We start from the raw sequence: 57,671 nt of genomic DNA on the forward strand, positions 1-57,671 counted from the left end.
TTCAATTACTTTTTTGACATCATATGGACGAGTGGCATTAAATGGTACAATATCAGTCAAATCAGGACGCGTTTCATCATTTACGTTAAAATCTTTTAATGCTGGTTTTTCCTGATTATTGGCTGGTAAATAGCCAATTAATTCTTTCACGTGGTCCAATGCTTGTTCTTCACTTTCTGCTTTAATATGCGCGTTCCCGCTCTTGGAATTATGTACGTGTGCTCCACCTAATTCCTCGGATGAAATGGTTTCTCCTGTTACTGTTTCAATCACTTTCGGTCCGGTAATAAACATCTGGGAAGTTTTTTCAACCATAATGACAAAATCCGTTATCGCAGGTGAATAAACAGCTCCCCCGGCACTCGGACCCATGATGACGGAAATTTGCGGAATAACACCTGAATAAATAGAGTTACGGTAAAATACCTGTCCATATCCATCAAGGGACGATACACCTTCCTGAATTCTTGCACCGCCGGAATCATTAAGTCCAATAAACGGAACACCGTTTTTGGCGGCAAGGTCCATTACGGCTGCAATCTTTTTACCATGCATTTCACCAAGTGCTCCACCATATACGGTAAAGTCCTGAGCAAACAGATAAACGGGGCGTCCCTCTATTTTTCCATATCCGGTAACAACGCCTTCCCCATTTCCGTTTAAGTCACCCATACCAAAGTCTGTTTCCCGATGTTCCATAAACGGATTCAATTCAACGAATGAACCTTCATCCAGTAAATAATCAATTCGTTCTCTGGCGGTCAGTTTTCCTTTCGCATGCTGTTTATCAATTCGGTTATCCCCACCGCCAAGTTCTACCTTTCTGCGTTTGTCATAAAGCTCATTAATTTTATCAAAAATATCCATTACGAATCACTTCCCTCTTGTTGCTGACAGAGTTCAAAAAGAACACCATGTGCTGCCTTCGGATGAATGAATGCAATTTGGCTGTTATGTGCACCCGGTTTTGACTCTTGATTGATTAACGGAATACCACGAGTCTTGAGTGTCTCAATTCTTTTATCAACATCATTAACATCCAACGCAATATGGTGAATTCCTTCTCCTTTTTTATCAATAAATTTTTTAATTGACGATTGATCATTGGTTGGTTCCAGCAATTCAAACCGTGAATCACCGATTTTTAAAAAGGCAACCTTTACACCTTCCGACTCTACTGACTCCACACCTTCCAGTTCAAGCCCAAGTGTATCGGTATAAAACGGCAGTGCCTTTTCGATTGTATCAACAGCAATCCCAATATGTGAAACTTTATTTGGTGCTTCCGCCTGGTCGGAATCCGGATCAATCAGTTGTTTAATATAAACAGCCAGAGCTTCTGTTGAGGAACCGCTAGTAAAAATCTTGCTTACCCCTTTATCCAGCAAAAATGGAATATCCTCAGCGGGAATCACGCCTCCCCCAACAACCGGTATATCTTCGGCGTCACGTTCTTTGAGAACCTCAATAACTTTTGGAAATAAGGTTTTATGTGCACCTGACAGTGATGAAAGGCCGATAACATCAACATCCTCCTGAATAGCGGCTTGGACTATTTGAACTGGAGACTGTCTGAGTCCGGTGTAGATTACTTCCATTCCATGATCCCGCAATGCCTGGGCGATAACCAACGCTCCTCTGTCGTGACCATCCAGCCCGGGTTTTGCGATTAAAACACGTATTTTCTTCATCTCAATTCCCCCTGTTAAGCTCCCGTATATTCACCAAACTCTTGTCGTAACACATTACAAATTTCCCCTACTGTGGCATAAGCTTTAACAGCATCTAAAATAAATGGGATTAAATTTGCATTCGGATCCTTGGAATTTTCGCGGATTGCAGACAAAGTCCGGTCAACATCTTGCTGATTTCGCAGCTGCCTGGTATTTTCAAGCGAATCTATTTGAGCTTGCTCCAGTGCCTCATCTACTTTAAGAAGGTCCGGATTTACTTCTTCGTCAAGTTGATATTTGTTCAAACCGACAATGATTTCTTCCTCTTTTTCAATCTTTTTCTGTGTTTCATAGGCATTATGATGAATTTCACGCTGCATAAACCCTTCTTCTACTGCCTGCACAGCCCCGCCTATATCAGAAATTTGGTCAAGGTATTTTTTAACTTCATTTTCCATTCGGTCTGTCAGTTCTTCCACATAATAAGAACCACCTAATGGATCAACCGTATCTGCTGCACCACTTTCATTCGCAATGATTTGCTGTGTACGAAGTGCAATCCGTGCCGAATCCTCTGTTGGCAGTGATAATGCCTCATCCCGGGAATTAGTGTGAAGACTTTGGGTCCCGCCCAAAACCGCGGCAAGTGCCTGAAGCGTGACACGTACAATGTTATTGTCAGGCTGTTGTGCTGTAAGTGTCGAACCGCCTGTCTGAGTATGGAAACGCATTTTCCAGCTTTTCGGATTTTTGGCTTGATACTTTTCTTTCATGATTTTTGCCCATATTCGTCTTGCAGCGCGAAATTTAGCCACTTCTTCAAAGAAATTATTATGCGCATTGAAGAAGAATGCAAGCCTTGGGGCAAATGCATCAACATCAAGCCCCGCCTGAAGCGCGGCATCAACATATGCCATCCCGTTAGCGATGGTGAATGCAGCCTCCTGAACTGCTGTAGAACCAGCCTCGCGTATATGATAGCCAGATATGCTGATTGTATTAAATTTCGGTACATGCTGCTGACAGTATTCAAAAATATTCGTAATTAACCGCATCGAAGGTTTTGGCGGAAAAATATATGTTCCGCGTGCAATATACTCTTTCAAAATATCATTCTGAATAGTGCCAGTCAGTTTTTCATATGGAACACCTTGTTTTTCTCCAACAGCTATGTACATGCACAGTAAAACGGAAGCAGGTGCATTAATCGTCATCGATGTGCTCACCTGATCAAGCGGTATTTGATCAAGAAGCTGCTCCATATCATGGAGTGAATCAATTGCCACACCAACTTTACCAACTTCTCCTTCCGCCATCACATCATCTGAGTCGTAGCCGATTTGTGTCGGCAAATCGAATGCAACCGACAGTCCTGTCTGGCCCTGCTCAAGCAAATAACGAAAGCGTTTGTTTGTTTCCGCTGCCGAACCGAAGCCGGCGTATTGCCGCATTGTCCAAAAACGACTCCGGTACATTGTCGGCTGAATCCCCCGTGTATACGGATACAAACCAGGGAACCCCAGTTTTTTTTCATATTCCGTATCATTTTCCGGAAAGTGGAGTCGGTCCACTTCAATGCCGGAAGACGTTGTAAATGGATTTTTCCGCTCTGGAAAGCGTTCCACCGTTTTGGCAGCAGATTGCTCCCATTGGTCTTGATTACTGGAAAACTTATCATCACTCATTGATGTAACCTCCAATTATTATGTTATAACATGTTAAAAAATAGATAGCACTTGTCCAATCCCTGCTTACACGATAAAATACAAGTATGAACCGGGATTGAAGGAGGATTAAAAATTGACAAAACAACAGACAAAAGCTCAACCACCAAGGAAAAAATCAAAACGTGAGCGACGAATGAAAATTGTCATCTATCTGATGATATTGGCAATGTTTCTGTCATCACTTACGTACGGACTGGCAATGCTCATATAAGTTCCCACCGAATATGTTCCTTAAAGACTGGTCCTTAAACAGTACCGGTCTTTTTTGATTTCTTTCTTTTTACATCACTTTCTTTAAACTTTTTCTTCAACAATAAATAATCTTCAATTTCATGAAGCAGCCGGAATAAATTCGCTCTTGTTTCAAATTCTTTTCGTGTCACTGGCAAAGGTTCGCGATCAAAATCCTTCCTCAGTTCATCCAGTTGTTCCAAATAAATTACCGCAGTATTTCCGGGATGAACCGCATCCGATAATTCATCAAAGAAATCTGCAATTTTAATCGAGATGGAATCAATTTTCGGTAAACGGCTTACCAGCGGAAGCATTTTTTGCAGTAATTCAAATTGGCGGCTGCGCATCGTAAAATAATCTGCATACGGATGCTTGCTCCGCAGTAAATGATTCTCTCTATCCAATGATACCAAATTCGATGCTTCCTGCAACAACTCTTCACAAATCGTTATTTCAGTGCCATCCCATTCCTGTTTATCGGTACGTATGTATAAAGCAATTTCATGCAGGATTTTTTGAAAATTATGTTCCAGTTCTATTTGTTTTTCACGAAGCGGTTTATCCAAACTGGGCATATAAAGGTTAATTAAAAGAGCTGTACCAACACCAACTACAATAAGAAAAAACTGATTTATTAAAAAAGGAACCGGTATGTCGCCAGCACTGTATAAGTTTAGGATGATAACAGAACTTGTTGCAATTCCCGGTGTGATTTTCAAAAAAACGGTAGCAGGAATAAAACATGCAAGCATAAGTCCCACAACAACCGGGTGGTAACCGATTGTTTCAAAAAAAACAAATGAAAACAGACTTGCCAATATACATGCCAAAAAGCGATGCCAGGCACTAAGAACAGACTTTTTCCTGGATGGCTGGATGCATAAAATTGTTAAAACACCAGCTGACACGAAATTGGACAGGCCCATAAGTTGCGCAATAGAAATAGCAATTGTAGTTCCTATTGCCGTTTTAATTGTCCGAGGACCGATTTTCACCATGGATTCTCCCTTTGTCTTATAATTCCGTGATAGTCGAACAATAATGAATCTATGTCATTTCCTAATAAAACGGGGCTGACCCTTATCACTGAGACAGCCCCATCCACACCGGACTCACCGGTATTCTTATATTTCCTCACAATGTTCATCAAATACATGCTGAAGCTTGCCAATCACATCAACCGCACTATAACCCTCAATATCGGAACGTTCAAGCATCGTTACGATTTTACCGTCTTTCAGAAAAGCAAATGAAGGGGATGAAGGTGGGTATCCTTCAAAATATTCCCGTGCTTTTTCTGTCGCTTCACGATCCTGTCCGGCAAAAACAGTGACAAGATGATCAGGGCGCTTATCGTAATGTATTGCATTTGCAGCTGCCGGACGTGCAACACCACCGGCACAACCGCACACCGAGTTAACCATAACAAGTGTGGATCCTTTGCGTTTCATTGCTTCATCCACGGCCCCAGTGGTTGTCAGTTCTTCATATCCAGCTTCGGCTATATCCTTACGCGCTGCGTCTACAACGTCATTCATAAACAGGTTAAAATCCATTTGAATTTCCATCCCCTTATTAATAGTTATTATTGTTAAAACCTGTATTCAGCTTATCAACTTTACGGGCAGATTTCAATTCAAATAACTTCTGCTAATAGATGTTTGTAGTGTCCTTATTAATATTTTCCAAAATTTCTTTTACCCGTGCAAGGAACTGTCCGCAAATCAGCCCATCCAAGATTCTGTGGTCAAGTGAAAGTGACAGATTCACCATATCTCTTGCAGCAAACATATCATTAATAATGACTGGTCGCTTCACAATAGATTCGATTTGCAAAATAGCAGCCTGTGGATGGTTAATAACACCCATAGAATGAATGGAACCAAATGAACCAGTGTTATTAACTGTAAACGTGCCACCCTGCATATCTTCAGATGTCAGTTTTCCGGAACGGGCTTTCATTGCCAGCTCTTGAATATTTTTTGCGATACCTTTGATGCTCTTTTCATCTGCAGCTTTAATAACCGGAACAAATAATTCCTGATCTTTTGCTACGGCAATAGACAAGTTAATATCCTTACGTTGAATAATTTTGTCTTCTGCCCATGTGCTGTTTAATTGCGGATATTCCTTCAATGCTTGCGCAACTGCTTTAACAAAGAACGCGAAAAACGTCAGATTGAATCCTTCGTTTTGTTTGAAGTCACCTTTTACCTGATTCCGGTATTTTACTAGATCGGTTACGTCCGCTTCAACTGTCATCCACGCATGCGGAATTTCTGTAGTCGAGCGCACCATGTTCTGTGCAATCGCCTTTCGAACCCCTGTAACCGGGATTTCAATATCGCCCGACTGTGAGGTTACCTGTTGAGCCGGGGCCTTTGCTGCTTTTTCAGGTTGTTCCGGAGCGGGCTCGGATTTTGGAACTTCCGCTGTTGGCTTTTCGCCGGATGCAATGATTTTTTCAATATCTTTACGTGTAATTCTGCCGCCTCTGCCGGATCCATTTACTTGCTCCAGGTCAATATCATTTTCCTGGGCAAGTCTAAGTACGGCAGGCGAATATCTTTTTTTCATAGACTGGTCAGTTGAGGATCCTTGAGTTTCTGCTTTTTTTTGTACATCTGTTTTTTCCTGTTTATCAGTATCTTCCTCGGAAGGAGTGCCACCTTCAATTTCGATATAGCACATTAGTTCCCCAACTTCAATTGTATCTCCTTCTTGTGCCACCAGTTCTTTAATAACTCCTGTAAAGGATGATGGCACTTCAGCATTTACTTTATCGGTCATAACCTCAGCAATCGGATCATATTTATTCACCTGATCACCTTCACTTACCAGCCAGGAACTGATTGTACCTTCTGTAACACTCTCCCCAAGCTTCGGCATATTTACTTTTTCAGCAGCCAAGATGAGTCCCTCCTTTTCAGATTAAAATTCAGCCAAATCTCTTATTGCTTTTTCTACTTTATCCGGGTTAATCATAAAGTATTTTTCCATTGTTGGTGCATAAGGCATTGCTGGAATATCCGGGCCGGCAAGACGTTGCACAGGGGCATCCAGATCAAACAAGCAATTTTCTGCAATGATGGCTGAAACCTCACCAATAATGCTTCCTTCTTTATTATCTTCTGTTATCAATAATACTTTGCCAGTCTTTTTGGCAGCTTCAATTATTGCCTGTTTATCTAACGGATAAACGGTTCTCAGGTCAAGGATATGTGTATCGATTCCTTCCTCTTCTAATCTTTCTGCCGCCTGAAGTGCGAAATGAACGGCGAGCCCGTATGTGATGACGGTAACATCAGACCCTGCCCGCTTAACATCAGCCTTGCCGATTGGAAGAACATAATCATCTTCCGGAACTTCGCCTTTTAATAGCCGGTATCCCCGTTTATGTTCAAAAAACAACACCGGATCATTATCACGTATGGATGCTTTTAATAAGCCTTTTGCATCATATGGTGTTGATGGCATAACAATCTTTAGACCAGGCTGATTGGCAAAAACTGCTTCAACCGACTGGGAATGATAAAGAGCTCCATGAATTCCACCGCCATATGGCGCGCGGATCGTCATAGGCACACTCCAATCATTATTGGAACGGTACCTGACTTTGGCCGCCTCAGAAATAATCTGATTAACAGCCGGCATGATAAAATCGGCAAACTGCATCTCAGCAACTGGACGCATTCCATACATTGCCGCACCTATTCCAACGCCGGCAATTGCCGATTCAGCTAATGGTGTATCAATTACACGCTGTTCGCCAAATGTATCGTATAAGCCTTTTGTGGCACCAAACACACCACCTTTTTTCCCAACATCTTCCCCTAATACAAATACTTTATCATCACGCTGCATTTCTTCATGCATTGCTGCAGTTACAGCTTGAATATATGACATTACTGGCATTTAATTCCCCTCCTTACTCTTCATATACGTATTTTAGAGCAGATTCCGGTTCTGCATATGACGCATTTTCAGCATAATCAGTGGCTTCATTGACAAGCTTGCCAATCTCTCCTTCAATTTCTTTCATTGATTCTTCATTGAGCAGACCGGCTTCTTTCAGATAATCGGCAAAGGTTATTAATGAATCTTTCTTTTTTGCCTCTTCCACTTCCGCACTGTCCCTGTATTGACGGTCGTCATCGTCACTGGAATGTGCTGTTAAGCGATAGGATACAGCTTCAATCAATGTTGGTCCTTCACCTTTTACTGCTCTTTCTCTAGCATTTTTTACAGCTTCATACACCGCAAGCGGATCATTGCCATCCACTGTTACACCTGGCATACCATAGCTTTGTCCCCGAACGGATACATTTTCCGAAGCAATTTGCTTTTCAAGCGGAACTGAAATTGCATATTTATTATTTTCCACCATTGTGATAACAGGTAGTTTATGAACACCTGCAAAGTTCAATCCCTCATGGAAATCACCCTGATTGGATGAGCCTTCGCCAAGTGTAACCAATGAAACAATATCCCTTTGCTCCATTTTCGCAGCCAAGGCAACACCAACCGCATGCGGAACTTGTGTTGTAACCGGCGAAGCCCCAGTCAGGATTCTGTTTTTCTTCTGTCCGAAATGACCCGGCATCTGGCGCCCGCCTGAGTTAGGATCTTCCGCTTTGGCAAAACCGGACAACATCAATTCTTTAGTCGTCATGCCAAACGCCAATACAACACCCATATCACGATAATATGGAGCTACATAATCTTCATCTCTGTTAAGTGCAAATGATGCACCTACCTGGGCTGCTTCCTGACCCTGGCAGGAGATAACGAACGGGATTTTACCAGCACGGTTTAACAGCCACATCCGTTCGTCAATTTTTCTGGCCAAAAGCATCGTCTTATACATTTCCATTACCTGATCATCCGTCAAGCCTAATGATTCATGGCGATTTTTTGCCATCCGAATCCCTCCTCTGAATGTTATCCGTGTATTTGATTACCATCAACAGCCAATGCTGCCTCACCCATCACCTCGGAAAGTGTCGGATGCGGATGTATGCTGTGTGAAATTTCCCAGGCAGTGGCATCCAGTACCTTTGCCAGCCCTGCTTCACTTATCATATCAGTCACATGTGGACCAATCATATGAACCCCAAGCAAATCCTCATTTGCCTTGTTTGTGATCATTTTCACAAAACCTTCCGACTCACCAAATACTAGTGCTTTTCCAATTGCCTGAAATGGGAATTTACCTATTTTAATTTCAAATCCTTTTTCCTTGGCCTGTTCTTCCGTCAGTCCCACACTGGCTACCTCCGGATTCGAGTAGATGCATGTCGGGACATTGTCATATTCTATCGATAAAGGATCTTTATCCGCCATATGTTCAACAGCAACAATACCTTCGTGAGAGGCCACATGTGCAAGCTGCATGCCGCCGATAACATCACCAATAGCGTATATATGTGACTCTTTCGTCTGAAAAAATGTGTTTGTGTGGATGTGCCCCTTTTCAACAACGATATCTGTATTCTCCAGACCTATATTTTGGGTGTTGGCTTCGCGTCCCACTGATACAAGCATCTTTTCAGCCGTATATGTTTGTTTCTCCCCATTTACTTCTGCTTCAATCGAAATACCATTTTTTGTCTCGAGTGTATCAGAAAGCACCTTTGCCCCCTTGACAAACGTTATACCTTTTTTCTTGAGCAACTTCTCTGCCTCTTTGGCAATATCATGGTCTTCGGTGGGTAAAATTTGATTAAGATATTCGACTACTGTTACCTCCACACCAAAATCGGCAAGCATAGATGCCCATTCTATCCCGATAACACCGCCGCCGACAATCAAAATGGAGTCAGGGAGCACCTCCATCTCAAGTGCTTCATCAGAGGTTATTACATGAACACCGTCGATGTCGAGGCCGGGTAATGTGCGCGGCTTTGACCCGGTTGCAATCAGCACATTTTTCGGAACAATCATCGTGTTTTCATCCCCATTTTCATGTTCAATGGAGATCGTTCCTGGCATCGGAGAGAAAATGCTCGGTCCCAAGATTCTTCCAAAACCATTATAAACGTCAATTTTTCCCTTTTTCATTAATCCTTGTACACCTTGGTGCAATTTAGCAACAATTCCATTCTTACGTTCCTGTACTTTCGGAAAGTTCAACGTTGTATCTTTTGTCTCTACGCCATAATCGCCTGCATCCTGCGTCTGTTTATATACTTCCGCACTACGCAGCAATGCTTTTGATGGTATACAACCTTTGTGCAGACAGGTTCCGCCAAGGTTACCTTTTTCAACGATGGCTACCTGCATTCCAATTTGTGCAGCTCGAATAGCTGCTACATATCCGCCGGTCCCGCCACCGAGAACGACAAGATCATATTCTTTTGCCATAAACTTATACACTCCCTTGTTTACTGTTTTTATTCGGGGTAGGTTTTGACAGCTTCTTTTCCTGACAGTACTCTTAATACTCCTTCATTCAAGGCTTGTAACTCATTTTCACCGGGGTATGTCATGATATCCGCAATCCATTTGACCCGATCGGAAATCAGTTTAATAAGGGTATTTCCAAATGCAAGATTGCCTGTTAACACAATTGCATCTGCATCTCCATTGAAAACAGCGGCCATTGCTCCGATTTCCTTTGCAATTTGATAAGCCATCGCATCATATATGTACATGGCAAACGGATCACCATCATCAATGCGTTTTTCAATTTCTCCCGCACTGTTTGTATGCAAATAACCTTTAAGTCCGCCATTTTCAACCAGTTTCTTCATTATATCCTCCCGGTAATAATTCCCGGAAAAACAAAGTGATGCTAATTCTCCGCTTGGTACTGTACCTGCCCGTTCCGGTGAAAAAGGTCCTTCACCATCCAGACCATTATTAACATCGACTACCTTACCTTCACGATGCGCTCCAATCGTTACTCCGCCACCCATATGAGCAACAATCAGCCGTGCCTCCGGATAGGTTTTTCCGAGATCCTTTGCAGCACGTCTTGCAGCAGCCTTCTGATTCAAAGCATGAAAAATGCTTTTTCGCGGAATCTCTGGTACTCCGGATATTCTTGCAATATCGTCCATCTCATCTACAACAATCGGATCAACAATATAAGATGGGATATTAAGTCCTTCCGCAATTCCATTTGAAATAACAGCTCCAAGATTTGATACATGCTCGCCATTACAGCCTTCCTTCAGTTCGCGAAGCATTATTTCATTTATTTTATATGTTCCGCCTTGGATTGGACGCAGCAATCCGCCACGTCCACAAACTGCATTAAAACGGGAAATATTAATCCCTTCGTTATCCAATTGATTTAGAATATGTTCCTTACGATACGAACTTTGATCCATCAACCATTGGAATTGTCTCAACTCATCTTCATTATGTTGAATTGTATTTTCAAAAATGCATGTATGGTTATCAAAAACCCCGATAGTCGTTGACAATGTATGAGGATTGATAACCAAGACACGAAAATGTTCCTGCGCCATAACCCGTCACACTCCGTTTTCACCAGAACAGTTTACCTTCTGCTCAGCGTATGGTGTCCGTTCAGCAAAAATTGATTGCGGGACTTTCGTAGTGATTCAATTCGTTCTTCGGCCATACGGTCTGCAGCTACATATGTTGGAATATTATCCCTTTTTGAAATCTCAAATACCCGCATCAGACTATCGTAAATTGTCTCCACTTTTCTCATGGCTCTTGACTCATTATATCCGTTAAGTTCATCTGCGACATTTATTACACCGCCGGAATTGATCACATAATCCGGAGCGTAAACAATTCCCTTTTCATGGATGATGTCGCCATGTTCAGAAGTTTTTAATTGATTGTTGGCCGAGCCTGCAATAACCTTTGCTTTCAGTTGCGGAATTGTTTCATCATTAATGGTTGCCCCGAGCGCACATGGTGCATAAATATCGCAATCAACACTGTAAATGTCATCAGGAGCCACTGCTTTCGCATCAAATGCATCAACAGCGCGTTTCACAGCATCTTCATTGATATCCGTTACAATGATATTTGCGCCTTCCTTATGCAAATGTTCACAAACAGCATAAGCAACATTACCGACTCCCTGAATTGCAACGGTGCGTCCTTCCAGTGAATCAGACCCGAACGCCTCCTTCGCTGCTGCCTTCATACCTTTATATACACCATATCCGGTAACAGGTGAAGGATTACCCGATGAACCAAATTCGGGTGAAATTCCAGTTACATAATCGGTCTCCATATGAATAAGATCCATGTCGTGAACTGTTGTTCCCACGTCCTCTGCAGTAATATAACGGCCATTCAGACTTTGAATATAACGTCCGAACGCACGAAACATTTCAGGATTTTTGTCTTTTTTAGGGTCACCGATGATGACAGTCTTTCCTCCGCCCAGATTCAGCCCGGCCGCAGCATTTTTATATGTCATTCCTTTAGCAAGCCTCAGTGCATCTTCAATAGCCTCTTCTTCAGAATTGTAAGTCCACATTCTTGTTCCGCCAAGTGCAGGTCCAAGTGTTGTATCATGTATGGCAATAACAGCTTTCAACCCTGAATTCTCATCTTGACAAAACACCAATTGTTCATAATCATATTTCTCCATATACTTAAAGATTTCCATTATAACTTCCTCCTCATTTGATTGTGTTCATTTATTTATTCGTCTTTCAAATCCTGATGACATTCTGCAGATTTGGAAGCAAATAAGCAATCATTATTTTTTCTCCAAAGATAACAATGCAAAAACCATGCCAACTCCATTATTCTTGAAAGCGCTTTAATTAACTTGAATTTCACTATGCAATTTTTTGCAATCATGAAAGATTTTGCATGTTATATTTTTCAAGTTTATAATATAAATTTCGAATTGATACATTCAGATCTTTAGCCGTTTTTGTCTTATTGTAATTGTTTTTTTCAAAGACTTTCTGTATATAATCTTTTTCAAAATTATTAACTGCCTGCTGCAGGCTGGTGTGCCGATTGTCCATTACAGCAAGAGAATGATGCTGGATGCCTGCTAAAGTTCCGAATAAATCCGGAATGTGTTTTCTTTGTATAATTTCTTCATTCATATCCATATAAATCATGGCACGTCCGATAACATTTTCAAGTTCACGTATGTTACCGGGCCAATGATAATTTTTCAAATAATCATATGCTTCCCGATTAATTGACTTAACATTACGACCATAATCTTCGTTCGTCTTGTCAATAATGTGCTGAATTAAATCAGGCAAATCATTTATCCGTTCTTTAAGGGCGGGAATGTAAATTGGCAGTCGATTTAGTCTGTAATACAAATCCTCACGAAACGTTTTGTTCATGATGGCTTTTTCCAGATTAACATTGGTTGCAGTAATAATCCGTACATTTAATGTAATCGGATTAGTGCCGCCAACCCGGACAATTTCATTCTCCTGCAGCACTCGAAGTAATTTCGCCTGCATATGGAGTGATAATTCACCAATTTCATCCAGAAAAATACTTCCTAAATTTGCTTCTTCAAATAATCCCTTCTTTCCCCCTTGACGAGCTCCGGAAAAAGCACCTTCCTCATAACCGAATAGTTCACTTTCTAAAATTGATTCAGCTATGGCCGCACAATTTACCCGAATAAATTTATTGTGTTTACGGTTGCTTTCATTATGAATGGCATGAGCAAATAATTCCTTGCCTGTTCCGGATTCACCTCTTAAAAGGATGGATGCAGGTGTTTTGGCACCTACTTTTGCCTGTTCCAGAGAAATTTTCATTTCCTCGGAAGATCCTATAATATCGTCAAATGTGTATTTCGCCTCCAAATTGCGTATAATCTGGCGCGCGCGCTTCAGTTCGCTTGTCAACGTTCTAATCTCAGATACATCATGAAGCACACCAACACTTCCCTTGATTTTCCCATCTACAATCACTGGGGCAACATTAACCAGGACATCCCGCTTGGCAGGCCCAACCTTCATTCGGACTCCACGAACCGCCCGGCGTGTTTTTAATACCTTCATATGCATGCTTTCACCTTCTGATATATCCGTTGATGCGGGTGCACCTACAATATCGGACTCTTTCATCCCGGTGATCCTTGTATAAGCAGGATTGATCATAATGCCTGTCCCACTATCATCCACAACGCTGATTGCTTCATCCGAAGACTGAATAATTGCTTCAAGCATTGTTTTTATTTCTTTTAAATCTGTGTTTTCTTCGGCCAGATTGACAACTTCCGTAATATCCTTAAATACAGCGAAGGCACCTACTATTCGATCTTCCAAATTAATCATCGGGATTCGAGTTGTTATGACTTGTTTACCATTTTCCAGAACAAGTTTCTGGTTTACCTCTTTTCTTCTGCTTCGTAATACATGGGGAAGCCTGGTAGCGGCAATAACATCTTTTATATCCTGATCAAGAAATTTTTCTTTGGACAGCCCAGTAATCCGTTCAGTACTTTTGTTTACAAACTGAACCTTTTCATCCCCGTTTATTACAATCATGCCATCCCGTATGTTATCAAGAATAAGCTTCTGATTGTCACTTTGAAGTTGGAGGCGCTTGACCAATGTCTCTTTTTCTTCCAGTAACTCGGAAATTATGTACGCAACTGATCCTGGTATCACGACAGTTGGTCTGGTCGTTTTATCAAGCAATTCTTTGAGTACATCCTCATCACCAGTTGCTTCAATGACGATATCAATGTCCTTATGAACCCAGTCCTGCCACTTTTGTCCAGTCGGTATTCCCATTTTACGGGCTTTGATGATGCCGGCAGCATCAAAATTACGATCTATAACGGCAGCGATCTTCATGCGATCTGTATTATATAAAATTTTCAACAAAGCATTTCCGCCTTTACCCGCACCTACAATCAATACATTTTTCATGGACTCCCCACCTTGCAATACTTTGCATAATTTAATGATACGTTATTCTGCAATTTTTGGCAAATCCAATTCGATTTGTATTTCGATAGCCATCTGCTATACTTAGGGAAAAGAAATAAAAGGGGAAGTAACATGGTTCGCATCATTGCAGCGCTAGTGCTTTTCATTCCCGGGCTGATTTCCGCATATGGAATTAAGCTCATGCGTGACACATTATTTGATGATTTTAACCCGATATTTTTACATATTGGTATTCAATTTACAATCGGTCTTATACTGTTCCTAGCCGGAATTGCTTTTATAGGCGGATTCATCGTTCATCGCGACAGAAAGAGGCAACTTCATAAAAAAAGAAATCAAAGATGACCTGTATATGTCATCTTTTTATTATGTGAAAATATGTTAAACTATAAAAAAAGTGAAAATGGAGAGATTTGAATGAAAGTAACCAAATTTGGGGGAAGCTCCGTAGCAAATGCGGAACAGATCAGGAAAGTCGGATCCATCATAAAAGATGATCCGGAACGAAAAATCATTGTCGTATCAGCACCGGGCAAGCGGGACAAGGATGATGTCAAAGTAACGGATCTACTGATTCAATTGGCGGAAAGTGTCCTTAATAAGGAAGATTATACGGCAAACCTGCAGGCAGTACTTATTCGTTTTTCTGAAATCACAGAGGAACTTGAAATTTCGTCATCCTTTTTAAGTGATTTGGAACAGACTATTCAGCGAATTATTACGGATGACATTTCTGACAGGAGTAAAATGGACACACTGAAATCAATAGGTGAAGACAGCAGTGCAAAAATTATTAGTATGCATCTGAAGAAGCTGGGACTGGATGCTACATATCTGAATCCAAAAGATGCCGGTATTATTGTCAGCAATGAACCGGGACAAGCTCAAATCTTAGATGAAAGCTATTCGGAATTGTACAAACTGCGGGAAAAAGAAGACGTAATGGTTATCCCCGGTTTTTTCGGCTATACAAAAGATGGGGATCTGATGACTTTCCCACGCGGCGGATCTGATATTACCGGATCAATAGTGGCAGCGGGTGTAAAAGCTGATCTTTATGAAAATTTCACTGATGTTGATTCGGTTTATTCCGTAAATCCTACAATCGTGAAAAATCCAAAGGAAATCACGACGCTGACATACAAGGAAATGCGTGAATTATCCTATGCAGGATTTTCCGTTTTTCATGATGAAGCTTTAATTCCCGCTTTTCAGCATCAGATACCTGTGAGTATCAAAAACACAAACAACCCATATGCACCTGGCACATTAATTGTTGCGGAGAAAAGACATCATGAAAAATGTGTTATTGGAATTGCCGGTGATACCGGATTTTCCAGTCTTTTTGTCAGTAAATATTTAATGAACAGAGAAATTGGCTTTGGACGTAAATTGTTGCAGATTTTGGAGGACGAATCCATTTCATTCGAACACGCTCCATCAGGAATTGACGATATGTCTGTTATTATCCGGGACTTTAACTTTTCTTATGAAAAAGAAAAAGTTGTGCTGAAACGTGTCCAGGAAGAACTGAAACCGGACAATATTAAAATGCACCGCAATTTGGCGATGGTGATGATTGTCGGAGAAGGATTAATGAGTACAGTAGGAATTGCCAAAAAAGCTGCCACTGCACTAACGACAGCGAATGTAAATATAGAAATGATCAACCAAGGATCATCTGATGTTTCCATGATGTTCGGTATACAATCCGATGATCTGGAAAAGGCAATTCAGTCATTATATGAAGTCTTCTTCAATGAAGAATAAAGAATAAGGAGGCCGGGACATATCAAAAAATGTGATTCATAAGACGAACAATCTGGAGCGGTTTTACGCTCCATTTTCTAATTAGTTGTTCGGCTTTACACTATTGTCCCAGCCTCTTCATTTTTTTATAATTAGTATTCACATAACCCGTACCCTTGCTTTACATTTACCTTCAGCTTGCTTTGTGTTCCAGGCGGAGACGGTCAGCTACCATTGCAATAAACTCAGAATTTGTAGGCTTTGCTTTGGAAATGCTCACGGTGTACCCGAATAATGCAGAAATGGAGTCCATATTACCGCGACTCCAGGCAACTTCAATCGCATGTCGTATGGCGCGTTCAACCCTTGAAGCCGTCGTATTGAATTTTTTCGCAATATCAGGGTATAGTACTTTCGTAATTGAGCCCAAAAGTTCAATATCATTGTATACCATTGTAATTGCTTCCCTCAGGTACATGTATCCTTTTATGTGTGCAGGAACTCCAATCTCATGAATAATATTCGTAATACTTGCCTCAAGATCTTTCTTTTTCAGATCTTTGCTTCCGGATTTTTTGGTGCTTGATGGGATTAAAGTATTAGCACCTTGTACCTGGCGAATCTGGTCAGACAAATTATCCAAATCGAATGGTTTAAGAATAAAATAAGATGCCCCTAAATCAACAGCTTTTTTCATTACCTCTTCCTGACCGAACGCAGTAAGCATAATAACATTCGGATAACTGCTTCTTTCGGTTTCACGTAATTTATTTAATACAGCAAGACCATCAACATGCGGCATAATTATATCCAAAATAAGAACATCAGGTTCTTTTTCTTCCATCATTTGCAGGCACTCCCTGCCATTAAATGCCGTTCCGATTACTTCAATATCATCTGTCGAGTCAAAATACTCTTCCATTAACTGAATTAGCTCCCTGTTGTCATCAACTAAACATACTGTAATTTTATCCACTGAAACTTCCTCCTTTATGTAATTCGAGCTCTTCCACAGTACATATTCGACATAACAGTCAAATATCCTTCTTTTATTTAAAAAACTTTATATTTTTTTTATTTTTCTTTTGTTTTCATTATCTTAAACGCAATATCGATTACTTTCGATAAATAATGACATTTTTTGTCGAAAAATATTTTAACTAAAAAAGACTTGTCATAGGTAATTCCCATAACAAGCCTTTTTATCAGCCAGCCTTATCCTGAACTTCTCCTTCAATTACACCGGCCTCCTGAAGCATCCATTCAATATGAACGCCATATCCGGATGTTGGATCATTTACAAATACATGTGTCACAGCACCAATGATTTTTCCATCCTGAATAATGGGGCTTCCACTCATTCCTTGAACAATCCCACCGGTTTTTCGCAATAATTCAGGGTCGGTAATTTGAATAATCATTCCCTTTTTGGCGGGATGACTTTGTGGAACACTGCTTACAATTTCTACGTCAAACTCTTCCACTTTTTCCCCTTCAATGACCGTTAAAATTTTCGCTGGCCCCTCTTTAACTTCGTGTGACTGTGCGATTGGCATAGGCTTAGTATATTTGCCGTATTTCAGTGGTTTGTTTAACTCACCAAAAATTCCAAAAGGGCTGTTTTTAGTAATGGAACCAATTTTGTCATCCTTAACGGAAAAAGTTGCCTGCTTTTCACCTGGTTTACCATTATCTCCTTTTTGAATGGACGTTACTGTGGACCGGACAATGGTGCCATTGTAAATTTCAATTGGTTTCTGCGTGTCCATATCTGAAATAACGTGTCCCAACGCACCATATTTTTTAGTTTTTGGATCATAAAACGTCATAGTACCAATCCCGGCTGCTGAATCCCTGATGTAGAGGCCAATCAGGTATTCGTTATCTTTACTGCCTTTTACGGGATCAAGCTTGGTTTTTAATTTCTTTTCACCACGTTTAATAGTAACCTCAAGTGGCTCATCGCTTTTTCCGGCCTTCTCTACAATCGGTTTAACGTCTTCCATCTTTTTAATATCTTTGCCATTCATTTTTAAAATGACGTCTCCAACTCGTATATTCGCTTTTTCACCAGGTGATACCATACCATTCGTACTCTTCACTTGATGATGCCCGACAACCAAAACGCCCAATGTATGCAGCTGTACACCTATCGACTGACCACCGGGAACAATCCGGAGATCACTTAAATCGGACGCTTCAGCCGTATTGCCTGGTATTCCTGTCAACTTATTTAACAGCTTTAATGGTGCAGTATCGGTCGAAGCGTTACCGCCAGCAACAGGAATATCAATTGTGGATTGTTTTTGGGCTGGAAAATGATCAGGAATGGATATATGTTGCATGAAAGGTACTGCCAAAAGAGAAAGAAGGAGCAGTAAACCTATCCAAGTTGTTTTTTTCAAATCAATTCACTCTCCTCGTTCCCAACCCATACCTTTATTTTTTTCTGCATTTATAATTTGGCTTCACAGGCCATTTTTAAACTGGTGGATAATAAGAAAAGATGTGTAAGATTTCCTGTTTAAATTTTGGTTGTACTTGAATAAGACGGAAGCATGCAATCAAGTGTAATCTTTAAATTCACTAATCCCACCGGTACATGTCCATCCGCCATAGAAAAGGAGACGTTGTCTGCAGGAAAAAATTCATTTATCAGTCACTTTTGTGCTCTTATCAGTTACTTTGGGGCATTTATCAGCCACTTTCGGCTCTTTATCAGGCACTTTGATACTTTTATCAGGCACTTTCAGCTTTTTATCAGTATTTCACTATACAAAAAAAGCCAGTTTTTTTAGCATCTGGCTTTTCGTTAAATTTATCCGTTATTTTTCTTTATAATTGGATGCCAATTCCAGCAATTCTTTTGCATGGTCCTTGGCAGTATCAGTCAGTTTTGTTCCAGTAAGCATCCTGCTAAGTTCTTCAATTTTCTTCTTGTCCGGCAGCTCCTGGAGACTTGTGTATGTCCGATTACTTTTTTCCTGCTTTGTTATAAGAATATGTGTATCTGACATAGCTGCTACCTGTGGTAAATGTGTGATACATAAAACCTGCGATTGTTCGGAAATCTGATTAATCTTTTCGGCAATGCCTTGGGCCACTCTTCCGCTGACACCTGTATCCACTTCATCAAATATGACGCTCGTAATTCCCTGATGTTTTGTGAAAATTGTTTTCAATGCCAGCATTATCCGTGATAATTCACCACCCGATACGACCTTGTTCAATTCTTTAAGCGGTTCACCGGCGTTTGTTGAAATAAGAAAGTTCACATAATCAAACCCATTTTGGTGTAAATAAATATCTGTTGACTGCTGTTCGTTCTTGGTATCAAATGCAACGGAGAATGATGCATTTTCCAAATATAGTCCTTTTAATTCATCATGGATGTCTTTTGTCAGGGAAGCGGCTGCCCGTTTCCGCAAATCATGCAGTTGCTTTGCTTCAAGATAGGCATCCTTTTTTATTCCTTCAATATCCTCCTGCAATTTGTTCAAGTGGGAATCTTTGTTTGTGATTTGCTCAATTTCTTCTTCAATTTTGCCCATATATTCAAGCATTTCTTCTACGGTTGTTCCGTATTTTTTCTTTAACCGGTTAATTTCATTCAGGCGGGCTTCAATTTCATTTAAACGTTCCGGATCGTATTGCAATGTTTCGGTATAATTCCGGACATCGTACATAAGTTCTTCAATCATAAAATAATGATTGGACATTTCCTCAGCCTTTTCGGCAATAAAATGATCGTAATTCCGGTTTTCCTGAAGCGCTTGATTTGCAACGTTTAACCACTCCAAGCCTTTTTGCTCGCCATATAACGCATTGTAGGCATCTTGAAGGCTTTTGTAAATAAGTTCAAAATTAGCCAATTGCAATCGTTCTTCCTCAAGCACCGTATCTTCATCCGGGATTAGACCTGCCTGCTCAAGTTCATTAAATTGAAACTGCAGTAAATCCAGCCGTTGTGACATTTCTTGTTCATTTTCACTTAATTCCCTATATCTTTTTCGAAGTGCGGAAAGCTTACGAAAGAGCTGTAGGTAGTCTTCCTTTGCCTTGGAAATTTTTTGGTCATCATACATATCCAGCAAACTGATATGATTTTCCGCATTCATCAATGATTGTGTCTCATGTTGACTGTGAATATCAATAAGAAGGCTTCCGAATTCCCTTAAGATTGCCAATGTGACCAATTTGCCATTAACCCTGCAAATGCTTTTCCCGCCTGCTGTTATAACACGTTGCAACACAACCATACCATCCTGAATATCGATTCCGTAATATGAGCCTGTTTGATAAATTGGATGATTAACCGATTCAAGTGTGAATAACCCTTGTATTTCTGCTTTCTTTGTATCATATCTTACATATTCAACTGATCCTCGGCCACCTGCAAGCAATTTTATTGCATCTATAATGATGGACTTTCCTGCACCTGTCTCACCGGTCAGCACAGTTAAGCCTTCATTCAATGTAAATGATATTTCATCGATTATCGCAAAATTCCTGATGGATAACTCTGTTAACACGATTCATCACTCCCAACGTTACAACATACCTAAAAATCGGTTTTTCGTCAGGACCGAATCTTCCTCTGTTCTGCATATAATCAGACACGTATCATCCCCGCAAATTGTACCCATTATTTCATCCCAGCCAAGATTATCAATCAGAACACCAATGGCGTGTGCATTACCAGGTAACGTTTTTAGTACAATGAAATGATTTGCATGCTCAATTTTTACGAATGCATCCATAATTAAGCGCTTTAATTTGTCCAATGGGTTAAAACGCTGATCAGCCGGCAAACTATACTTGTATTTCCCGCTTGTCGAAGGAACTTTTACGAGGTGAAGTTCTTTAATATCCCGGGAAACAGTTGCCTGGGTTACGTTATAGTTTAGCGACTTTAAAAAGTCCACAAGCTCATCCTGCGTCTCAATTTCGTTTTCAGTTATCAGTTCGCGTATTTTAATATGTCGTTGTATTTTACTCATGGAATGCCCTCCATATAGGTTTAATCAGCTTTTAATTTTGAATGTGCTTCTTCGACTGCAGCACTGAGATTTATTTGTTTGTCAAAACTGCGGGCAGTTTGCATTTTCCATCCGAGATGTGCCAGAAATTCAATGTTGCCATCGCCGCCGGTAATTGGCGAATAGGTCACATCGAGTAACTCAAATCCGATTTGCTCTGCAAAAGAAGTCACCTCCTGCAAAACCTCCAGGTGAACCTTTTTATCACGCACAATTCCTTTTTTACCAACTTTTTCCCGTCCGGCTTCAAACTGTGGTTTTATTAATGCAACAACTTCACTGTTATCCTGAAGTATTTCCTTCAGAACCGGTAAAATAAGCTTCAAGGAAATAAAAGATACATCAATACTCGCGAAATCAGGCAGGCCGAATTGGAGCATACTACGTGTCACATACCGAAAATTTGTACGTTCCATAACAATTACCCTGTTATCGTTTCGCAATTTCCAATCCAGCTGGTTATAGCCGACATCAATCGCATAACAATACCGAACACCGTTTTGAAGTGCGCAATCGGTAAATCCTCCAGTGGATGAACCGATATCGACCATTACGCTGTCCTGTACAGATATAGAGAAGTGTTCCAATGCGCGCTCAAGCTTTAATCCCCCGCGTCCAACATATGGTATTAATTTTTGTTTGATTGTTATGGGGATATCTTCGTCAACCTTTACGCCAGGTTTGTCAAGCCGGTTTTGATTACTCAGCACAAGGCCTGCCATGATTAATCGTTTCGCTTTTTCTCTCGTTTCAACTAAGTTACGTTCTACTAACAGAACATCAAGTCGTTTTTTCGCCATAATACAATATCCTTTGCATCTCTCTGATTTACTATTATTTGCTCTTTGGCAGCAGCCGTATTTTTAAATTCTTTTCAATAAAATGTACAACCTTGCCGGTGAAAAAGATAACTTTCGTGGAGGAATTAATGGCAGCATATTTGCCTAATGCCTTTCCCCCAACGGTCAATGCTGCGATAACACTGGTAATGATTACAGACAAGGTAATTTGAAAAGATGAACCATCCGCATGTCCAAGCAAATTGGATACTTGGATGACAACCATTCCGGAGGCAGTACCACTGACGATTCCTGAAATGTCACCAATGACATCATTACAGAAGCTGGCAAATTTATCCGCATTCCGAATTATAATGACAGCTTCCTTGGCTCCTTGCACCTTTTCAGCGGCCATAGCGTGAAATGGCGCTTCTGCGGCGGCAGTTGAGGCAATTCCGAGCATATCAAACAGAACCCCAATTAACACTATAATCAATACTACAATGGAACCGATAATCCAAATCACGTCACTTAGAATAGAAGTGGAAACCACTGAAAAAATGGCCGCTAGCACAAACGTGATAACGGCAATGGATAAACTGAATTTAATCGATTTTTTAAATTGTGAATTCATTCTTAACCTCAATCTCGAAAATATGTATAAAGGAATGGTCATCTAAAAAGTAAAAACTGCGGCATAGGTCCAGTTGGTTTTCCCAGATGATTACCCTATGTTGCCATATGGGCGGTTCCCCTTTAAATCCATCTCGGCCTTGTTGCCAAAAGCCGGACTGGATTACCACTTAGTCCGCACTATAATCCCTTTTAGATGTCCAACGAACAGTCTAGGAGATTTCCTCAGCAGTCTTTAGCCGCTCCCTAGCCTCTTTTGCAGTGCTGATTTCATAGAGATACAAATATCAACCGGCGGCCTTCCGTATTGATATCAACAAAACTCTAATCCCCTCAGCACCACTCAAGGCAGGCTACGCTGTATACAAGGTGTCCCTTACCTCGTTGTACAGGTTCATACCCCATTCCATGGTAATCCCTAGGCTTAGTTATCACCACAGAGATGGGCCTCCGCGGTAATCGGGTCAACGCCCACATGCCTTTGTGGATCGCCCGAAAACCTTAACTCCCAGCACTGACCCAAGGCTGGGCGCCTCAAGCCAACACAAGGAACTTCATCGATGTGCCCTTTGGCGGATTTTTAGCCCCGCCTTGAGGAACGGAGGACTGACTAGAATACTGCACCATTCCTTTCTGGTACTATTATAACATATTTTAAGCCATGCATCTATAATATTAAAACTCCCGATTACTGAAATAATCTGTCAGAAGCGTTAAATAAGAGGTGTTTGCTCCAGCATTTTCCAAAGCGACTTTTGCCTTATTTACATAGTTTTGTTTCTTTTCGATTGCTCCATTTAATCCAAGTAATTTAGGATATGTGTTTTTGTCATTTTCGAGATCGCTTCCAACAGGTTTTCCAAGTTTCTCGGGATCGCCGGTAATATCCAAAATGTCATCCTGGACCTGAAATATTAAACCTAAATAATACGCGTAATTATCCAAATGTTTAAGCTGTTCTGAGGAGGCACCGCCTATATATGCTCCTGCTCTAATGGCAAATCGGAGCAGTTCGCCTGTCTTCAGTTTATGAATCGTTTCCAGTTCTTCAAGGGTTACTTTTTTTTGTTCGGCTTCCATATCCAGTATCTGCCCTGCAACCATACCCTTTGGACCACTTGCTTGGGCAAGCATTCCGGTCAGATAAACTTTTTGACGATCAGTAAACTGCGGATCATTTGCTATTAATTCAAAACTGTATGTTAACAGTGCATCTCCTGCCAAAATTGCCGTAGCTTCATCAAATGCTTTATGGTTGGTGGGTTGACCCCGTCTTAAATCATCGTCATCCATTGCTGGCAGATCATCATGAATTAAAGAATACGTATGAATCATTTCCAAGGCAATGGCTGCGGAAAGTACCTTGTTGATATCCCTATGGAATGCATCATAACTTGCCATCATCAGAATAGGTCTCAGGCGTTTGCCGCCTGCCTTAAGTGAATACAGCATGGATTGCTTCAATTGATCAGGAATTTCCAGATTGCGAAACTGATTTATCATTTCATCCTCAACAATAGCTTTCCCTTTTATAATAAAATCGTCTAAATCTGTTTGCACAATCATTCTTCCTCTCGTATTTCAAAAGTCTCAAGTTCACCTTGCTCATTCACGATTTGTGTCATTTTTCCCTGCACATTTTTCAATTTATCACTGCATATTTTAGAGAGCTTCATTCCCTCCTGGTAATAAGTGATTGCTTTTTCGAGCGGGACATCTCCCTCTTCAAGCTTCTCTACGATTTTTTCCAAGTCCTCCATTGCCTGTTCAAAAGATACATTATTTTCACTTTCCATAAATATCCTCCTTCACCCCAAGTACATGGCAATCAATTGTTCCGTCAGCCATTTTGAGTGCAATCCGATCATCTCTGTTAACATTTTCGGCTGATTTAATAATACTGCCGGTATCCGTATACGGGATTGCATATCCGCGTTTCATTGTTTCGAGTGGATTTAACAGTGTTAACTTTTCAATTGCACTGTTAAGTCTGGTCTTCTTCTGTTCCAACAATTGATGCATAGCCTGATTTGTCTGTTTAGCGAGCCGTTTCACTTCTTTATCGGAACGGTTATACGGTACAGACGGATGCTGGGTCTTGAGCCGCGCCTTCAGATTGATATATGCATCCTTTTTCTTCTCAAAGCTGCTCTTCAAAACTTTATCAAGCCGTTCGACATGCTTATCCAGTTCCTGTTCCTTCTGTGTTATTAACTGGTCTGGATACCTGAAAGCATACGATTGTTTCATTCTGTCCAAAGCCTGTTTCCCATTGGCCAAATGGTCTTGCATTATTCTGGTTAACGTACGCTCCATACTATTTATTTTTTCTAAAATTTCCAGCTGAGAAGGAACAGAAAGCTCGGCAGCACCTGTTGGAGTGGGTGCCCTCATGTCAGCCACATAATCACTGATAGTTATATCTGTTTCATGTCCAACCGCTGAAATGACCGGGATAACGGATCGAAAAATTGCGGCCGCCACAATTTCCTCGTTAAAACTCCACAACTCTTCAATCGATCCACCGCCACGTCCAATGATTAACAAATCATAATCACCATTTTTGTTGGCTGCATCAATTGCTTCCTGAATGGAACGTGGGGAAGCAGTTCCCTGCACAAGGACCGGGATAACAATTGTTGAAGCAATTGGATACCTTCTTCGCAAAGTCGTTATAATATCACGTACCGCTGCACCTGTCGGCGAAGTGATAATGCCAATTTTCTTCGGGTATCTTGGCAATGCTTTTTTATGTTCTTTATTAAAATAACCGAGCTTATTTAATTTTTCTTTTAATTGCTCAAAGGCGAGATAAAGGGAACCAATACCATCCGGCTCCATTTGCTGTATATATAATTGGTATTGGCCGTATGGCTCGAAAACACCAATTTCTCCCCTTATTAGCACATTCATACCGTTTTCCGGTGTAAATTTTAATCTGCGGTTATTCCCGGCAAACATAACTGCCTGTATTCGGCTGTAGTCATCTTTAATGGTCAAATACATATGACCCCTGCTGTGATGTTTAAAATTGGATACTTCACCTTTTAGCCAAATGGATTTCAGATGCGGATCCGTATCCATCTTTCGCTTAATATATTTAGTGAGAGCAGTAACCGTTAAATAATTATCTTTCACTGATGGATTCCCCGTGCAGCTTTAATTGTATTTTTTAAAAGCATGGTAATTGTCATAGGCCCAACACCCTGTGGCACCGGGGTAATATATGATGCTTTATCTTTTACAGAATCAAAGTCAACATCGCCTGTCAGGCTTCCGTCGTCCAGGCGGTTAATCCCGACGTCAATTACCGCTGCTCCATCTTTTACATATTTAGCATCAATCACATTCGGCTTGCCGACTGCAGCAATCAAGATATCAGCTGTAGTTGTATGTTCCATTAAATCCTTCGTTCTTGAGTGACAATATGTAACAGTTGCATTTTCATTCAGCAGCAATTGACCGACTGGTTTACCCACAATGTTGCTTCGTCCAATAATAACGGCATGTTTCCCTTCCAGCTGAATGTTCCGTGACTTAAGCATGGTAATAATTCCATTCGGGGTACATGGTAAGAATGTGTCTTTTCCAGTCATCATTCTGCCGATACTGATTGGATGAAAGCCGTCCACATCTTTTTCCGGACTTATTGCCTCAATCACATGCTGCTCCTGAATATGCGAAGGCAGCGGCAATTGTACCAGGATCCCGTCAACATTATCGTCATGATTTAAGTCATCAATGCGATTCAATAGTTCCTTTTCCGTTGTCGAACTTGGCAATTCTATCAACTCGGATGAAATACCAGTTTCATAGGACGCCTTTTCTTTGCCCCTGACATATGATTTGGACGCAGGATCGTCACCGATTAAAATTACCGTTAAATGTGGTGTAATCCCCTGTTCCTTTAATTGCAGCACTTCTTCTTTCATCTCTTTGCGAATTTCCTGTGCAAGTTCTTTTCCATTAATTACTTCTGCAGTCATTGTTCTCATCCCCTTTTTCAGGCTGTGATGTTAGATAATACACCATTAACAAATTTACCGGATTTCTCATCACCATATAAGTTAGCCAATTCAACTGCTTCATTGATGGATACTCCGGCTGGAATATCTTCTTCATGAAACATTTCGTATACTGCTATCCGAAGAATCGTTTTTTCTACGGATGCGATCCTTTCAAGTGTCCAATTTTCCAAATGCGCTTTAATTGTTTGATCGATTTTCTCTTTATTTTCCGCAACACCCTGTACAAGTGTCATCAAAAAATCATCAATTTCCAATGTATCCAAATGATTCTCGATTGCCTGCTTAGGTCCAATATCATTTGTATCCAATTGAAAAAGGATTTGAAATGCTTTTTCTCTTGCTGCATGACGTTTCATCATCAATTGCTCCTTTAAATGTCATATCTCTGTTCAAATAATAACATGAATATTTATGCAAAGCTACACGCTATTCACGATCTTTGTACATACGCTAAAAGGCATTGGAAAATAAATGAAATCAAGGCCAAAGGAATAAACCTCTGACCTTGAATCCATCATTCATTATCGGCTGAATCTTCATCCATCTGAATACCAACCACATGGATATTAATTTCGTTAATTTCCAGCGCTGTCATATTTTTCAATGTCTGTCTGATACTGTCCTGGACTTTTTGCGCAACCTGTGGAATGGATACACCGAAATTCAGAACAACAAACAAATCAATTAAAATTCCTTCATCTGTCAGTTCCACTTTGACACCTTTTCCGTGGGACTTTTTGCCAAAACGTTCGACGACACCGGTGGCGAAATTCCCCCGCATTGACGATAATCCTTCCACTTCAGAGGCGGCAATACCGGTTATTACTTCAATCACCTCAGGAGCAATTTCGACTTTGCCTAAACTTGTATCACCACTCACGTCCAATAAAGGCTGTTCGCTCATGCTCAAACTCCTCCTTTACTCATCCTGCTTTTCTTCAATCGGATTTTCCTCAAGGAACTTCGTATTGAAATCGCCATTTATAAATACATCATGCTCCATAATTTGACGGTGGAATGGAATGGTAGTCTTGACACCTTCGACAACGTATTCATCAAGTGATCGCCGCATTCGATTAATAGCTTCTTCACGGGTTGGGCCGTATGTTATTAATTTTGCCACCATGGAATCATAAAACGGCGGTATGCTGTATTCCTGATAAGCAGCAGAATCCACCCGTACTCCCAGTCCGCCGGGAGGAAGGTATGTCTCTATCTTACCTGGGGAAGGCATGAAGTTCTTATATGGGTTTTCTGCATTTATCCTGCACTCAATAGCCCATCCGTCAAACTCAATATCTTCCTGTTTGAAAGAAAGTTCTTCATTATTTGCGACATTAATTTGTTCTTTAATCAGGTCTACTCCTGTGACCATTTCAGTAACTGGATGTTCCACCTGAATACGTGTATTCATTTCCATAAAATAAAATTCATGTGTCTTACGGTCAAAAATGTACTCAATTGTGCCTGCACCTACATAGTCTACAGCCAATGCCGCCTTGACAGATGCCTCACCCATTTTCGCACGAATTTCCGGAGTTAATGCCGGTGAAGGCGACTCCTCAACCAATTTTTGCAGCCTGCGCTGTATCGAACAGTCTCGTTCACCGAGATGGATGGCATTTCCATGCTGATCAGCCAATATTTGAATTTCCACATGGCGAAAATCCTGAATGTATTTTTCAAGGTATACACCGGGGTTTCCAAATGCTGTTTCAGCCTCTTTCTGGGTTACACGAATTCCCTTCAACAGCTCTTCTTCCGATTCAGCAACGCGGATTCCTTTTCCTCCGCCACCTGCAGTAGCCTTAATAATAACCGGATAGCCTATTTTTTCGGCAATCTCGATTGCTTCACTTTCATTTTCAATAATACCTTCAGAACCTGGTACAACAGGTACATTTGCTTGTTTCATTGTTTCCCTGGCAACATCTTTTATACCCATTTTTTGGATTGCTTCGGCAGTCGGGCCAACAAATGTTATATTACATGCTTTGCAGATTTCCGCAAAATCAGCGTTTTCAGCCAAAAAGCCGTAACCCGGGTGAATGGCATCAACCTTTGTTGATGTTGCTACACTCATTATATTTGTAAAGTTAAGATAGCTGTCCTTACTGAGCGTTGGACCGATACAATATGCTTCATCTGCCAACTGGACATGCAAAGCATCTTTGTCCGCTTCAGAATAGACTGCAACGGTTTCTATGTTCATTTCTTTACAGGCCCGGATAATCCGAACCGCTATCTCACCTCTGTTAGCAATTAACAGTTTCTTTATCACGAGCTACATCCCCTTATTTCTTCTTAACTCTGAATAGTGGCTGGCCATATTCAACCAGTTCGCCATCTTCTACTAATATTTCCACAATTTCACCGGATACCTCGGCTTCAATTTCATTAAATAATTTCATTGCCTCTACAATACATACAACTGTGTCTTTTTCAACCTTAGACCCTTTGCTGACATACGCATCGCTTTCCGGGTTTGGCGATGAATACATCGTACCAACCATCGGAGAAACAATTTCATAATCGAAGTCAGCTGAAACTTCCTCTTTTGGAACAGTTTCAGTATGTACAGCCTCTTTCTTCTCCTCTGCCTGTACCTTGGGCTCTTGTACCACAGTTGGCTCTGCTTGGCGTTCAACTGGTTTTGGCTCCTGAACAACCGGTGCAGGCGCTGAATGACTGCCTGATTTTTTCATTGTAACTGTAGTTCCTTCTGACTCATAAGTGAATTCATCGATAGCGGATTGATCGACTAATTTTATTAATTCACGTATTTCCTGTACTTTTAACATGTTTGGCACTCCTTCATTTCATACAAATTAAAAAACTGATTCATAATTCCCATAATACATTTTACGACAAGCCCCATTGAAAGTTCAACCGCGTCTGTGACTTGACGCGTAAAACGTTTCCACGAAATTATTATATCAGTGTTACCCGGATTATGCGAATAATTTTCATAATACCTGGTACCCAGGACCGTTTCTATTCCTCTCCTAAGGAGTGCCATAAATGAAGAAACCGGACATATCAACAGTCCGGTTTAGGTATCTTGTAAAATTTAGCTTTCAACAGGTTGTCTGTCAACGCTGACATCGATATTTCCGAATTCGTCATAAACCATCTGCATGATATTTACTACTTCTGTTTTAGACAGTTTATCTGCTTTCACATGGACATGAACTTTATCTTCATCATATCGAACCAAAACGTCTTTATAATCTTCCGATGAAATAATTGATTTTTCAAGAATTGCTTCCTTGCTTGTGTACTCGTCCAGCTGATTCATCTTATTGCGTGCTTTATTTTTTTCCTGAATAGTGGCGCCGCTTGATGCTACCACATCATCTAATCTGTCTTTCACCTTGCTTCGTTCATTTTGAATTTCCATGCGCATCGTTGTAAACAATTGATCCTCTCCTAAATTGGAGATTTCATTTACCTTTGCATCATCTTTTTTGGCTTTTTCAGTTGAAGCTTTTTCGGTTTCACTGGCATTGTCAGTGCCATCATTTACATAAGCAAAGTCTCCGCCGCTTGGTGATGTTACATAGTAGACACTCAATACAATCATAAGACTCAACATGGTTAACAGCCATACCGTTTGTTTTTTTAACATTATTACATCCTCCTAATTTTTTGGCATTACAGAAACTCTATGTGTTGGAACATCAAGTACCCGGGAAACAGCATCTATGACCCATTTTTTTACTGTTGCATGATCTACCCCTTCCGCAACAATAAATACCCCCCTTACTTCCGGCTTTTTTGTTTGAACGAGCAGTGGCACCTCCTTATCCCCTTGCCTTACCAGGACAACTTGTGTCTCTTTTGAACTATCCTCAATCTCTCTCGTGCCGCCTTTCTTATCGGTTTCCTCTGTCGTTTGCTGTCCGCTGATTAAGTTCTTCTCATATACCTTTACTTTCGTTGAATTGAGATTGACCATCACTTCCGCATTTGAGACACCATTGATCTTATTAAGCATTTCTGTCAGTTCCTTTTCATAATTTGTCTCAATTTCATCAACATTTGTGGACTTGTCCGACTTGTCGGAAAACGCTTCCTTTGCGGGCTTCTCCATCGGTTGAGGAGAATTTCCAATAGTCTGTTCTCCTTCCGGCTCTGAGGAGAAAGCATTTCCGATTAAAATCAGCAGCAACCCGATTAATCCGATTATAATAATATATCCGCTTCTTCCGGGCAGCTTGTCCGACTGTCCCGTCTTCCTGGATTTGAAAAAGTTTATTAGTTTCTCTTTCAAAGTGAACCTCCCTCCCATTGAACCGTGAGATTAAGCTTATCCTCAGGAATCTCCCATATTTCATAGAGCAGCGATGTAATCTCTTCCAACTCATTTTCGTCCTCGCTGGTAGCTGGCTTGTCCGTGTTGATCGTGACATGTTCTACTGTGTTCACTGAAGTTGTTTCTTCGTCTGTTTTTTCTAAGTAGACAGTTACATCTTGAAGATTTTGATAACTCGGGTTGCTTCCCGTTGTAAATTCATAGGAGATGTCTGAAATGTCGGCCTGGTATTTTTGTTGTAACGGATCTTCAGCCAGCTTTTTGAGTTCTGAGGTCATCTGTTTTAATACATATGCATGTTGTGAGGCTTGTATTTCATTTTTTTGCTTTTTCATCTCAATTTTCACTTGATTTTCCGTTCTGTTTTCTTTATCAAGTTGTTCAAATGCTGCTGTGACAGCTTGTTGGATATTAACATCAAACAGATAAAAAACAGGTTTCAATAAAATCAGGATTAAAATCAGTCCGACAACGAGTTTAATGTATTTTTTCATGGACGTTGCCGGAATCAATAAGTCAATAATCGATGCCAACAGCAAAAAGATAATGATTTTACTGACCCAATCAATCAATACTTCCATCCAATTCCCCCTAGCGAAGGAGCAAAGTGATATTCCCGGCCGCAACTATAATGACAATTGCCAAAAAGAACATTAACGTTACGGTCAGTAAACAGGCAAGAATATACAACATATATTTACTGATTGTGTTCAGACTGGTAATTAACGGACCATCACCAACGGGCTGCAGAACTGCAGCAGCTAGTTTATACGTGATGGCAATTGCGAGAATTTTTAATGCAGGAAAAATCGCGATAAACACGATGATAATAACACCAACGATACCGACAGCATTTTTCAATAAGAGGGACGCACTTAAAATGGTATCAGCGGCATCTGTAAAGGTCCTTCCTACAACTGGAATAAAATTACCAGTAATAAACTTCGTCGTTTTCATTGCGACGCCATCCTGGATTGCACTTGATGCTCCCTGCACAGACATGACCCCAAGGAAAATCGTTAAAAAAACACCCAATGTGCCCATCCCGACGGTTTTAAATAAATTCGCCAGATGAGACACTTTATAATTTTTATTTAGACTGCTGACAATCAGTAATAATGCTGATAGAAACAATAATGGCAAAATGAATTTCGACACGAGCACACCACTCGAATGAATCAGAAATACGATAATCGGGTGAAAAAATGAAACGGTGACGACATTACCCAACGTCGCCATAAGTGCCAGCATGAGCGGCAACAGCGCAATCATGAATCCACTCATCGTATCAACTGCATCTTTTGCATAGGATACCGCCATAAAAAAGCTGTTTAATGCAAGAAATATTAACACAATATAGACAACATAATATGCAATTTTACTGACAGTACCTTGCTCAAACGCTGTATGCATGGTTTGAAGTACAGTGGAAAACAATGCAAGCATCAATAAGAGACCGAGCAGCTTCCCATTTACAATCAGTTCATGAAACAGATATTCTATCAGCCCTTTTAATGTATTTTTTACGGAAAATGAACCATTGTCTTTTATAAAATCGTAAAGACTTGTCTTCTTAAGTACAGGGAGATATCCATCGTAGCGGTTGCCAAGTTTTTGCCAATATGTCTGAATACCATCAAGTGAAATTTGGTCCATCATTTTTTTCTCCGGTTGCTGAGTCTCCGGACTGGCATCAGCCGATTGCTGTCCCGAAAAGAGCATGATCAATGTGAACAGGGTAATGAATATCTTTTTATTTCGTATCATCCACAAGAATCTCTCCTTTCGGTAAAACGATTCAGGCTGAAGGAATGAAACTGATTATTGCTTCAATCACAGCCGTTATTATTGGCACAGCAAGCAGGAGAATGAATATCTTTCCAGCAAGTTCAATTTTGGTTGCAACTGAAGTCAGTCCGGCATCCTTCGTTAAACTTGCTCCAAGTTCTGCAATGTAAGCAATCCCGATTATTTTTAAAATCGTTGTCATGTACATTCCATTCACATTTGCCTTGTCGCCAAGTGATTGGACTAATTGGAATATAACTGTGATCTCCCGTAAAATTGCCAAAAGTATGATGATCCCGGTAATGAGGATAAGAAAAAACGCAAATGCCTTATTTACATCCTTCAAAATAATATATAAAATACTGGCGATGACACCGAGTATGACAATTTGAATAATTTCCATATATGCTACCCCTGAAAAAGGAAAACCGATTTTATTTGCTGAAACAGGTCGGAAAGCTCATTAATGACGATTACCATGACAATAATAAATCCAACCAGTGTGGCAAATTGGGCGATTTCCTCTTTTCCCATCTGCTTCAGAATGGTATGAATCAATGCCACAATAATTCCAATCCCTGCAATTTGAAATAATATAGTCGCATCAATAGCCATGGATGTTCCCCTTTCCTAAATGAGCAATATAACGATAAACAAGCCACATAACAGTCCCAAACTTTTTGCCATTTTACTATATCTGTGTTGGTTTTCCCTCGCCTCTTCCAATTCCCGGTCCAAATGCTTAATCGTAAGCTGAATATACTTCTGCTGCTGATCAAAGTCGTGCTGCCCAAGCGTTTGGCCGAATTGTTTCAATATTTCTCCCTCATTCCCGCCTAAAGAAGAAACATATAAAAGTTCATTCAGACAATAATTCCAATCACTATGCAAATCCGGATTTTTTCCCTCCAGCGACGCACCGGATTGATCAAAAAAATTGCCAACCGGTCCCGGAACTTGCCTCGCAATTGTCTGGAAAGCATCTTTGAGTGAAAGCTGACTATACAAGATCTCTGCCTCTAATATTTGCAACGCACTCTTCATTTGACGGATCTGTTTCGGTCTTTCGTTTAGCCTCTTGCTGATTTGGAAACCTGCCCATGTAGTTGCGGCAATAAAAATCAATGCACCAATCCATTTCATTATTTAAACACCCCGGTTTTCATTGGGATAGTCTCTCCATTCTGTGTACAAATTCGTCGGATGTTCCCGGGCTTTTGATGCCTGTCCATAAAAACAATTCGCTGAAAAATATTTGCTTGAAACAACACTTGCAATGATGGTCTTTGCTTTAATTCCTGAAGATCCTTGCCATGAATTGTGCAAATAATGGTTACCCCCGTATTGATAGCTTCCATCAGTGCATTTACATCCGCTTTACTGCCGATTTCGTCGACTGCCAGAATTTCCGGGGACATCGAACGGATCATCATCATCATCCCCTCTGCTTTCGGACATGCATCCATTACGTCTGTCCGCCTGCCAACATCATGTTGTGGTACCCCTTTTTTAGATCCTGCTATTTCAGATCGTTCATCAACAATACCAACTTTTTGTGCAGCTGTATGACCCCACCCAGATGAAATCAAACGGACCACATCACGAATAAGGGTTGTTTTTCCGGATTGGGGCGGGCCTGCAATAAGGGTGTTAAAATAGCTTTTCTGATGAAGATATGGCATTAATTTACTGGCACAGCCAATCCGCTGCTTGGCAATTCGAATATTAAAAAAAGCGATATGCTGGATAGCTTTAACAGAACCATTTACGGTATTGACTTTTCCTGCCAGACCGATACGATGCCCCCCTTCAATCGTGACGTAACCTTCGCGCAATTCATCTTCCATACGGTAAAGCGAGAACTCACTTATTCGATTCAAAATATGCATCGTGTCCCTTCTATCCGGAACGGTTTTATCAAGCCACACGGCATGTCCATCAAAGATGAGTTCAATCGGATGAAACATACGGACACGAATTTCCTGCAGAAGATGACGACGATGTAATGTTTGGTTATCTATCATTTTTCTGATAGATTCCGGAAATAACTGCAAAATTTCTTCCATAAAACTACCTCACCTGGAAAGAGCATTTTTTATAAATGTATGTTTGTCCTATCTAATTATGACTGCTTGTCATAAGTCAGTATCTCTTTTAAATTTGATACAAAAAAAGAGCAGCCCCTTTGGACTGCTCACCCGTTAATACGATTCGTTTATGCCCGTGAAACATATTTTCCATCAGATGTGCTGATAACCAACACATCACCTTGATTAATAAAGAATGGAACCTGCACAATCAATCCGGTTTCCATTGTGGCTGGTTTCGAGCCGCCACTTGCTGTATCTCCTTTAACGCCTGGCTCGGTTTCCGTAACAGTTAACTCAACATTTTTCGGTAATTGAACACCAAGGACTTCCCCTTCATACGTAACAACAGATACTTCCATGTTTTCTTTCATATAATTCAGCTGATCTTCAATTTGATTTGTCTGAAGTTCCAACTGCTCATACGTATTCGTATCCATAAATGCATGTGTGTCGCCAGAGGCATATAAATATTGCATTTTGTTATTTTCAATATGTGCTGTATTGACCTTCTCACCGCCACGGAACGTCTTTTCCTGTATATTCCCGTTTCGCAAATTACGAAGCTTGGAACGAACAAACGCAGCACCTTTTCCGGGTTTAACATGCTGAAAATCAAGCACTTGCCAAATTTCATTGTCAACTTCAATCGTCAGACCTGTTTTAAAATCATTTACCGATATCATGCGACATCCTCCTCAATGCTATAGTGTAATTAATTCTTCCGGTGCAAATGTCAATTTTTCATAGCCTGTTTCAGTAATGACAACATCATCCTCAATCCTGCATCCTCCAACATTTGGCACATAAATCCCGGGTTCAACTGTTACGACCATACCGGGTTCCAGTTTTTTCTCCGATTTGAATGACAGCCCCGGACCTTCGTGCACTTCCAGCCCGACACCGTGCCCAGTAGAATGACCAAAGTACTCGCCATACCCCTGTTCCGTAATATAATCCCTTGTTAAGGCATCAGCTTCCATTCCACTTATTCCAGGTTTCAGACCTTTTACACCACGTTGCTGTGCTTCCTGAACAATATGGTAGATTTTCCGTAACTCATCATTAATTTCTCCGACGGCAATCGTCCGGGTAATATCGGAACAATATCCTTTGTAATACGCACCAAAATCCAACGTTACCAGTTCACCTGATTGGACTTCTTTATCGGAAGCAACGCCATGTGGCAATGCACCGCGATATCCGGATGCAACAATCGTATCAAAACTTGACGATACCGCTCCTTGTTTCCGCATGTAAAATTCCAGTTCATTCGAAATATCAATTTCTTTTGCCCCTGGCTTAATATAGTTTTGGATATGAGCAAATGTATCATCCGCTATTTTAGCTGCCTTCTTTAAAATTTCCAGTTCATCGGCTGTTTTATTAAGGCGTAATTCCTCAACAAGCCCGCTTACCGGAATTAATTCAGCATCCATCGTTTTTTCATACAATTCATAAGCCGTGAATGTGACATGATCTTTTTCGAATCCAACCCGATTAACATTCATATCCTTTAACTGTTCATTAATAACTTGATGAATCGGCTGTTTGTGCTCAATAATTTTAAAATCAGCAGCTTGTTCGGCTGCCTGTTCTATGTATCTGAAATCCGTGACAAATCGTGCATCATGCATACTAACAATTGCCACTCCTGCTGTTCCAGTGAAATTGGTTATGTACCTCCTGTTATATGGACTTGTAATCAGAATGGCATCTAAATCGTTTTCCCCAAGTGCTTTGCGAAGTTTTTCAATTTTACTCACAACATCATTCCTCTCCATTTTTTTCTAAAAATGCGTGTGCAGCCAATCGATAACTCAACAATCCAAACCCAACGATCTGACCATAACAAACGGGTGCCAGCATGGATTGATGGCGAAATGCTTCCCTATTGTGCACATTTGATATATGCACCTCAATCACCGGTGTTTCCATTGCCTTAATACAATCACGTAACGCAATACTGGTATGTGTGTACGCCGCAGGATTAAAAATAATGCCTTCATATTTTCCATTTGCCTGTTGAAGGAAATCGACCAGGCTCCCCTCGTGATTGGACTGCTGGCTGTCCAGTTCATAACCGTGTTCATTCAATAAATTGGTCAGGTTTTCTTCAACATCCTGCAAGGTGAATTCACCATAAATGTCATTTTCTCTTTTCCCCAGCATATTAATGTTCGGACCGTTCAATAACAAAAGACGTTTCATAGCCCTCTTCCATTCCCTTTTATAATATTGGACTTTTATAGTTTATCATAAACAAACGTGTTTGAATAATCGTACGAATTTCAAGTTTCCTCTTCGTTTTTTTCCTTTGGAGAATTATTATCAGCGTAATCGTATGAAATGGAATAACCGATGAATGTTCCATACAGTATAAACAGACATATCGTTGAAACAATGGTATTACTGTTTAAATTTTCGATATCCGGAACATTTGGAAAAACCGGCTGCAAAATATAAAAAATGATAACCCATAGAATTAAACCGTAAGTTACACCCATCCATAAAGTATTAACCTTTCGAAACAAACCAAAGTAAATAAACGCGCTGACCAAAGACAGCAGTCCGATGATGATAATGGACAGAATATTTCCAAGCCAGCTGCTTGTCCATTCAGCTGTAATCCAGGAACGCAGCACATAACTTCTCGGAGCGACCTCTGAAAAACTGAAAAAGTACATGATTAATCCCAATGCACTCCAGATTATTCCGCCTGTAAAACCGGTGACAAGCGATCTTGTTGTTACAGACATTGGTTCTTCCTGTTTATTTTGACTTAATTCTTTATCAAGTTTCATTTTAATCACCTCAGTTGTATTATTACCAACTGAGGTAATTCAACTCAGGACTTTTTAAACTAGTTTTACACGGAATTTTCTAGTAAAATAAAGGTAAGGAAAATATTGTGTTTAGTAATCAATTTTCGGGAAATAATAATACTACTGCATATAATATAAAGGAGAAATGTGTTACGTATTTTTTTGATTATGCTATAAAATGGGAAATACGTGGTATATAGAATAATAAAGGGTAAAACTATAGAAAGGAGGATGTACTGATGCAAAATAAATTTTCCATCGTTGTTTATACAGTCATTGGTCTTGCTGTAATAGGAGTGGTTTCACAGCTATTCACAAACACAGTATCCTTTCTTACAACATTATTACTGATGCTTGTCTTTGGTGCAGCATTATCCGCACTTGTATATTTCCTTTTAATCAGAAAACGTACTCCTTCAAGCGACTCCAGGAAATTTAAAAAGGCGGTAAAACAGTCCAAGGCAAAATATGCTCCCAAAAATAAAAAACCAAAGAATGATGCCAAACGTTCAAAACCCCTACAAACGAAAAAAAGGAAACACAAACGTGCTTCCCATCTTCGGGTTATTGACGGCAATAAATCAAAACGAAAAGACCGAGCTACTTTCTGACTAGCTTGGTTTTTTTATATGTCATGGAACTTCCGCTATATTTTTCACGGCCAGTTTTTCAAAAATTGTGTTGCCCTTTCGTTTCCGATCTGAATTAACTTTTCCTTTTTCTCCTCATCAAGATTAAAATTCATTGCAGCAACATGACCGACGGGTATAAATAAAATATTATTCCGCTGTGATGTGGAAATATAACGTGTATCATGTGCCTGCAGCATGGTCGAAAATAACGCGTGAAACATATCAAGCGCATTCTTGATCTTTCTCGGTTTCTGCTGTTCCGGATATGCACTTAGTTTTACACCGAGTACTGGACGAATTTTTTCCTTCCGTTCATTTTCGAATATCCATAATGGGAAATTACTAAGCAATCCTCCATCCACGATAAGGCTTTTACGTTTCGATTTCCCAGGTAATTGTTTAGGGACAAAAAAGTAAGGATATCCAGCGCTCATCCGGACAGCTTTTGAAACCGGAAAATAGGCCGGATTCATACCGTAAATCCGCTCCAGATCATCGGGAATAATAACAAGTTTCCCAAGGGATATATCACTCACTACGACTTTCAGGCTGTCATATTTCAAATCTTTAAAGGTGTAAATGTTTTTAATTGCCAGATGACGGTGCAGCCATTTCTCCAATTTGTCACCTTTATACAATCCCATCCGAAAATACAGAAAAAACCATTTCGATATCGGTATAATTGAACTCAGTTTAGGGGGATCCAAAAGCTTTTGGATGTCCAAATCCTGTATGAGTTCACCGATTTCATCAGTATGATATTCAGCAGCTATCAGCGCGGCCAATATGGCTCCCGCAGAAGTTCCAGCGACCCGTTCAAATACCAATTCATGTTCATGAAAACTTTGCAGGGCACCTATAAGTGCATAAGCTTTCACGCCTCCACCGGAAAAAACCCCATCAATTTTCATGTGTTACCTCCCAGATGTACTTTCTACCATTTTAAGAAAGCAGCAGCTGGTTTAGAACCCATGAAATATAGAATAGCTTGAACTATTTATCTTTATTCATCTGAACATTACGCAAATCAACAATACGTTGTTCATTATCCCTTAAATATTGGACAAGATCACCAATTCGATCAATGGAGGTCCAGCTTAAGTGATGTTCAATTCCTTCCACATCCTCGTAGATTTTATCATCATCCACTCCGATAATCTCCAAAAAGTCTTCGAGTAATTCATGTCGGAAAACAAGTCGCTCGCCAATTTTCTTCCCTTTCGAAGTCAGAATAAAGCCTCTGTACTTTTCATAATTTAAGTATTCGTCTTTGTCCAGTTTTTGAACCATCTTTGTTACAGATGAAGGGTGTACCTCCAGGGCTTCAGCAATATCGGAGACACGGGCATACCCCTTGGATTCAATCAGATTGTATATTTGTTCAATATAATCCTCCATACTTGGTGTTGGCATTGGATCAGCTCATTTCAATGAATAATTTTTTAGCATGTGCAACAATGTTTCCTAATAAAAAGCATACAAGAATATCAAATTTTAGGCAACTCAAAAAGGAGAGCGGACAAGTTATCCACTCTCCTTTCCATTATTATAAGCCACATTTAAGCTGTGCGCCGCAACTTGTACATGTATTGCATCCGCCGATATCTTCCACACTGCCTTTTCGGCACACTGGACACGTGTCACCAACTTCCGATCCAATGGTAACGTTTGTTTTATCGAGTTCCTGAATGGTATCCATCAAAACTACTTTCGGTTTCTCTGTATCTTCATCGAACAATTCTGTTTGTTCGCCAAAGGAATTTTCTTCAGCTTTCAATGTCAGAACCTGTGTATCACGGCTTCCATCAACATAGACTGTACCGCCTTTAGCTCCGCCGTTGTACAGCCTGCGGTAAACCTTCTCAACCTGGTCAACCGTGTATCCTTTAGGTGCATTTACTGTTTTGGATATGGAACTGTCCACCCAACGCTGGATGACACATTGTGTATCAGCGTGAGCCTCCGGTGCGAGATCCATTGCTGTCACGAAGAATTTAGGCAGATGATCCGCATCTTGTTCCGGATGCCGCTTCAAATATTCTTCCACAATATCTGCCTTTACTTCAATAAATTTGCCGAGCCGACCACTTCTGTAATATGAAAATGAGAAATAAGGTTCAAGTCCGGTTGATACACCAACCATTGTCCCGGTTGATCCGGTCGGTGCCACTGTCAGCAGGTGTGAATTACGAATACCGTATTGCAAAATAGCTTCCCTGATATCTTCAGGCATCTTTTTCATATACCCTGTGTTAATAAATGCCTCCCGCAGTGTTTTAGTCTCTTCATCTGTTGAACCAATTAAAAATGGAAAGCTTCCCTTTTCTTTGGCCAGCTGAATTGATTCACGGTAGGCGGTTGTCGCAATCGTTTCAAAAATTTTATCAACAAGCTCGTTTCCTTCTGAAGATCCATATTCTGTCTCACAATAGATCAGAAGATCATGCAGTCCCATAACACCAAGGCCAACCCTGCGTTCCCCAAGTGCCTGCTTTTTATTTTCTTCTAGGAAATAAGGTGTTGCATCAATAACATTATCTTGCATGCGAACGCCGGTTTTTACAGTTTGCTCCAGCTTTTCAAATTTCACCTGCCCTGTTTCTTTATCAGCCATTTCAGCTAAGTTTACTGCTGCAAGATTACATACTGAATATGGAGCAAGCGGCTGTTCCCCGCAAGGATTTGTGGCAACAACCTGGTCCCCGTAAGCCTTGGCATTCGTCATATCGTTTGCGTTATCGATATAGAAAATTCCTGGTTCAGCAGAATAGGTTGCACAGATATTAATCAGATTCCAAAGTTCGCGTGCTTTAACTCTCCGGTAGACACGAACGCCATATCCCATTTCTTCCCATTTCCGAACATCTCCAATTTCGTGCCATTTCTCATTATACACAGCCATTTCCTCTGGAGTGTAATTTTCAACATCAGGGAAACGTAATTCATACATTTCATCATTTTCGATTGCTTCCATCAAATCTTTTGTTATGCAAACCGAGATGTTCGCACCTGTCAGAAATTCAGGATTATGAACAGTATAAGTGCCGCCAGTAAGCAGCTTTTGTTCCGCCTCTTCAAATGCATCTTTCGTAAAACCGCCTTGTCCAGGCATCGAACGGTAGTTTAAAATACCCTGGTACAAATCAGCCTCCGTTTCAGTAAGCGGGGTGAATTTCAGCTTTTCCTGCGCAAGACGTTTTATCTGCTCATCTTCCGTATTCTCAATTAAGAAACGAAGAATTCTTGGATTTTGCATTTTGGAAATAATAAATTCCATAATATCCGGATGTGAATCAACAAGCATAATCATCTGCGCACCGCGTCTTGATCCACCCTGTTCAACAAGATGGGTCAGTTTTGCAATATCATCAAGCCATGATACTGATCCAGATGATTTTCCATTGACACCTCTGGCTAACGTATTCCTTGGTCTCAATGTTGAGCCATTCGTACCTACACCGCCGCCACGAGACATGATTTCCATTACTTGTTTGCGGTGGTCTGAAATGCCTTCACGGGAATCCCGAATGAATGGCATTACATAGCAATTAAAATACGTTACTTCCGTGTCAGCACCGGCTCCATATAACACTCGGCCAGCTGGAATGAAATTCATGCCGCCTAATTCATCATAAAATTTGTCAAACCACTCTTTTTGTTTTTCTTCCGTTGTTTCAACATTTGCCAATCCTGTTGCATTTCGTTTGGCAATCTGCTCATAAAATACTTCCAGTGGCTTATCAATAACATCCAGGGAACGTTTCACAATACCAGTTGAGGCTTCTTCCTTGTTGTCCAGAACCGATAAAAATTCCGGATCCACGTTAATTTCAGCCTCTTTAGTTGACCAATTAACTGATTTGACATATCCTAATCCCCGTGCAGGAAATTTAGGATCGGCTTTTACTGTCAGTACGACAAAGTCGCCTTCTTTTAATGTTTTCTTTTCGGTATCTTTAAACGCATATCGATCCAGCATGACCAATCTGGACACGCCTTTATGCGTCAGTTTCATATCTTCTGTAACGGGATGAACCTGAGGGAATAACTTGACATCCTCATTCAGTTCCTGTAAATTAATTTTTCGGCTTTTTTCTACAGCAATCGACATTTCCATCGCCCCTTTATCGAGATTCATAAACAGTATGTAAGCTGATAAATCTATTGTTGCTATTAACATATCATAAACCACTTCATAAAAACAATATATTGTGCTTACATTTTTTATCGAGTACTATATATGGGAATTCGATCGAATTTACGTTAAAATGTCAACTCGAGAAAACAGACAATAAATCGCTAAAAACAAAGTATTTATTTGTTATCGGTATATAAATACGCAATTTATAACAATTTTGTGGGTTGAAAATTTTTATTTGTGTTACCAGCTCGACAAAATATGACAAAATTGCATTTAGGCTAAAAAATACTTTGAAAAATTGTCTGTTCAGCCATATAATAGAAATGACACATAAGAGAAATACGGGGGCATCATAAATGGAATTTCTGGTAATAGCTTTAGTAATTGTGTTTGGCTTTCTGATGTTCAGATATTTCAGCCAGCGAAACGTTTTAAAAACACTGACAGAGGACCAGTTTCGTGAAGGATATCGTAAAGCCCAATTAATAGACGTCCGCGAACCGCAGGAATTTAAAAAAGGCCATATCCTTGGGGCACGGAACATTCCGCTTACACAAATGCGGCAGCGACTTGTGGAACTGCGGAAAGATAAGCCGGTTTACCTTTATTGTCAAAGCGGGTCCAGATCAGCGCGTGCTGCACAGTTGCTGCATAAAAAAGGGTATGAAGATCTAAATCAGCTAAAAGGCGGATTCAAAAAATGGACAGGAAAGATTAAATAAATCAATATTTAATCTTTCTTAACTGTAAAAAATGGACGGGAAAACTCCCGCCCATTTTTTTAATTTTCTTTTTGATAGCGCAAGACTGGTTTTCTTGCAGCTGTCGTTTCGTCCAACCGCTTCAAAATTGTGTTGTGTGGTGCCTCTTGAACAAGCTCAGGATCATTTTTAACTTCCTCTGAAATGGAGAGCATCGTATCAATGAAACCGTCCAATGTTTCTTTTGATTCCGTTTCGGTCGGTTCAACCATCATTGCCTCCTCCACATTCAGTGGGAAATAAATAGTTGGTGGATGATAGCCATAGTCAAGCAGACGTTTTGCTACATCCAATGTACGTACACCCAATTTTTTCTGCTTTTTACCGGACAATACAAATTCATGTTTGCAATGCTGTGAATATGGAAGTACATATTCCTCCTCGAGTTTACGCATCATATAATTTGCATTCAGCACGGCATATTCACTGACTTTTTTCAGTCCCTCCGCACCCATTGTCCGGATGTAAGTGTATGCCCGTAGATTAATGCCAAAGTTTCCGTAATATGGTTTGACTCGTCCGATTGACTGTGGACGATCATAATCAAAGAAATATTCATTATCCCGTTTTACCAGCAATGGTTTTGGCAAAAAGGCTTCCAGTTCAGCTGAAACACCAACAGGTCCTGAACCGGGACCGCCACCGCCATGCGGACCGGTAAATGTCTTATGCAGATTTAAATGCACAACATCAAATCCCATATCTCCCGGGCGGGTATATCCCATAATCGCATTCAGGTTTGCACCATCATAATACAATTTACCGCCTGCACCGTGAATAATTTCGGCCATTTCCAGAATTTCAGTCTCAAACAACCCCAAGGTATTTGGGTTTGTCAGCATAAGTGCTGCCGTTTCCTCATTAACAACACGTTTCAGGTCTTCCAGATCAACCAGGCCGTTTTCATTCGTTTTTACCGTAACAGCGTCAAAACCTGCAACTGTTGCGGATGCAGGGTTCGTTCCGTGGGCGGAATCCGGGACAATTACTTTTGATCGGTTGAAATCTCCATTTGCCTCATGAAAGGCCCGAATCATCATTAACCCTGTCCACTCACCTTGCGCCCCAGCTGAAGGCTGAAGCGATACTTCATGCATCCCTGTAATTTCCACCAGAGACTGCTGCAGATCATACATCATTTCCATTGCACCCTGGACGCTTTTAACACTTTGCAGGGGATGGATATGACTGAATCCGGGGAGTCTCGCAACATCTTCATTAATTTTTGGATTGTACTTCATTGTACACGATCCCAGCGGATAAAAGCCTGAATCAACACCATAGTTCCGATTGGATAAAGCTGTATAATGGCGCATAATTTCCAGTTCACTTATTTCCGGCAATTCCGGCGCTTCTTGTCGTACATATGTGTCTTCAAATTCACTGCCTAAATCAATTTCAGGTACATCCAGCTCGGGAAAACTGTAACTCGTCCTCCCTTCTTTGCTGCGTTCAAAAATCAATGGAAAGTCTGTATTAGCCATGGATATCCCCCAATTCCTTTACAAAAGTATCAATTTCTTCTTTTGTCCGAATTTCTGTTACAGCAATTAACATGTGCCCTTCTAATTCCGGGTAATCTCTTCCAAGATCATATCCGCCAATTATTCCCTTGGCCAGCAGTTGTTCATTGACAGTTTCAGGATCTGCTGTAAACTTTACAACCAATTCATTAAAAAATGCACCATCAAATACTGCAGGGAAACCATTCTCTTCCAATTTCTGTTTGGCATAACGTGCTTTTTGCATATTCAGAACTGCCATCTTCTTTAATCCGTGCTTACCTATTGAACTCATTGCAACAGAACTTGCCAGTGCATTCAGGGCCTGGTTTGAACAGATATTGGATGTTGCCTTATCACGTCTAATGTGTTGTTCTCGCGCCTGCAGCGTCAAAACAAATCCGCGGATACCATCTTCATCCTTCGTTTGTCCGACCAGTCGACCAGGAACTTTACGTTTCAATTTATCAGTTGTTGCAAAATAACCGCAATGCGGACCGCCAAACTGCGCAGGAATACCGAACACTTGCGTATCACCTACGACAATGTCTGCCCCAAAATCGCCGGGCGGTGTCATGTATCCCAGTGCAAGCGGGTTACTGGATACAATAAACATTGTCTTTTTCTGCTGTCTGATCAGTTCATTTATTTCTTTCAATGGTTCAACCTGACCGAAGAAATTCGGATATTGCATTACGACACTAGCCGTGTTTTCGTCCAGTTCATTCTTCAATTGGTCTAAATCAGTCTTTCCATTTTGCAAGCCGATTTCGACAATTTCAAGATTTGGAGCTTTTGCATACGTATCAATTACTGCGCGCGACTCGGGATGAATTGCCTTCGATACAAGAATTTTTTTTCGTTTTGTCTGGCCGGCACTTAATGTTACCGCTTCTGCCAAGGCAGTTCCGCCATCGTACATGGAGGAGTTTGCTACCTCCATTCCAGTCAATTCGCAAATCATCGTCTGGAATTCGAAAATTGCTTGCAACTCACCTTGTGATATTTCAGGCTGGTATGGTGTATATGCAGTATAAAATTCAGATCTGGAAATGACGTGATCCACAACTGATGGAATAAAGTGGTCATATACCCCAGCCCCCAAAAACGACGTGTACTCCGTAAGGTTGGCATTTTTATTAGCCAGTGCTGACAATTCTTTTTTCAATTGTTGCTCATTCGCGGGTTTTTTCAGGTTAAGTTCCCCTTTAAACCGGATTTTTTCCGGTATATCGGAAAACAAAGCCTCTGTACTTTCAACACCTATTGTATCAAGCATTTGTTGCTTATCATCTGCAGTCATCGGCAAATAACGAAATTCCATGTCATTCCCTCCCTATTTATCTCGCTTATAAAATGGTGTTTTAACTACTATTGCCTTCAATTTCCTTTTCCGCACCTGAATAACTAATTCCGTACCTGGTTCGGTAAATTCTGTTTTAATTAAAGCCAGACCCACATTCTTTTGTAATGTTGGTGATTGTGTGCCTGTTGTAACAAAACCAATTCCAGTACCATCTTTGTATACCTCGTAACCTGTCCGCGGAATTCCTTTATCCACCATTTCAATTCCAACCAGTTTACGGTCTGTACCATTTTCGATTTGTTCCGAAAGTTTTTCTTTTCCAATAAAATCGGATTCCTTTTTAACCTTTACAGCAAATTTCATTCCTGCTTCGACAGGTGTAATATCTTTAGAAAGCTCTTGTCCATACAATGGAAGGTTAGCTTCAAAACGCAATGTATCTCGTGCACCAAGCCCAATTGGTTCGATGCCGAGGTCCTCACCAGCATCCAATATTTTGTTCCACAAAACCCTTCCGGAATCGGCATTCATATAAATCTCAAAACCATCTTCTCCGGTATAGCCGGTACGTGAAACGATCGCTCCGTTATCTACTCCGGAAAAGGTTACCGGGTTTTCAAAACGGAAAAACTTTATGCTGCTTAAATCTGTCTGCGTTAATTTTTGCAAAATTGTTTCCGCTTTAGGTCCTTGCAATGCCAATTGAACATATTCTGATGATTCATTTGTGATCTCTGCACCGGTGTCATTTTGGTCCAGTAACCACTGAAAATCCTTGTCCGTATTAGCTGCATTCACAACAAGCAAATACAAATCCTGCTCAAGCATATAAACAATCAAATCATCTACCGTTCCACCGTCCTCATAACACATGAACGTATACTGAGCGCGTTTAGGTGTCAGTTTAGAAATATCATTGGTCATGACTTTTTGCAGGAATGGTAAACTTTTTGACCCTTTCACAACGATTTCTCCCATATGTGACACGTCGAATAACCCTGCTTTTGTTCTGGTAACCTCGTGCTCGTGTTTAATGCCTTTGAATTGAACGGGCAGATTCCAACCGCCGAAGTCGACTGTCTTGCCTCCCAGTTTTTCATATTCCGGGAATAATGGTGTTCGCTTTAAATCACTCATTCCATCCACTCCTTTTTGTGCATTAAAATAGAGATTTCACTGATACAGAATCAGGAAATCTCTGTCCTTTCACCAGAAAGTTGCACACAATTGAAACGTCTTCATCGTTAAAAAGTGCTTGCTTCGTTGGTGGTTTACGAATAGTAAACACTCTCCAGAGGTGCGTCCTACAAGAGTCTTTTTTGCCTGAGAGATTCACATTCCGTTTGCTCCTTCGGCGTTACTAAAAGTAAGCTCTCCCCTTGTAATCATTCGCATAATGAAAATGGCATATTTGGTTATAATATGTATCATACAAATGGAAATTTCTATTTTATGTTGCATTCATTATATCATATGAATCTTCATAGAAGTAGACAATTTATGAATTCATTTTTAAAGGGGGAGTCGGTTATGGAACCGATTCGGATTGAAAAAGATTCTGCTTTCATTGATAATTTCCAGACATCGTTGGATGAAGGTGCCAAGATGTCCTCATGGAGCCTTTTTCAAATGGCCTATGAAGCGGAACTGACATCCATGGCACCATCATTTAATGGATTACGCACACTTGAGTTTCTGCCGCATGTAAACTTTCTTGAGCATCAGATCAGTTGTGCCGCACAAGTTATTGAAGAAATGAACGGGCGGGCAATCCTAGCGGATGAGGTCGGACTTGGTAAAACTATTGAAGCAGGATTGATTTTAAAAGAATACATGTTGCGCGGTCTAGTTAAAAAGGCGCTGATCCTTGTTCCGGCTTCTCTTGTTAACCAATGGGCAAAGGAATTAAATGAAAAATTTTATATACCGGCGATTACCCATCGTAAAAACTATCCATGGGATCAGAATCCAGTTATCATTTCTTCCATTGACCGGGCAAAACGTTCACCACATCGCGAAAAAATTCTTGATGTCGATTACGATTTTATCCTGATTGATGAGGCACATAAACTGAAAAACCATAAAACACAAAACTTCAAATTTGTTCGTTCATTGAAAAAAACATATTGCCTCCTGTTAACAGCTACTCCAATTCAGAACAGGCTGGTGGAAATCTTTAACCTCGTTTCTATTCTGAAACCTGGTCATCTTGGTGACTATGAATCATTTTTGGAGCAATATGGTACAAATCGGAACAAATTGAAGCAGGATGGTTATTTGAAACAATTAATCCAAAAAGTAATGATTCGAAATACACGACAAAACACAAAATTTGATGACATCAAACGCAACATCGAAACAATTTGGGTGGATGCGAACGAACAGGAAAAAGATGTGTATCATTTACTCGAAAATATGACGAATGGTTTCTCCCCATTTTCCAGAATAACGTTGCTCCGGGAAATATGCTCATCCCGTGAAGCATGTTATTTATCATTAAAAAAAATGGTTAAAAATGATGGAAATGAAGAATTGATCAGCCCTGTTATTGAAAAAATATCACAGCTGAAGAATCATTCAAAAGCAGAAAAGGTGCTGGATATTATCAAACGGATGAATGGTGAAAAATTTATTATTTTTACCGAATACCGGGCAACCCAATTATATTTGCAATGGTATCTCAAACAACACGATATTACTTCTGTTCCGTTCAGGGGCGGATTTAAGAAAAGTAAAAAGGACTGGATGAAACAATTATTTGAGAATCATGCCCAAGTTCTTATTGCAACTGAGGCTGGCGGTGAGGGAATTAACCTGCAGTTTTGCAACAACTTGATTAACTATGATCTGCCGTGGAATCCGATGCGCCTTGAACAGAGAATTGGACGTATACACCGGTATGGTCAGGAAAATAATGTTCACATCTTTAATTTTGCGATTAGGGATACGGTTGAAGAGCATATTATGACCTTGCTCTATGAAAAAATTAATTTGTTTGAAAAAATCATTGGTAATCTTGACAGCATATTGGCGGAACTGAACATCACCGACATTGAATCAGAAATTCAAACGATTTTTTCCGAATCAGCATCTGCGGGGGAAGCAAGAATTAAAATGAACAATCTTTCTTCTGTCATTAATGATGCCGGGAATTATATGGAGGAACAGCAATATGGCAATTAACAACCTGAATGAATTTTTATATGATTATTTTGCTGCTCACCATTGCAACATCTTATCGAACCAAAGCGGAATACTGCATGTGAAGCTCACCGAAGAAATGGATCGTGCTTTAATGAACCGTCCATTTTATTGGCATTACATTAAAAAAATCGGGCAGCCGGGAGAACCAATGGAACTTACACTGATCACGGAACCTTCCAAAAATGATGTTAAAGGAGAATGGATCCATTTTGGAAGTCCCAGGCTGCAACAAATAACCAATCATTTAAAAAATAACGAAAAACATACAAAACTGTTTCAAAAAATGGAAACGGGACAAAAGACAGCACTTTTTCCATGGCTAGTTATGAATATAAAAATCAGCTACTGCGGTAAGCAAAAGAAAGACGAAATGATTTCAATCGGGCTTCAGCTGATTAATGGGTCCATGCGTCTTGAAATGATGGAAATGCTGAAAGAAATAGAACTCCAAACAACGATTTCTGATTTTTGTTATACAATTTCCCCAATTATAATGCCGAAAAGCGGCTATCGTCGTATGGAAAATGTTATTGAAGGGTATATCAAGGAGCAGGAACACGACTGGGCTGATGCATCATTAAAAACAATGCAGGAGGAGATAGATCTTGTGAAGCACTTTTATCGAAGCGATGATGGTGATCGGGAACAGGAGATGCAAAAAGAAATTGACGAGATAAGAAAACGATATGATCCTTATATCACATTTGAACCAATAAATGGTGGTTTATTTTATCTTGCTCAGTAAGAAACAGGCTGCATCATATGCAAGCCTGTTTCAGCTGCTGTCCTTCTTTAGTGTGGATTTTAACGCAAACGGCAACATTCCGAGCCATTTGCTTGAATATACTGCAGGTTCGGACTTTCGCTGAGACCTGCGTGTTTTTCGCTCTTCAGGTGTTGAGTCAATGAATGACGTAAATTCCTGTGTCATAAATTTTATATACTCGTTCCCTTTCATAATGCCACCTCTTTGGAATAAATCTTCAGTAATAGTATCAGCTTTTTATTCAACATTTATTCCTTTGTTCCAATTCAGTTCTTCCTTTATTTCCTCCGCGATCATAATTGGTTCTTTATCATCCGTCGTAATTGTAATACCGGCGCAATCCCGATAAATTTCAATTCTTTTCTGGAACAGATTCTTTTTTTCCTGAATGTCACGATTCCATAATGGTCTTCCAGTGTCATTATGTAACCTTGCCTGTATCTGTTCAAATGAAGTATGTAAATAAACAATAACCCCATTGTCTTTCATAAAGGATATATTTTCGTCCCTTTCAACAATACCACCGCCTGTTGAAATAACGGCTGCACCGTTGGGAACCTCCTTCAGTACAGATGTTTCGTAACTGCGAAATGTATTTTCGCCATATGTTGAGAAAATTTTTGGAATGGGTCCGTATTTTTCTTCAATCAATGCATCTGTATCAACATAACCACTACCCATTAAATTACTCAAGATTTTGCCAACAGTACTTTTGCCACTGCCCATAAATCCAATTAAATAAATGGTCATTTCATAATCCCCTTCACCTAGAATCTGTTTATTAAAAAGAACTTTATCCCTAATTTAATCTTTTACCGAATCCTTCACAATAGCGACTCGTCAATATAAGTCAATGATCACGTAGTACAAGTTTACATCAGGAACGGACATTGGTGAAGACAATTTGCAAAATGCGTGCTGAAGAATTTCCAATTCTCCAAACACGCATTTGCATCATTCATCAGCAAAACAAGAAGCCATCCATGATGGCCATCAGTAAAAAATGGAATGGACTAACTGTTTATACAATTGGTTCAAACGTTTTACAATCGGTTTCCTCTGTTGTTCTTGCTTTCGCTTGATTATGGGTAACTACATATATCCGATCAGCATTACAAACGTTGCCATCTCCCCAATATTTACAGTTTTTGACTTCACAAAGTACATCCTTTGCCATTTAAACACCTCCTTCATCCATATTATTGACAAACAAAAGACATATATAAAAACGATTGCGAATTTCCTAATATTATCATTTAGCCCAAAAAAAATCCTAATAGGGGTGGAGTTGCTTATTCCCTATTAGGAATTAATTACTAACTTGTTCCTTAGAATTGAGGGACCGCAAACCCCCTCTTTTTTATTGTCCTGAAAGTCAATAAAATGATCTTTATGCAATGTTTGATGATAAGCGTTTCATATGTCGGTCACGTCCATGTGTATTATTTGCAACTATATCAAGAATTTTCCAGCTTCCTGAAAAGCTCCTCTTCACATCTAACATCCTGCCCATACAAAATGGATGGATCGTTCTTAAACAGCTGTCTGTCGCTAATTGATTTCGATTGCCGAAGTCTCGTTGTTCCAATCCGACGCCAAATTGGCAGTAATACCATACCAATCGGAGTGTCTAAAAAAGACACCCTTACCATATCCTTGATGGGAAGTATGCTCCCACAGCGTAGTCGCATAACTTGAATATGGTGACGCCGTACTTACAGAAGAGATTCTGTCATTCCAGCTCGAAGGCAAGTTTGTAAACCCATCTCTCCAATAAACATACTGTCCGCCTTTATTTTTATATTCATAAAAATCGGTACAACAAGGACCGCTTGCCATGATATCAGCATTGTACTGTAGTCCTTTACTTTGAAGTCTTTGTTTATCTTTTTTCATAAAGGCCTGCATGGATTCCCTGCTCGTAAATCCATATGCCAGCCATTCGCCATTTTTATTCTGTTGAGGCAAAACCATGGTTATTTTTGTTTCTTTATCGGTTTTATTAAGTTTAGATTGGGAATCCACAACTTTCCCATCCACAGTTAAATAGTGGAACGATTCAATCGTATAAACTTTTTCACCACTCGCTGCAAATACACTTCCTGTAGATACTGCTGCAAGTCCTATCATAGCAACAAAGGCAAACATTATGGAAAGACAAAGTTTTACTCGCAAATTCTTCACTCCCGTATTAAATTTTGGTTCTTTGTTAGGACCGATTTAATCAGCCTCTTCATAAATCCTTGTCGGTTCCGGCATGGAACAATGGCCAAATCCCTATTTTTACTTGCTTCAAGCTCCGCTTCCCTCCTTAGCCAATTTCGGTCTAGAGAAAAATGACACAATCTCAACTTATTCGTAATCGTGGAAAATATTACATTTCTTTTTTGTTACAAATATCATTTTTTACATGTTTGATATCGATGTTCCAACAAGCAATAGGGCAGCGCAGGATAAAAAATAATATTTTGTTATTTCCCCATAAAGAATAGATATTATAATCGCAGGTAGTAATCTTCCCTACAAGCAGATAATCCCCTTACCCAAAAATTTTTGAAAAAAAAGAAGGATTTTTTCACTTTATGTCGAATATAGTCTCTTAAGGAGGTGAGATATGATTGAGCATTTCGTTTTCACTTTCGGATAAACTTCTGCAATCCGCGATTAAACTCCAGGCTTCCGATATTCACTTCTACCCGTTCCCTGACAAGACTGACATTTACTTCCGCATCCTCGGCAAACGAATCCTGCACAAAACAATTTCAATCCATCAATATCAGTCATTGCTCACATATTATAAATTTACATCAGGAATGGACATAGGTGAAGTCCGGAAACCTCAAGACGGAACACTTATCCATGATACCTTAAACCAGCATTTTTCACTGCGCCTTTCCACACTTCCGGTTAACCATACGGAGAGCCTGGCAATTCGAATTCTGCCTCAGGAAGAAAACCTTACACTGGATCAGTTATTTCTGTTCCCTGCCCAATTAGCCAAACTGAAAAACTGGATCAGTAACCGTGCCGGAATTATTTTATTTACCGGCCCAACAGGAAGTGGCAAGACCACAACGCTATATGCGCTTTTGCAAAATATCCTTACTGAAAAATCATACCAGACAATTACACTGGAAGATCCAATTGAAAAGGATATCCATGATATTTTGCAGGTACAAGTAAATGAAAAGGCTGGAATAACGTATCAAACCGGACTGAAGGCGGCATTGCGGCACGACCCGGATATTATAATGGTTGGGGAAATAAGGGATCGCTATACCGCTGAATTTGCCTTTGATGCCTCCCTTACCGGACACTTGGTATTAAGTACATTGCATGCCAAAAGTGCTGCAGGAACCGTTCACCGTCTTCTGGAAATGGGATTAAAACTATCCGATTTGAAACAGTCACTCGTTGCGGTGGCATCACTTCAGCTTCTGCCGGTCATCATAAACAGCACCGTTACAAGAAGGGCAGCTATTATGGAACTGCTGGATGGCATTCGACTGGAAAAACAGCTAACAGGAAAGGAGCATACGATGAACAATTTCCACACATTTGATCATTTACGAAAGAAGGCTTTTGCGTATGGGTATATCGATGAGGAAATTTTTCTGGCTGGGAAAGAATAGAAATAAGGCAATATCCAAGGATCTTCAGATGCGGTTTCTAAAACAGATGTCCAGACTTCTGAAAAATGGTTATCCATTACTCGAAGCGCTGGAAATCATTAAATGGGATAAACAATTAAAGCCTTCTGCTGCATCCGTTATCACATTACTAAAAGATGGCAGCAGTTTTGATGAAGCCCTCGAGAAAGCGAACTGTTTCTCCCCTTCCGTTACATCCTATTTATATTTTGTCAGGGCCAATGGGGATATTCAGCAAAGTATCGATAAGTGTGTTTCAATGTTTGAACAGCGAATGCGCTACTCCAAAAAGTTTCAGGAAACGATTCGTTACCCGATCATCCTATTTTTTGTATTCGCATTGCTGATTTATTTTGTAAAACAATCCGTACTTCCATCTTTTATCGACATTTTTCAAAACAACGCCGGCACTGCTTCTACCGCGTTCATATCCGTTATAGTTATCGACTTTATTACTAAATTCATGATGGTGTCAGTACTTTTGCTTATCGCAGGATTTGTTTTTGCGATGCTTGTTAAACGAAAAATAGGAATCGAAAAACAGATTATCCTGTTCCGCTCCATTCCCATTTATCGAAAGTATAAAAAGCTGCACACTTCCTTCCTGTTTGCGACACATTTCAGCTCCTTACTGAAAACCGGAATGCCAATTAAAGAAATTCTGTCTGTCATGGAAAGGCAAAACAAACTGCCTATTCTTGCACATTTTTCCAAATTGATGACCGACGAATTGAACAAAGGCGTCTATATAACAAATTTACTGGAAAACTTACCGCTCATCGACAAACAAATCGCCGTAATTTTTCAGAAGAACGCTGATGTGCATGCATTAGAAAAAGACCTGGATATGTACGCCTCCGTACTAACGGAAGAATTAAACCGGAAAATCATGAAAATATTGACATATTTGCAGCCAGCTTTTTTTCTGACACTGGCCGGCTTTATTGTCCTGATTTATGTCACACTAATGTGGCCGATGTTCCAGCTTATCCAAACAATATAGGAGATGATGTTATGTTTAAAAAATTATTTAAAAATCAACACGGTTTCACTTTGATAGAAATGTTAATCGTCCTAATGATTATTTCCGTACTGATTATTTTGATTGTACCTAATCTTGGAGAAAAAAGTGAACATGTTAATGAAAAAGGATGCGAAGCACTTGTTGAACTCGTTCAAGCACAGGTTGATGCCTATTATATTGAAAATGGATCATACCCAAGCAGTCTAACAGAATTAGTCAGTAACGGATTTATTGAAGAAAATCAGCAAACATGTACAAATGGCACCGCCTTGATTCTGAGTGCAGATGGAAGTGAAGTAAGTATTCCGACTCCCTCTGAATAATGTCCGGGAAAAATGGCTTTACCTTGCTTGAGGTATTGTTCGTTTTGGCTATTTTGTCCGTTCTTCTTCTCTTAAGCGGACCTATTCACGTCTCCACCCTTGAAAAGCAAGCTGAAAAACAATTTCTAAATACACTTGAAATGGATATTTTCTATTTACAAAACCTTTCATATGGATCAAGGGGGGCGTACAGAATTGAATTCGCTGACAGCAAAGGCTACACAATCAAAGATGTTAAAAATGTCATCGTCCGCCGGGAGGTTCCAGAAGGATGGCAAATTGATCATACTACATTTCCCATAATCTCCTTTAACCATGATGGGTTAATTAACCAACCGGGATCCCTGTTTATTCATGCGAAGCGAAACACGTACAAACTTATTTGTCCGTTTGGTAAAGGCAGGTGTTACGTTGCAAAACAGTAAAGGTTTCTCCCTCATCGAAACATTAGTTGCCTTATCAATTTTGCTTGCAGTCATCACTGCCATTATTCCAATCAAAACTCGAATTATGATGGAGCGGGATGTGCTGGATCAAAAACGTGCTGTGTTAAATACTTTACACGAAGAGTTGCAGGATTATTTATGGAGCGGTGCTTCCATGCAGAATCAATCCTATACAATAAATGTTGATGGATCACCAGTTAGGATTCATTTTACGACAGAAAATTCATATCTGAAGGGGTGTGCGGAATGGAAGAATGTTAAAAACAAACAGGACGAATCATGTTTATACGGCTATCCAACTGAATGAGAAAGGCTTTACTTTTCTGTCGGTGTTGTTGGCGATTACAGTTGTCTTTCTGACATTGCCGCTCATTGCCTTAATCACGAAGTCCATTGATTATTCCAGTAACTATGATGCCATGTCAGTCCAGCAGTTTTTCTATTTTCTGCGTGATGATGTGATTGCCTCAACAATGGTTGAGTCGGAACAGTCGGATAAATTAATTCTGCATTATTATGATGACACAATTGTGACATTTGAAAAGTATGATGACCTTATTCGAAGACAGGTTAACGGACAAGGGCATGAAATATATTTGCGGGAAGTGCAGGATGTTCAATTCACCGCTTCCCCCAATACAATCCATGTGTTTATCACAATGAAGCAGGGTGACCAATATGAAAAATCCATTCATGTATATCAATGATCAGCGCGGCTTCATTTTGCCCTATGTTTTGTTTATCACTGCACTCCTTATCATTACCATCACTGCCAGCATCAGACTGTACCATAATGAACTGATCATAACGGAAAGCCAGGCCGAACAGGTAAAGGTTGAAACTTTATTTCAAATGGCACATAGTCAATTTACCGATAACCTGCCAAACAAAAACAATCCAGCTGATAATCCGGTTATGTATCATTTTCCTTATGGCAATGTAAAGATTGAGTACATCAGGATGGACACTGAAACTTACCATCTTTATGTTACGATTACAACAAACAAGCAAACAATTGTATCATTAACGCATCGTTTTACTGTGGATGAATAATATATAAAGTCCGTAGTAAACTAGTAGTAGGTTGACAAAGCTGTATTTGTTTTAAAAGTTTTATTTACAATATTCATCAGGTCGTTTATAATAGCAATGATAAGGTTACCAAAAGGAGGAGGAAAACATGGATCGGATGTTTCGTGTCCTTGCTTTTTGGACAAGTATTTTTACAGTAATGTTTTATATTGGCGATATGACGAATACTGCATTACTTTTTCTCGTCCAAACAGCATTTTTCCTTGCAGTAGGCTACCTGAAATTATCTGAACGTATGTATATGTATCTTTTCGGAGCTTATTGTACATTATTTTTAATTGGTTTTACTTGGTATTCAGAATTCATATTAGTGCCAGGTTTCGGGCATTAATCACAAAACCCTGCTTACATACTCACTGCAGGGTTTTTTCATTATTCACATCCTGCTTATTGTTGACATGTGATTGCGATGCAAGTATAGTTGAAACGTAGCTTAACTTTTATCCCTAACAACATAGGATAGAGCACATCCCCCAAAACACCCTTCTTTTTATAAAGAAGGGTGTTTTATTAATTGGAGGGGAAAAATGGATTCTGCCGCTTTTCCTGCCCAATAGTTGTTTCAGGACCGTGGCCCGGATATATTTTAAATGTCTCCGGTAAGCTATACAGGGAATGTTTAATACTTTGCTCCAACTGTTTAATATCACCGCCTGGCAAGTCTGTCCTCCCTATTCCACCGTAAAATAAAACATCACCGCTTACAGCAAATTTTTGATCTTGAAAAACAAATGAGACACTGCCTGGTGAATGACCTGGCGTGTGGATTACTTCAAATGAAAAATTGTTAAATTGTAACGGACCATGTTCGAAATGTTTTTCGGCCTTACTTGTAACTATTTCCCCGCCCATAAACAATGTTGAACCATTCAGATGAGGATTATCCAACCAGTCCGCTTCCATCTGATGCACATAAACGTTCACGTTATAATGATTCCTTAATTCTTCCACACCGCCAATGTGGTCAAAGTGTGCATGAGTCAAAAGAATCGCAAGAGGTTTAACTTTCGTTTCCGTTAAAAAATGTATGACTTGTTCTGCGTCACCACCAGGATCAATCACCAATG

The 57,671-nt window shown here is 40.1% G+C and carries 64 protein-coding genes and 2 riboswitches (2 of these 66 only partly in view); of the genes, 15 read left to right on the forward strand and 49 right to left on the reverse strand.

From position 1 onward, the window contains the following. The 3 genes in view from B1K71_RS10985 to B1K71_RS10995 are tightly spaced (at most 14 nt apart) and all read right to left on the reverse strand, a layout consistent with a single transcriptional unit that may run on beyond the window. Positions 1-867 carry the 5' portion of an acyl-CoA carboxylase subunit beta gene (locus B1K71_RS10985; protein WP_077326849.1) on the reverse strand. 681 nt of this gene lie to the left of the window's left edge, so the window shows 867 of its 1,548 coding nt (coding positions 1-867); it begins with the start codon at positions 865-867; its stop codon lies off the left edge, out of view. Next, a complete protein-coding gene (gene mce / locus B1K71_RS10990; RefSeq protein ID WP_077326851.1) occupies positions 867-1,691 on the reverse strand; it encodes a methylmalonyl-CoA epimerase in 825 nt (274 codons plus the stop codon). Before mce ends, B1K71_RS10985 begins: the two co-directional genes overlap by 1 nt. A gap of 14 nt (positions 1,692-1,705) precedes the next feature. Next, complete coding sequence (locus tag B1K71_RS10995; RefSeq protein ID WP_077326853.1) at positions 1,706-3,358, reverse strand: acyl-CoA mutase large subunit family protein; 1,653 nt, start codon at positions 3,356-3,358, stop codon at positions 1,706-1,708. Between the two features lie 115 nt (positions 3,359-3,473). Here B1K71_RS10995 and prli42 point away from each other — a divergent pair, with 115 nt between their 5' ends. Beyond that, positions 3,474-3,611: a stressosome-associated protein Prli42 gene (gene prli42 / locus B1K71_RS20160; protein WP_245799243.1), complete on the forward strand. Its 138-nt coding sequence runs from the start codon at positions 3,474-3,476 to the stop codon at positions 3,609-3,611. A gap of 34 nt (positions 3,612-3,645) precedes the next feature. Here the strand turns inward: prli42 and B1K71_RS11000 are convergent, their stop codons facing one another. From B1K71_RS11000 to B1K71_RS11040, 9 genes are all read right to left on the reverse strand, one after another. Next, complete coding sequence (locus B1K71_RS11000; RefSeq protein ID WP_077330194.1) at positions 3,646-4,629, reverse strand: aromatic acid exporter family protein; 984 nt, start codon at positions 4,627-4,629, stop codon at positions 3,646-3,648. 129 nt (positions 4,630-4,758) lie between these two features. Continuing rightward, entirely contained in the window at positions 4,759-5,190 is a 432-nt protein-coding gene (locus B1K71_RS11005) for a BrxA/BrxB family bacilliredoxin (RefSeq protein ID WP_077326855.1), read from the reverse strand. A 94-nt stretch (positions 5,191-5,284) separates the two neighbouring features. After that, complete coding sequence (locus tag B1K71_RS11010) at positions 5,285-6,544, reverse strand: dihydrolipoamide acetyltransferase family protein (RefSeq protein WP_077326857.1); 1,260 nt, start codon at positions 6,542-6,544, stop codon at positions 5,285-5,287. A gap of 21 nt (positions 6,545-6,565) precedes the next feature. Then, positions 6,566-7,549, reverse strand: a complete 984-nt coding sequence (locus B1K71_RS11015; protein WP_077326859.1) for an alpha-ketoacid dehydrogenase subunit beta — start codon at positions 7,547-7,549, stop codon at positions 6,566-6,568. A gap of 13 nt (positions 7,550-7,562) precedes the next feature. After that, positions 7,563-8,555 (reverse strand): thiamine pyrophosphate-dependent dehydrogenase E1 component subunit alpha, encoded by a 993-nt coding sequence (locus tag B1K71_RS11020; protein ID WP_077326861.1) that lies wholly within the window; start codon positions 8,553-8,555, stop codon positions 7,563-7,565. A 20-nt stretch (positions 8,556-8,575) separates the two neighbouring features. Further along, positions 8,576-9,997 carry a dihydrolipoyl dehydrogenase gene (gene lpdA, locus B1K71_RS11025; RefSeq protein ID WP_077326863.1) on the reverse strand — a complete coding sequence of 474 codons (1,422 nt, stop codon included), beginning with the start codon at positions 9,995-9,997 and terminating at the stop codon, positions 8,576-8,578. 29 nt (positions 9,998-10,026) lie between these two features. After that, positions 10,027-11,109: a butyrate kinase gene (buk, locus tag B1K71_RS11030; RefSeq protein ID WP_077326865.1), complete on the reverse strand. Its 1,083-nt coding sequence runs from the start codon at positions 11,107-11,109 to the stop codon at positions 10,027-10,029. 32 nt (positions 11,110-11,141) lie between these two features. Beyond that, a complete protein-coding gene (gene bcd, locus B1K71_RS11035) occupies positions 11,142-12,236 on the reverse strand; it encodes a branched-chain amino acid dehydrogenase (protein WP_077326867.1) in 1,095 nt (364 codons plus the stop codon). Between the two features lie 193 nt (positions 12,237-12,429). Beyond that, positions 12,430-14,493 carry a sigma-54 interaction domain-containing protein gene (locus B1K71_RS11040; protein WP_077326869.1) on the reverse strand — a complete coding sequence of 688 codons (2,064 nt, stop codon included), beginning with the start codon at positions 14,491-14,493 and terminating at the stop codon, positions 12,430-12,432. Between the two features lie 132 nt (positions 14,494-14,625). Here B1K71_RS11040 and B1K71_RS11045 point away from each other — a divergent pair, with 132 nt between their 5' ends. After that, positions 14,626-14,859, forward strand: a complete 234-nt coding sequence (locus B1K71_RS11045) for a DUF2627 domain-containing protein (protein ID WP_077326871.1) — start codon at positions 14,626-14,628, stop codon at positions 14,857-14,859. Between the two features lie 72 nt (positions 14,860-14,931). Continuing rightward, positions 14,932-16,284, forward strand: a complete 1,353-nt coding sequence (locus B1K71_RS11050; RefSeq protein WP_077326873.1) for an aspartate kinase — start codon at positions 14,932-14,934, stop codon at positions 16,282-16,284. Positions 16,285-16,456: 172 nt separating this feature from the next. Here the strand turns inward: B1K71_RS11050 and spo0A are convergent, their stop codons facing one another. From spo0A to B1K71_RS11180, 26 genes are all read right to left on the reverse strand, one after another. Further along, positions 16,457-17,257: a sporulation transcription factor Spo0A gene (gene spo0A / locus B1K71_RS11055; RefSeq protein ID WP_281250370.1), complete on the reverse strand. Its 801-nt coding sequence runs from the start codon at positions 17,255-17,257 to the stop codon at positions 16,457-16,459. Positions 17,258-17,468: 211 nt separating this feature from the next. Then, the gene (gene spoIVB, locus B1K71_RS11060) at positions 17,469-18,668 is read right to left on the reverse strand and encodes a SpoIVB peptidase (protein WP_245799245.1); all 1,200 of its coding nucleotides are present in this window, start codon (positions 18,666-18,668) and stop codon (positions 17,469-17,471) included. Positions 18,669-19,088: 420 nt separating this feature from the next. Next, positions 19,089-20,795 (reverse strand): DNA repair protein RecN, encoded by a 1,707-nt coding sequence (gene recN, locus B1K71_RS11065; RefSeq protein WP_077326877.1) that lies wholly within the window; start codon positions 20,793-20,795, stop codon positions 19,089-19,091. Between the two features lie 18 nt (positions 20,796-20,813). Beyond that, on the reverse strand, positions 20,814-21,263 hold the full coding sequence (ahrC, locus tag B1K71_RS11070) for a transcriptional regulator AhrC/ArgR (protein ID WP_077326879.1): 450 nt from the start codon (positions 21,261-21,263) through the stop codon (positions 20,814-20,816). Between the two features lie 20 nt (positions 21,264-21,283). Continuing rightward, positions 21,284-22,102, reverse strand: coding sequence for a TlyA family RNA methyltransferase (locus tag B1K71_RS11075; RefSeq protein ID WP_077326881.1), 819 nt, complete (start codon positions 22,100-22,102; stop codon positions 21,284-21,286). 34 nt (positions 22,103-22,136) lie between these two features. Continuing rightward, on the reverse strand, positions 22,137-22,715 hold the full coding sequence (locus B1K71_RS11080) for a hypothetical protein (protein ID WP_077326883.1): 579 nt from the start codon (positions 22,713-22,715) through the stop codon (positions 22,137-22,139). 674 nt (positions 22,716-23,389) lie between these two features. Then, positions 23,390-24,274: a polyprenyl synthetase family protein gene (locus B1K71_RS11085; protein ID WP_245799246.1), complete on the reverse strand. Its 885-nt coding sequence runs from the start codon at positions 24,272-24,274 to the stop codon at positions 23,390-23,392. Positions 24,275-24,276: 2 nt separating this feature from the next. After that, positions 24,277-24,510 (reverse strand): exodeoxyribonuclease VII small subunit, encoded by a 234-nt coding sequence (locus B1K71_RS11090; protein WP_077326887.1) that lies wholly within the window; start codon positions 24,508-24,510, stop codon positions 24,277-24,279. Continuing rightward, the gene (gene xseA, locus B1K71_RS11095) at positions 24,500-25,852 is read right to left on the reverse strand and encodes an exodeoxyribonuclease VII large subunit (RefSeq protein ID WP_077326889.1); all 1,353 of its coding nucleotides are present in this window, start codon (positions 25,850-25,852) and stop codon (positions 24,500-24,502) included. The genes B1K71_RS11090 and xseA overlap by 11 nt, the downstream gene beginning before the upstream one ends. After that, positions 25,849-26,700, reverse strand: coding sequence for a bifunctional methylenetetrahydrofolate dehydrogenase/methenyltetrahydrofolate cyclohydrolase FolD (gene folD, locus B1K71_RS11100; RefSeq protein WP_077326891.1), 852 nt, complete (start codon positions 26,698-26,700; stop codon positions 25,849-25,851). The genes xseA and folD overlap by 4 nt, the downstream gene beginning before the upstream one ends. A 17-nt stretch (positions 26,701-26,717) precedes the next feature. After that, positions 26,718-27,098 carry a transcription antitermination factor NusB gene (gene nusB, locus B1K71_RS11105; protein ID WP_077326893.1) on the reverse strand — a complete coding sequence of 127 codons (381 nt, stop codon included), beginning with the start codon at positions 27,096-27,098 and terminating at the stop codon, positions 26,718-26,720. Positions 27,099-27,256: 158 nt separating this feature from the next. Beyond that, positions 27,257-27,646 (reverse strand): Asp23/Gls24 family envelope stress response protein, encoded by a 390-nt coding sequence (locus tag B1K71_RS11110; protein WP_077326895.1) that lies wholly within the window; start codon positions 27,644-27,646, stop codon positions 27,257-27,259. A gap of 15 nt (positions 27,647-27,661) precedes the next feature. Further along, positions 27,662-29,023, reverse strand: a complete 1,362-nt coding sequence (accC, locus tag B1K71_RS11115) for an acetyl-CoA carboxylase biotin carboxylase subunit (protein ID WP_077326897.1) — start codon at positions 29,021-29,023, stop codon at positions 27,662-27,664. Positions 29,024-29,036: 13 nt separating this feature from the next. Next, complete coding sequence (gene accB / locus B1K71_RS11120; protein WP_077326899.1) at positions 29,037-29,543, reverse strand: acetyl-CoA carboxylase biotin carboxyl carrier protein; 507 nt, start codon at positions 29,541-29,543, stop codon at positions 29,037-29,039. A gap of 269 nt (positions 29,544-29,812) precedes the next feature. Next, positions 29,813-30,370, reverse strand: a complete 558-nt coding sequence (locus tag B1K71_RS11125; RefSeq protein ID WP_077326901.1) for a SpoIIIAH-like family protein — start codon at positions 30,368-30,370, stop codon at positions 29,813-29,815. Between the two features lie 12 nt (positions 30,371-30,382). Further along, the gene (gene spoIIIAG, locus B1K71_RS11130) at positions 30,383-31,015 is read right to left on the reverse strand and encodes a stage III sporulation protein AG (RefSeq protein ID WP_245799248.1); all 633 of its coding nucleotides are present in this window, start codon (positions 31,013-31,015) and stop codon (positions 30,383-30,385) included. After that, positions 31,012-31,638, reverse strand: a complete 627-nt coding sequence (spoIIIAF, locus tag B1K71_RS11135) for a stage III sporulation protein AF (protein WP_077326905.1) — start codon at positions 31,636-31,638, stop codon at positions 31,012-31,014. Before spoIIIAF ends, spoIIIAG begins: the two co-directional genes overlap by 4 nt. Positions 31,639-31,648: 10 nt before the next feature. Next, entirely contained in the window at positions 31,649-32,824 is a 1,176-nt protein-coding gene (gene spoIIIAE, locus B1K71_RS11140) for a stage III sporulation protein AE (RefSeq protein ID WP_077326907.1), read from the reverse strand. A 31-nt stretch (positions 32,825-32,855) separates the two neighbouring features. Then, positions 32,856-33,248, reverse strand: coding sequence for a stage III sporulation protein AD (gene spoIIIAD / locus B1K71_RS11145; protein ID WP_077326909.1), 393 nt, complete (start codon positions 33,246-33,248; stop codon positions 32,856-32,858). A gap of 5 nt (positions 33,249-33,253) precedes the next feature. Continuing rightward, entirely contained in the window at positions 33,254-33,460 is a 207-nt protein-coding gene (spoIIIAC, locus tag B1K71_RS11150) for a stage III sporulation protein AC (protein ID WP_077326911.1), read from the reverse strand. A 15-nt stretch (positions 33,461-33,475) separates the two neighbouring features. Then, positions 33,476-33,988, reverse strand: a complete 513-nt coding sequence (gene spoIIIAB / locus B1K71_RS11155; protein ID WP_077326913.1) for a stage III sporulation protein SpoIIIAB — start codon at positions 33,986-33,988, stop codon at positions 33,476-33,478. Next, a complete protein-coding gene (gene spoIIIAA / locus B1K71_RS11160; protein ID WP_077326915.1) occupies positions 33,988-34,911 on the reverse strand; it encodes a stage III sporulation protein AA in 924 nt (307 codons plus the stop codon). The genes spoIIIAB and spoIIIAA overlap by 1 nt, the downstream gene beginning before the upstream one ends. A 149-nt stretch (positions 34,912-35,060) precedes the next feature. Then, positions 35,061-35,618, reverse strand: coding sequence for an elongation factor P (gene efp / locus B1K71_RS11165; protein ID WP_077326917.1), 558 nt, complete (start codon positions 35,616-35,618; stop codon positions 35,061-35,063). Between the two features lie 18 nt (positions 35,619-35,636). Continuing rightward, positions 35,637-36,698: a M24 family metallopeptidase gene (locus tag B1K71_RS11170; RefSeq protein ID WP_077326919.1), complete on the reverse strand. Its 1,062-nt coding sequence runs from the start codon at positions 36,696-36,698 to the stop codon at positions 35,637-35,639. A 4-nt stretch (positions 36,699-36,702) separates the two neighbouring features. Next, positions 36,703-37,143, reverse strand: coding sequence for a type II 3-dehydroquinate dehydratase (gene aroQ, locus B1K71_RS11175; protein ID WP_077326921.1), 441 nt, complete (start codon positions 37,141-37,143; stop codon positions 36,703-36,705). Between the two features lie 80 nt (positions 37,144-37,223). Beyond that, positions 37,224-37,736 (reverse strand): YqhR family membrane protein, encoded by a 513-nt coding sequence (locus B1K71_RS11180; RefSeq protein ID WP_077326924.1) that lies wholly within the window; start codon positions 37,734-37,736, stop codon positions 37,224-37,226. 260 nt (positions 37,737-37,996) lie between these two features. Between B1K71_RS11180 and B1K71_RS11185 the strand changes: the two genes are divergently transcribed. Beyond that, positions 37,997-38,368, forward strand: a complete 372-nt coding sequence (locus B1K71_RS11185; RefSeq protein WP_077326926.1) for an SA1362 family protein — start codon at positions 37,997-37,999, stop codon at positions 38,366-38,368. 44 nt (positions 38,369-38,412) lie between these two features. Here B1K71_RS11185 and B1K71_RS11190 read toward each other — a convergent pair whose 3' ends face one another. From B1K71_RS11190 to B1K71_RS11200, 3 genes are all read right to left on the reverse strand, one after another. Further along, positions 38,413-39,300 carry a patatin-like phospholipase family protein gene (locus B1K71_RS11190; protein ID WP_077326928.1) on the reverse strand — a complete coding sequence of 296 codons (888 nt, stop codon included), beginning with the start codon at positions 39,298-39,300 and terminating at the stop codon, positions 38,413-38,415. 82 nt (positions 39,301-39,382) lie between these two features. Then, entirely contained in the window at positions 39,383-39,802 is a 420-nt protein-coding gene (gene mntR / locus B1K71_RS11195) for a transcriptional regulator MntR (RefSeq protein ID WP_077326930.1), read from the reverse strand. 133 nt (positions 39,803-39,935) lie between these two features. Further along, positions 39,936-42,500, reverse strand: coding sequence for a vitamin B12-dependent ribonucleotide reductase (locus B1K71_RS11200; RefSeq protein ID WP_077330198.1), 2,565 nt, complete (start codon positions 42,498-42,500; stop codon positions 39,936-39,938). Between the two features lie 386 nt (positions 42,501-42,886). Here B1K71_RS11200 and B1K71_RS11205 point away from each other — a divergent pair, with 386 nt between their 5' ends. Then, positions 42,887-43,252: a rhodanese-like domain-containing protein gene (locus tag B1K71_RS11205; RefSeq protein ID WP_077326932.1), complete on the forward strand. Its 366-nt coding sequence runs from the start codon at positions 42,887-42,889 to the stop codon at positions 43,250-43,252. A 59-nt stretch (positions 43,253-43,311) separates the two neighbouring features. Here the strand turns inward: B1K71_RS11205 and gcvPB are convergent, their stop codons facing one another. The 3 genes from gcvPB to gcvT are packed head-to-tail and all read right to left on the reverse strand — an operon-like array spanning position 43,312 to position 47,236. Further along, entirely contained in the window at positions 43,312-44,775 is a 1,464-nt protein-coding gene (gene gcvPB, locus B1K71_RS11210; RefSeq protein WP_077326934.1) for an aminomethyl-transferring glycine dehydrogenase subunit GcvPB, read from the reverse strand. Further along, entirely contained in the window at positions 44,768-46,117 is a 1,350-nt protein-coding gene (gene gcvPA / locus B1K71_RS11215) for an aminomethyl-transferring glycine dehydrogenase subunit GcvPA (RefSeq protein ID WP_077326936.1), read from the reverse strand. The genes gcvPB and gcvPA overlap by 8 nt, the downstream gene beginning before the upstream one ends. A gap of 12 nt (positions 46,118-46,129) precedes the next feature. Further along, complete coding sequence (gene gcvT / locus B1K71_RS11220; RefSeq protein WP_077326938.1) at positions 46,130-47,236, reverse strand: glycine cleavage system aminomethyltransferase GcvT; 1,107 nt, start codon at positions 47,234-47,236, stop codon at positions 46,130-46,132. Positions 47,237-47,295: 59 nt separating this feature from the next. Next, a riboswitch (glycine riboswitch) is annotated at positions 47,296-47,396 on the reverse strand. Positions 47,397-47,399: 3 nt separating this feature from the next. Beyond that, positions 47,400-47,488: riboswitch (glycine riboswitch) on the reverse strand. Between the two features lie 141 nt (positions 47,489-47,629). Between gcvT and B1K71_RS11225 the strand changes: the two genes are divergently transcribed. Continuing rightward, positions 47,630-49,282, forward strand: a complete 1,653-nt coding sequence (locus B1K71_RS11225; RefSeq protein WP_077326940.1) for a DEAD/DEAH box helicase — start codon at positions 47,630-47,632, stop codon at positions 49,280-49,282. Further along, positions 49,272-50,048 (forward strand): YqhG family protein, encoded by a 777-nt coding sequence (locus tag B1K71_RS11230; RefSeq protein WP_077326942.1) that lies wholly within the window; start codon positions 49,272-49,274, stop codon positions 50,046-50,048. The genes B1K71_RS11225 and B1K71_RS11230 overlap by 11 nt, the downstream gene beginning before the upstream one ends. A 30-nt stretch (positions 50,049-50,078) precedes the next feature. Here the strand turns inward: B1K71_RS11230 and B1K71_RS11235 are convergent, their stop codons facing one another. The 4 genes from B1K71_RS11235 to B1K71_RS11250 all read right to left on the reverse strand — a co-directional run bounded on the left by B1K71_RS11235 (position 50,079) and on the right by B1K71_RS11250 (position 52,217). Then, positions 50,079-50,261 (reverse strand): YqzE family protein, encoded by a 183-nt coding sequence (locus B1K71_RS11235; protein ID WP_077326944.1) that lies wholly within the window; start codon positions 50,259-50,261, stop codon positions 50,079-50,081. Between the two features lie 45 nt (positions 50,262-50,306). Beyond that, the gene (locus B1K71_RS11240) at positions 50,307-50,819 is read right to left on the reverse strand and encodes a shikimate kinase (RefSeq protein ID WP_077326946.1); all 513 of its coding nucleotides are present in this window, start codon (positions 50,817-50,819) and stop codon (positions 50,307-50,309) included. 271 nt (positions 50,820-51,090) lie between these two features. Next, positions 51,091-51,246: a DUF1540 domain-containing protein gene (locus B1K71_RS11245; RefSeq protein ID WP_077326948.1), complete on the reverse strand. Its 156-nt coding sequence runs from the start codon at positions 51,244-51,246 to the stop codon at positions 51,091-51,093. A 374-nt stretch (positions 51,247-51,620) separates the two neighbouring features. After that, positions 51,621-52,217 carry a hypothetical protein gene (locus tag B1K71_RS11250; protein WP_077330200.1) on the reverse strand — a complete coding sequence of 199 codons (597 nt, stop codon included), beginning with the start codon at positions 52,215-52,217 and terminating at the stop codon, positions 51,621-51,623. A 470-nt stretch (positions 52,218-52,687) separates the two neighbouring features. On the opposite strand from B1K71_RS11250, the gene comGA reads away from it, so the two are divergent. From comGA to B1K71_RS11290, 8 genes are all read left to right on the forward strand, one after another. Continuing rightward, entirely contained in the window at positions 52,688-53,701 is a 1,014-nt protein-coding gene (comGA, locus tag B1K71_RS11255) for a competence type IV pilus ATPase ComGA (RefSeq protein WP_077326950.1), read from the forward strand. Beyond that, positions 53,658-54,722 carry a type II secretion system F family protein gene (locus B1K71_RS11260; RefSeq protein ID WP_077326952.1) on the forward strand — a complete coding sequence of 355 codons (1,065 nt, stop codon included), beginning with the start codon at positions 53,658-53,660 and terminating at the stop codon, positions 54,720-54,722. Before comGA ends, B1K71_RS11260 begins: the two co-directional genes overlap by 44 nt. Positions 54,723-54,733: 11 nt before the next feature. Further along, positions 54,734-55,066 (forward strand): competence type IV pilus major pilin ComGC, encoded by a 333-nt coding sequence (gene comGC, locus B1K71_RS11265; RefSeq protein WP_077326955.1) that lies wholly within the window; start codon positions 54,734-54,736, stop codon positions 55,064-55,066. Then, the gene (gene comGD, locus B1K71_RS11270) at positions 55,066-55,491 is read left to right on the forward strand and encodes a competence type IV pilus minor pilin ComGD (protein ID WP_077326957.1); all 426 of its coding nucleotides are present in this window, start codon (positions 55,066-55,068) and stop codon (positions 55,489-55,491) included. Before comGC ends, comGD begins: the two co-directional genes overlap by 1 nt. Next, positions 55,478-55,819, forward strand: coding sequence for a competence type IV pilus minor pilin ComGE (gene comGE / locus B1K71_RS11275; protein ID WP_175631899.1), 342 nt, complete (start codon positions 55,478-55,480; stop codon positions 55,817-55,819). The genes comGD and comGE overlap by 14 nt, the downstream gene beginning before the upstream one ends. Beyond that, positions 55,767-56,219, forward strand: coding sequence for a competence type IV pilus minor pilin ComGF (comGF, locus tag B1K71_RS11280; protein ID WP_077326961.1), 453 nt, complete (start codon positions 55,767-55,769; stop codon positions 56,217-56,219). The genes comGE and comGF overlap by 53 nt, the downstream gene beginning before the upstream one ends. Continuing rightward, a complete protein-coding gene (locus tag B1K71_RS11285; protein ID WP_077326963.1) occupies positions 56,191-56,565 on the forward strand; it encodes a hypothetical protein in 375 nt (124 codons plus the stop codon). Before comGF ends, B1K71_RS11285 begins: the two co-directional genes overlap by 29 nt. A 127-nt stretch (positions 56,566-56,692) precedes the next feature. Next, a complete protein-coding gene (locus tag B1K71_RS11290; RefSeq protein WP_077326965.1) occupies positions 56,693-56,935 on the forward strand; it encodes a DUF2626 domain-containing protein in 243 nt (80 codons plus the stop codon). Positions 56,936-57,114: 179 nt separating this feature from the next. Here B1K71_RS11290 and B1K71_RS11295 read toward each other — a convergent pair whose 3' ends face one another. Continuing rightward, positions 57,115-57,671, reverse strand: the 3' portion of a protein-coding gene (locus tag B1K71_RS11295; protein WP_077326967.1) for an MBL fold metallo-hydrolase. 70 nt of this gene lie beyond the right edge of the window; only the last 557 of its 627 coding nucleotides appear in the window; the start codon falls outside the window, past its right edge; its stop codon occupies positions 57,115-57,117.

Origin of the sequence: Virgibacillus siamensis, from assembly GCF_900162695.1 — a bacterium.
GTDB classification, from domain to species: domain Bacteria; phylum Bacillota; class Bacilli; order Bacillales; family Amphibacillaceae; genus Lentibacillus; species Lentibacillus siamensis_A.

Bases quoted from the DNA above. Each gene is read 5' to 3' on its own strand.
- mce (WP_077326851.1), bottom strand. From the start codon at position 1,691: ATGAAGAAAATACGTGTTTTAATCGCAAAACCCGGGCTGGATGGTCAC.
- B1K71_RS10995 (WP_077326853.1), bottom strand. From the start codon at position 3,358: ATGAGTGATGATAAGTTTTCCAGTAATCAAGACCAATGGGAGCAATCT.
- B1K71_RS11005 (WP_077326855.1), bottom strand. From the start codon at position 5,190: ATGGATTTTAACCTGTTTATGAATGACGTTGTAGACGCAGCGCGTAAG.
- B1K71_RS11015 (WP_077326859.1), bottom strand. From the start codon at position 7,549: ATGCCAGTAATGTCATATATTCAAGCTGTAACTGCAGCAATGCATGAA.
- B1K71_RS11020 (WP_077326861.1), bottom strand. From the start codon at position 8,555: ATGGCAAAAAATCGCCATGAATCATTAGGCTTGACGGATGATCAGGTA.
- lpdA (WP_077326863.1), bottom strand. From the start codon at position 9,997: ATGGCAAAAGAATATGATCTTGTCGTTCTCGGTGGCGGGACCGGCGGA.
- buk (WP_077326865.1), bottom strand. From the start codon at position 11,109: ATGGCGCAGGAACATTTTCGTGTCTTGGTTATCAATCCTCATACATTG.
- bcd (WP_077326867.1), bottom strand. From the start codon at position 12,236: ATGGAAATCTTTAAGTATATGGAGAAATATGATTATGAACAATTGGTG.
- B1K71_RS11040 (WP_077326869.1), bottom strand. From the start codon at position 14,493: ATGAAAAATGTATTGATTGTAGGTGCGGGTAAAGGCGGAAATGCTTTG.
- B1K71_RS11045 (WP_077326871.1), top strand. From the start codon at position 14,626: ATGGTTCGCATCATTGCAGCGCTAGTGCTTTTCATTCCCGGGCTGATT.
- B1K71_RS11050 (WP_077326873.1), top strand. From the start codon at position 14,932: ATGAAAGTAACCAAATTTGGGGGAAGCTCCGTAGCAAATGCGGAACAG.
- ahrC (WP_077326879.1), bottom strand. From the start codon at position 21,263: ATGAGTAAAATACAACGACATATTAAAATACGCGAACTGATAACTGAA.
- B1K71_RS11075 (WP_077326881.1), bottom strand. From the start codon at position 22,102: ATGGCGAAAAAACGACTTGATGTTCTGTTAGTAGAACGTAACTTAGTT.
- B1K71_RS11080 (WP_077326883.1), bottom strand. From the start codon at position 22,715: ATGAATTCACAATTTAAAAAATCGATTAAATTCAGTTTATCCATTGCC.
- B1K71_RS11090 (WP_077326887.1), bottom strand. From the start codon at position 24,510: ATGGAAAGTGAAAATAATGTATCTTTTGAACAGGCAATGGAGGACTTG.
- folD (WP_077326891.1), bottom strand. From the start codon at position 26,700: ATGACTGCAGAAGTAATTAATGGAAAAGAACTTGCACAGGAAATTCGC.
- nusB (WP_077326893.1), bottom strand. From the start codon at position 27,098: ATGAAACGTCATGCAGCAAGAGAAAAAGCATTTCAAATCCTTTTTCAA.
- B1K71_RS11110 (WP_077326895.1), bottom strand. From the start codon at position 27,646: ATGAGCGAACAGCCTTTATTGGACGTGAGTGGTGATACAAGTTTAGGC.
- accB (WP_077326899.1), bottom strand. From the start codon at position 29,543: ATGTTAAAAGTACAGGAAATACGTGAATTAATAAAATTAGTCGATCAA.
- B1K71_RS11125 (WP_077326901.1), bottom strand. From the start codon at position 30,370: ATGTTAAAAAAACAAACGGTATGGCTGTTAACCATGTTGAGTCTTATG.
- spoIIIAF (WP_077326905.1), bottom strand. From the start codon at position 31,638: ATGGAAGTATTGATTGATTGGGTCAGTAAAATCATTATCTTTTTGCTG.
- spoIIIAE (WP_077326907.1), bottom strand. From the start codon at position 32,824: ATGATACGAAATAAAAAGATATTCATTACCCTGTTCACATTGATCATG.
- spoIIIAD (WP_077326909.1), bottom strand. From the start codon at position 33,248: ATGGAAATTATTCAAATTGTCATACTCGGTGTCATCGCCAGTATTTTA.
- spoIIIAC (WP_077326911.1), bottom strand. From the start codon at position 33,460: ATGGCTATTGATGCGACTATATTATTTCAAATTGCAGGGATTGGAATT.
- spoIIIAB (WP_077326913.1), bottom strand. From the start codon at position 33,988: ATGAAATGGATTGGTGCATTGATTTTTATTGCCGCAACTACATGGGCA.
- spoIIIAA (WP_077326915.1), bottom strand. From the start codon at position 34,911: ATGGAAGAAATTTTGCAGTTATTTCCGGAATCTATCAGAAAAATGATA.
- efp (WP_077326917.1), bottom strand. From the start codon at position 35,618: ATGATATCGGTAAATGATTTTAAAACAGGTCTGACGATTGAAGTTGAC.
- aroQ (WP_077326921.1), bottom strand. From the start codon at position 37,143: ATGAAACGTCTTTTGTTATTGAACGGTCCGAACATTAATATGCTGGGG.
- B1K71_RS11180 (WP_077326924.1), bottom strand. From the start codon at position 37,736: ATGAAACTTGATAAAGAATTAAGTCAAAATAAACAGGAAGAACCAATG.
- B1K71_RS11185 (WP_077326926.1), top strand. From the start codon at position 37,997: ATGCAAAATAAATTTTCCATCGTTGTTTATACAGTCATTGGTCTTGCT.
- B1K71_RS11190 (WP_077326928.1), bottom strand. From the start codon at position 39,300: ATGAAAATTGATGGGGTTTTTTCCGGTGGAGGCGTGAAAGCTTATGCA.
- mntR (WP_077326930.1), bottom strand. From the start codon at position 39,802: ATGCCAACACCAAGTATGGAGGATTATATTGAACAAATATACAATCTG.
- B1K71_RS11200 (WP_077330198.1), bottom strand. From the start codon at position 42,500: ATGTCGATTGCTGTAGAAAAAAGCCGAAAAATTAATTTACAGGAACTG.
- B1K71_RS11205 (WP_077326932.1), top strand. From the start codon at position 42,887: ATGGAATTTCTGGTAATAGCTTTAGTAATTGTGTTTGGCTTTCTGATG.
- gcvPB (WP_077326934.1), bottom strand. From the start codon at position 44,775: ATGGCTAATACAGACTTTCCATTGATTTTTGAACGCAGCAAAGAAGGG.
- gcvPA (WP_077326936.1), bottom strand. From the start codon at position 46,117: ATGGAATTTCGTTATTTGCCGATGACTGCAGATGATAAGCAACAAATG.
- gcvT (WP_077326938.1), bottom strand. From the start codon at position 47,236: ATGAGTGATTTAAAGCGAACACCATTATTCCCGGAATATGAAAAACTG.
- B1K71_RS11225 (WP_077326940.1), top strand. From the start codon at position 47,630: ATGGAACCGATTCGGATTGAAAAAGATTCTGCTTTCATTGATAATTTC.
- B1K71_RS11230 (WP_077326942.1), top strand. From the start codon at position 49,272: ATGGCAATTAACAACCTGAATGAATTTTTATATGATTATTTTGCTGCT.
- B1K71_RS11235 (WP_077326944.1), bottom strand. From the start codon at position 50,261: ATGAAAGGGAACGAGTATATAAAATTTATGACACAGGAATTTACGTCA.
- B1K71_RS11240 (WP_077326946.1), bottom strand. From the start codon at position 50,819: ATGACCATTTATTTAATTGGATTTATGGGCAGTGGCAAAAGTACTGTT.
- B1K71_RS11245 (WP_077326948.1), bottom strand. From the start codon at position 51,246: ATGGCAAAGGATGTACTTTGTGAAGTCAAAAACTGTAAATATTGGGGA.
- B1K71_RS11250 (WP_077330200.1), bottom strand. From the start codon at position 52,217: ATGTTTGCCTTTGTTGCTATGATAGGACTTGCAGCAGTATCTACAGGA.
- B1K71_RS11260 (WP_077326952.1), top strand. From the start codon at position 53,658: ATGGGTATATCGATGAGGAAATTTTTCTGGCTGGGAAAGAATAGAAAT.
- comGC (WP_077326955.1), top strand. From the start codon at position 54,734: ATGTTTAAAAAATTATTTAAAAATCAACACGGTTTCACTTTGATAGAA.
- comGD (WP_077326957.1), top strand. From the start codon at position 55,066: ATGTCCGGGAAAAATGGCTTTACCTTGCTTGAGGTATTGTTCGTTTTG.
- comGF (WP_077326961.1), top strand. From the start codon at position 55,767: ATGTTAAAAACAAACAGGACGAATCATGTTTATACGGCTATCCAACTG.
- B1K71_RS11285 (WP_077326963.1), top strand. From the start codon at position 56,191: ATGAAAAATCCATTCATGTATATCAATGATCAGCGCGGCTTCATTTTG.
- B1K71_RS11290 (WP_077326965.1), top strand. From the start codon at position 56,693: ATGGATCGGATGTTTCGTGTCCTTGCTTTTTGGACAAGTATTTTTACA.